Genomic DNA, 55,189 nt, shown 5'->3' with positions numbered 1-55,189 from the left:
GCAGCATCACGGCTTGCGTGCCGGCAGCGACATGCGGTCGGTGTGCAGCAGCAGCGTGAGCCCCACACCGACCGCCGCCAGCAGCGTGATCTGCACCAGCCCGGCCGTGCTCCAGCCGAAGCGCGAGGCGATGCCGCCGATGATGAAGCCCGCGACCGCACCCGCGCCGTACAGCGTGGTGACGAACACGCCGGTGGCGCGGCTCGTGAGCGAGGCATGCACCGCCTTGATGTGATACCCCGCCAGGTTCACGTACAGCACGCCGCTCACCACGAAGCCCCACGCGAAGGAGAGCGCCGACTGCACCACCATGTCGGTGGGGCCCGAGAACATCAGGAAGCCCAGCAGGCCGGTGCCCACGAAGCTCGCCGAGAGCACGAGCTTGGGATGGAAGCGGTCGCCGAGCCAGCCGCCGAAGATCGACGCGAACACGCCGAAACCGAAGATGCTCATCACGCGGCCCGTGTCCGTTGGCGTGTAGTGCAGGTGCTCGCGCAGGAAGGTCGGGTACATGCCCAGGTAGCCGTAGATGCAGAGCCCACCGATGACGCTCATGCCAGTCAGCAGGGCCGTGTTGCGGTTCCACAGGGTTGTGGCGCCGCGCTGGTCGGTGCGCCCGCCGGTGGCCGCCACGTTCTCGGTCATGCGCTTGCTCACGGTGAGCGCGATCACCACCATGGCCGCGAAGCCCGCGACGCCGAACACGATGAGCGGCAGGCGCCAATCGCGCTCGACGCCGATCAGGTGGCCGCCGAGCAGCGGCCCCAGGATCGCGCCGATGCCGAAAGAGAAGTTGATGGCGCCCACGGCGGTGGCCCGGTAGCGCGCGAAGTAGCTCGCGGCGATGGCGATCACCACCGTCAGTTGCATCGCTTCGCCGATGCCGGTGACGGCCCGGTAGACGATCATGTCGGCGAAGCCGTACGAGTAGGCCGCCAGCAGCGTACCCAGCGAGAAGATCGCAATGCCGATCTGCAACACCGTTTTGCGCGACAGCCGCGCCAGCAGATAGCCGGTCGGAATGCCGGCCACGGCCATGCCCAGCGTGAAGATGGTGGACAGCAAACCGGTGTCTGCCAGGCTGAAGCCGAACTCCTTGCGCACGTCCGCGGCGATGAGTGGAAAGATCTGTCGGTCCATCGCGTTGAGCGCGTACGAGGCGAGCAGCACCAGGAACATGCCGATCTCCAGCGCGGTGATGGGCGCCTCGCGGCGCGCGCTACCGGCCGGGGAAATGACCGAGGTTGAGGAATGCACGTGTCGTCTCCTTCTCGTCGAGCGAGAAATCTGTTTGTTGTTCGTTCGTTGCACGGGGTCGCCGGCGCTGTGCCGGCGAGGGTTCACGCGGCGGTGCTTGCCGCGCCGTACCAGTCGAGGATCTGCTCGCCGGTCAGGAAGGCCACGTCCTCATGCTGCTGGATGTGCGCCAGCGCTTCGCGGAAGTAGCGCAGGCGGTGCGGCGCGCCCATGATGTAGGGGTGCACCACCAGCGCCATGACGCGGGCCGAGTCTTTCGCGTCTGCGTAGAGCTGTTCGAACTGGTCGATGGCGCGGTCGCGGTACTCGCTGGCCTTGTGGTGCTGGATCAGCATCATTGCTACGTCGTTGCATTCCTGCGTGTAGGGCACGTTCACGATCGTGCCGCCGTCGCGTGTCTTCAGCCGCACCGGCTGATCGTCGAGCACCCAGTCGCACACGTACTCGTAGCCCTGCTCGGCCAGGATGTCGGGCGTGTGCCAGGTCTCGGTGAGCCCCGGGCCGAGCCAGCCGCGCGGGCGCTTGCCGGTGTAGGCGCGAATGGCCTCGGTGGTCTTGGCGATGTCCTCGACCTCATCGGGGACCTTTTGCATGTTGCGCTGCCCGAAGCCGTGGCCGATGAACTCCCACTGGCGTTCCTTCGCCGCCTTGGCGATGGGCTCGTAGGCGCCGATGGCCGAACCGTTGATGGCGAGCGTGGCGTTGATGCCGAGTGCGTCGATCACTTCGAGCATGCGCCAGAAGCCGACGCGGTTGCCGTACTCGTGCCAGGCCCAGTTCGGGATGTCGGGCATCGGTGAACCACCGGCCGGTGGTGTCAGCACGGTGCGGGGCATGGTCTCGTCGATGTTCCATTCCTCGACGTTGACGATCACCCAGACGGCCAGTCGTTTGCCGCCGGGCAACTTCAGTGCGGGGCGATCCGAGATGGACGAGTACGAGATGCGTTCGAGTGGTTTCATGGTGTCTCCGTGTGCTGTTGCGGGCTCAGACGATCTCGACCTGCAGGGGCGCGAGCCCGTCGATGCGGCCGGTGAGCTTGTCGCCGCGCTGCACCGGGCCGACCCCTTCGGGCGTCCCGGTGAAGATCAGGTCGCCGGGCAGCAGGCGGTATTGCTTGGACAGCTCGCTGACGATCTCGTGGACATTCCAGATCATCTTTTCGAGCACCGAGTCTTGCCGCACCGCGCCGTTGACCGAGAGGTGGAGTGTTCCCGAGCGGATGTGCCCGACCTTCGCCACCGGATGGATCGGGCCGCAGGGCGCCGAGTGATCGAAAGACTTGCCCTGTTCCCATGGCAGGCCGCGCTTGTTGCATTCGCGCTGGCGGTCACGCCGGGTCATGTCCAGGCCCGCAGCGTAGCCAAAGACGTGGTCCAGCGCGTGCTCGGGCGACACGTTCGATGCATCGCTGCCGATGGCCACGACGAGTTCGAACTCGAACTGGAAATCGTCCGTCAGCGTGGGGTAGGGCACGCGCCCGTCGGTCACCACCGAGTCGGACGGCTTCTGGAAGAAGAACGGCGGATCGCGCTCGTCGCCTTCCTTCATCTCCCGGATGTGGGCCAGGTAGTTGCGGCCCACGCAGTAGACGCGGCGCACCGGAAAGCGCTGGTCGCTGTCCACGATGTCGATGGAGATGGGCTGGACTTGAAGGGCGTCGGTACGGGTATCGGTCGCGCGCTCGGCCGTCGGGTGGGGGGACATGGGTTTGTCTCTCTGGAAGGTTTGGAAAGGAGTGGCTAGAGTCTAGGAACGAGGCCTTCTCACCTCAACGCGCAGGCTTGCGCAAAGATATGCAATCCTTGCGATCTTGAGATCAGCTCTTCATGCCACCCACGCCTTCCCTCGACGAATTCGTGCCGCCGCCCCGCGCCGGTGCCGCGCGTGCCGCCATCAGCAACTACACGATGGCGGCGCGGGCACAGCGCGCCTATTTCGGTATCCACGACCAGAGCAACTGCCTGCCGAATCCGGTGCCGCACCGGCACGAGTACTTCCAGATCTACGTCAACACGCGGGGCGAGACCACACACTACATCGGCGGCAACCAGCGCGCCATCGGTGCCGGCACGGTGAGCTTCGTGCTGCCCTTCCTGGTTCACTACATCCCGAACGCGGCCGACGGCGTGTTCCATGTGATCAACATCAGCAAGGACTACCTGCTGCCGTCACTGGACCTCGACGTGTTCGAGCTGTCGGAGGTGCCGTTGTCACGCGCGCCCGAGCTCGCGCCGTTCCGGTTCCAGCATTGCCTGGATTTCCGCTTTGATGAAACCGAGACCCACCAGCTCCAAGCGCTGTGCGAACACATGGCGCAGGAAGCGCAGCGGCCGCCGGGCGAAGACACCGCCAGCCACCTGCTGATTCGCAGCCATCTGCTTCACCTGATCGGCATGGTGTGGCGGCGCTACGGCGAGGAGTTTCGCAACTGCGAGGCGCAGGGGATGGCCCTGCAGTCGTACCGGCCGGCGGTGCTGCGCTGCATCCGCTACATCAGCCGCAACCTCGCGCAGGAGCTGACGCTGGGCGATGCGGCGCATGCGAGCCATGTGTCGCCCACGCATCTGGCCCACCTGCTGAAGAGCGAAACGGGCAAGACCTTCCTGGAGCTGGTGACCGAACGCCGGATCGAGCGCGCCAAGACGCTGCTGGTCTTTACCGGCGCCTCTGCGGCGGAGATCGGCGAAAGCACCGGTTTCGGAGAGCCGACGCAGTTCGCGCGCCGTTTCGGGCAGATCGTGGGGGCGACGCCTTCTGCGTACCGGCGGCAATTTCAGCGAGGAGGGAATCGGACGTGGGACTGACGGCGCGATGCTCCCAGTAGCAATCAGGCTCTCGAGCTTGACGTCGGTGGCTGCAAGTCCGACGTGGGCATTCGTTGCATGGCAGTCCTTCGCGTACGGCGGCTCCAGACGGGTTGCTGACACTCAACCTGGCCCGCCTGAGTGTCCGCTTCCACTTGTGCTGCAGCCCCAGCCTGGCTTCTTCAGAACGAGCGCGGCAGACCGAGCAGATGTTCCGCGACATACGCGAGGATCAGGTTGGTCGAGATCGGCGCCACCTGGTAGAGCCGGGTCTCCCGGAATTTGCGTTCGACGTCGTACTCGTTGGCAAAGCCGAAACCGCCATGAAACTGCAGGCACGCATTGGCGGCCTCCCAGCTGGCCTTGGCGGCCAGGTACTTCGCCATGTTCGCTTCCGCGCCGCAAGGCTGTCGGGCGTCGAAAAGCTCGCAGGCACGCCAGCGCATGAGATCGGCGGCTTCCACTTCGATGTGGCTCTCGGCAATCGGGAATTGCACGCCCTGGTTCTGACCGATCGGGCGGCCGAAGACGACACGGTCCTTCACATACCCGGTCACGCGGTCAATGAACCACTTGCCGTCGCCGATGCATTCCGCGGCAATCAGCGTCCGCTCTGCGTTGAGCCCGTCGAGGATGTAGCGGAAGCCCTGGCCTTCCTCGCCGATCAGGTGGTCCGCCGGAATCTCCAGGTTTTCGATGAACAGCTCATTGGTCTCGTGGTTCACCATGTTCGCGATCGGCTGTACGGTCAGGCCGTTGCCGATGGCCTGGTGCAGGTCGACCAGAAAGATCGACATGCCTTCGGATTTCTTCTCCACCTCGGCCAGCGGCGTGGTGCGCGCCAGCAGGATCATCAGGTCGGAGTGCTGCACGCGCGAGATCCACACCTTCTGCCCGTTGACGACATAGGTGTCGCCCTTGCGCACGGCCGTGGTCTTGATCTTCGTGGTGTCGGTGCCGGTGGTGGGCTCGGTCACGCCCATCGACTGAAGCCGCAGCTCGCCGCTGGCGATCCTCGGCAGGTAGCGGCTTTTCTGCGCCTCGCTGCCGTGACGCAGCAGCGTGCCCATGTTGTACATCTGGCCGTGGCAGGCGCCGGAGTTGCCGCCGCAGCGGTTGATCTCCTCCATGATCACCGAGGCTTCCGCGAGTCCGAGGCCGGAGCCGCCGTAGGACTGCGGGATCAGCGCTGCCAGCCAGCCCGCGGCAGTCAGTGCATCGACGAAAGCTTCGGGGTAAGCGCGTTGCTCGTCGATCTTGCGGTGGTATTCGTCGGGAAACTCGGCGCACAGCGCACGCACGGCGTCGCGGATGTCCTGGTAGTTGTCGGAAGAATGGTTCATGGTGGATCTCGATGGCAGGGTGAGTGGGGCATCGGCCGCGCGAGCGCGCGCATCCCTTGCGGCCACGAGGGCGCAATGAACGACCGATGCAGGGAACGGAAAGAAGCGAAAGGGGCCGGGCGGCCCTGGGGTGTCAGGCGGGTGCCGTCATCAGTGGGATGAGTTCGCGCACGTCAGGCAGTTCCTCGAGCCGGCGCAGTGCCGAATCCAGTGTTTCGGCCTGTGACGGCGGCAGCCGCGGCTTGATCGAGGCGCAGCAGGCCATGAACTTGGCCTGCTGATCGGGTGCGGGCAGCGGCCGGCCGGGGCTGCCGAGAAAGTGCGGCACGGCCAGCCGCAGCGTGTCGCCCCGTTTGAGCACCACCTCGACCACTTGCGGACCCAGGGCGTTCGGGTTGGGATTGCCGTCGTCCAGCACCTCGACCCGGCGTGCCAGCTCGAAGGTGCGTGCGTCGTTCAACGCGGGCGGGTCGAAGGCCTCGATGCCCACCCGACCCTTGCGCAGTGCCGTTGCCACCACGTAGCCCATGCTGAGCTTGGCGCTGGCCGAGTCCATGCCAGGCTGCGCCGGCCGCCCCACGAGCCGTGCGATCAGCGCCGAGGCATGCACGCGCACGGTTTCCACGTCGTCCGCACCGAAGCCGTGCGCGGCCATGAGATCGACGACCGCATCGACGCCCGCGTGGGTCGCGCGGCCGGTGGGGTAGGGCTTGTGGCTCATGCGCGCGATCTGGAAGACCTGGCCGACATCGTTCGCCACGTCGGCCCAGCGCGACTGGCCGAAGTCATAGAGCGCGAAGTAGCCGAACGGGCCTTCCAGGATGTCTCGCGGTCCCGGGAAGCCGGCACGCGCCAGTTCGAAGGCGGTGACGGCGGCGCGCGCATTCAGTCCCACCTGCAGGCCGACCGCGGGCGAGCCCTCGGCATGGGCCTGCATGGTGCCGGAGAGGTGGCTGTACATGAGGCCGAGTGCGTTGTGCATCGTGTCGGCGTCCATGCCGGCGAGCTTGCACAGCGCGGCCGTGGCGCCGAGGCCGCCGCACATGGCAGGGCGGAAGAAGCGCATCGGCGCACGCTGCGCCAGCGCGACGTAGATGGCCACGTCGAGTCCCAGGGTCACGGCCGTGATCAACGCCTTGCCCGAGACGCCGCCTTCGCGTTGGGCATAGCCGAGCGCGGCCGGCACGATGCAGGCGAAGACGTGGACCACGGCGACGTCGTGCACCGCGTCGAATTCCTGGTTGAACACCTGGTAGGCGTTGAGCATCACGGCCGACGGGAACGGCAGCTTCTCGCCGCTGCCCCAGACCGTGACAGCGTCGCCGTCGCCCAGGGACTGCGCTGCCTGCTTGAGCGCCGGCATGCGCGGATGGCGCGAGCCGGAGATGCCGACGCCGATGGTGTCGTAGATGAACATCCGCGCCGCATTCACCGCTTCGGGTGGCAGGGAGTCGAAATCGCGCGAGCGGACGTGGGCGATGAGGGTGTCGATGGCGTTCATTGAGGCATCGGGACAAAGGGGACGCCGCCGGACCGGGCGACGAGCGGCGCCGGCGCGGGGATCTGCGCGGCGTACCAGTCATGGAGGGATGAACCCGTCACCACCCGCACCATCGGGTGCGCGAGCAGCAGGTCGAGCATGGCTTCGAAATCGCCGAAGCGGTGGGGCACGCCCATCAGGTGCGGATGCAGCCCGATGGCCAGCACCCGGGGCTGGCCCAGGCGGGCGACTTCGCGCGCAAAGACCTCCAGGGTGCGTTCGAGCCGCAGCTTCATTTCGGGCGAGGAGTGCTTCTCGACCGCATAGATCACCGAATCGTTGACCTCCAGCATGTAGGGCAGGGCCATCAGCGGACGGTGCTCGGTTTGCATCCAGCACGGCAAGTCGTCCAGGCACCAGTCGAACACATGGTCGATGCCGGCGGCGGCGAGGATGTCGGGTGTGTCCGCCGCTTCGCGCAGCCCGGGCGAGAGCCAGCCGCGCGGACGAACGCCGGTGAAGGCGGCGATGCGGTCGAGCGACTTCACGATGGCTTCCGCCTGGGCGTGCCCGTCGAGTTGCGCCAGCGACTGCTGCTGCACCCCGTGGCCGATGAATTCCCAGCCGGCCTCCAGGATGGCCTGCGCGGCGCTCGGGTGCGAATCGATCACGGAGGCGTTGAGGCTGGCGGACGCGCGCAAGCCGCGGCTGCGCAGCGCCTCGATCATACGCGGCAGCCCGCAGCGCAGGCCGTACTCGGCCCAGCTGAAGTTCGGCACGTCGGGCACCGTCTCCTTGCCGTGCGGCGGCGTCAGCAGCGTGCGCGGCATGGGACGGTCGAAAGGCCAGTGCTCCACGTTCACGACGATGTGCGCGAGGATGTGGCCGCCGTTCAGCGGCAGCAACGGCGGGCGCTCGGACGAGAGTTGAAAGGGGACGCGTGGATTGCTCATGACGGCTTCTTTTGAATGGTGGTCATCGGTTCAGCTCCCTTCGAAATGCGGCGCGCGCCGCTCGGCAAATGCAGCCTGGCCCTCGGCGTAGTCCCGGCTGGCGAAGCACTGGCGCACCATCGCGTCGATCGCTTCCCGGGCCTGCGCTGTCGGGGGCTCCAGCGTAGCGAGAATCGCGGCCTTTGCGGCCCGCAAGGCCAGCGGCGCGTTCTGGGCGATCAGTGCCGCGCGTGATGCCACTTCGGCGTCGAAGATCTCGGCGTCGATGCAGTCGTTGACCAGGCCCAGGCGCATCGCCTCGGGGGCGTGGAGGCTGCGCGCCGTGTAGAACAGGTCAAAGGTGGCCGGTGCGCCCAGCAATCTCACCAGCCGCTGCATGCCCTCGAACGCGTAACCCAGGCCGATGCGCGCGGCCGGCATGCGAAAGCGCGCGTTGGATGCGGCGAAGCGAAGGTCGCAGGCGAGGGCGATGCCCATGCCGCCGCCCATGCAGATGCCCTGGATGCGCGCCACTGTCGGCTTGGCGCATTCGGCCAGCACGCGCTGGGCGGTCGCCACCGCGTGGTCGTAGGCTGCCACGGCGTCGGTGCCGCTGCGCTGTTGCGCAAACTCGCTGATGTCGGCGCCCGAGACGAAAGCGGCGTCGCCTTCACCGGTGACGACAATCACGCGCACGGCACGGTCGTCGGCCAGCGCCTGTACGGCTTCGGCGAGTTGCTGCCACATGGCCAGCGTCATCGCGTTGTGTTTGCGCGCATGGCTGATCACCAGGGTTCCGACCCCCGCTGCGGTCTCGGTCCGGATGTGTCCTTCGCTCATACCGCGGCCTTCGCTTGCAGCTGTTCGATGTCGGAGGACGTGTAGCCGATCTCGGTCAGCATCTCGGTGGTGTGCTCGCCCCAGGCCGGGGCGGCATGCGCGATGCGTGCCGGCGTGCGCGCCAGCGTGATCGGCTGCGACACCAGCCGGTAGCGCCGGCCATTGCCCGCTTCCACATCCTGTGCGATGCCCAAATGGTTCACCTGGGCGTCCTCGAAGACCTGCGGAATCGAATAGACAGGGCCCGCGGGCACGCCGGCGCGGTTCAGCAGTTCGACCCAGTGCGCAACCGTCTGGCTCTTGAACACCTCGGCCAGGGCTTCGTTGAGGGCCAGCCGGTGTTCGACACGCAGCTTCTCGGTGGCGAATTCGGGCACCGCTCTCAGCTGCGGAGCCTGCAGGCATTCGCACAACCGCACCCAGTTGCCTTCGCCCGAGGCGCCGAGATTGAACACACCGTCGCTCGCCTGGAAGAGGCCCATCGGGCTGCTCGTCGGGTGGTCGTTGCCTGCCTGGGCGGGCACGTCGCCGTCGTTGAGGTAGCGCGCGGCCTGGAAGTCCATCAGCGCCACCTGCGTGTGCAGCAGCGAGCCGTGCATCCATTGCCCCTGCCCGGAACGCTCGCGCTCGAGCAGCGCGATCAGGATGCCCGCTGCCGCATAGACGCCGGTGCCCGAATCGGCCACCGCGAGGCCGGCGCGCACGGGGCCCTGTGCCGGGAAGCCCGTGACCGACATCAGTCCGCCCATGCCCTGGATGATCTGGTCGAAGCCCGGGCGCCAGGCATAGGGACCGTCCTGGCCGAAGCCCGAGATGCTCGCGAGGATGATCCGGGGATTGACCGCGCGCAGCGCCTCGTAGTCGATGCCCAGTCGCGCCTTGACGTCGGGGCGCCAGTTTTCCACCACCACGTCGGCTGTTTCCACCAGTCGCATGAAGGCCTCGAGCCCTTCCGGCTTCTTGAGGTTCAGCGTCATCGATCGCTTGTTGCGGTTGAGGTTCTGGAAGTCGCCGCCCCAGCGGTCGGCTGCGAACATCGCCTCATTCGGGTCGACACCCGCCGGGGGCTCGATGCGGATCACGTCGGCGCCGAAATCCGCAAGGATGCGCACGCATGTGGGGCCGGCGCGAACGCGGGACAGGTCGAGCACGCGAAAGCGCGCGAGGGCAGGGGAGGCGTTGATCTTGGGCATGGTTTCTCCGTGGGAAGTCAATGAAGCGGGGTGCGGGCGCGATGGGCGGTGCGCGCCGCGGGAACGGAAGGCGCGCCCGTCGGCGCGGCGAACTGGTGCCCGAAGGCCAGCAGCTCGGCCTCGGCGCCCGGCGCACCGATGGCCTGGATGCAAACCGGCCGGCCGCGCGCGTCGGTGCCGATCGGGAACGACAACGAAGGGAGCCCGAGGTAGTTCACGAAGGCGTGGTAGTGGTGAAGCGCGACCAGTTCGCGCGGGTCGAAGCAGTCGGAGGTGGTGGTCACCGCTTGTGCATCGGGCACGCCGCGCGGCAGCGAAGGCAACAGCAGCACGTCGGTTTGCGCAAGGTGCCCGGCGACGAAGGCGTCGCGCCAGCCCGCGCGGGCTTCGCAGGCGTGCCGGTACCAGGCGGCCGGGACGGCCCAGCCCGGCAGGAGGATTGCCTGCGTGATCGGCGCCAGCGAGCCGAGTGCGTGGCGCACGCTGTGCGCATGCGTGGCCGCGGCCTCGACGTGGAGCACGATCTGGGCAAGACACGACAGTTCGTCGAGTCCACGCAAGGACGCACGATGCCATGCCACCGCATGCGAGGTGGCGCGAGATTCGAATGCCCCGAGCCGGCTTGCAACATCGTCGCGCAGGTCGGGCTGGTCCAGTGCCGACGCCACGCGCCAGCGGCGGTGGCGCGACAGGTCTTCCTCGATGCCTTCCAGGCTGAGCAGACGCTGCGCCATCGGCGCTTCGTCGGGCAGCAGCGCCGCGAACACATGGGCCGCATCCGACACCGAGCGCGCCACCACGCCGACGGTGTCCAGCGACGGCGCCAGCTGCGACACGCCACCCGCGTCGATCACGCCGGCGCCGGGCTTGAATCCGACCACGCCGCAGGTGGACGCGGGAATGCGCACCGACCCCGCGGTGTCCGTCCCCAGCGAGGCCCGGCACAAGCCGGCAGCCACCGCCACGGCCGAGCCGCTGGATGACCCGCCAACCGCCGCCGCCGGGTCCAGCGGATTCAGCGGTGCGGGAAAGTGCGGGTTCTCCGCGGTGGCGCCGCAAGCGTACTCCGCCATCACAAGGGCGCCGAGGTAGGTCGCGCCACGCTCGGAGAGGCGTCGCAAGGGGGCGGAGGGAGGGCTGGTCACCGCATCGGTCGCAGCGCCTTCCGGTCGTCCTTGCCCTGCGGCGCGCAGCCCTGTGCCGAACACATCCTTGTGCGCCATCGCGATGCCGGAGAGCGGGGCATCCGCGACCGGCCGGCTGTCTGTAGCGCGCTCGACCACGCAGCGATGGACCGCAGCGCCGCGCTCGAAGGCGTCGCGCTGCAAGGCCAGCGCTTCGTCGGCCGAGCTGGCACCCGTGGCAATCGACCGGCGCAGCGCGGCGATGGAGGGCGTGCCCGCATCACTCATGCGCGTGCTCCACGGGGCGGATGTCGAACGGCGGAGTGGTGCCGGCGGCCAGACGACTCGCCATGGGCGCCAGCCGTGCCAACGTGCGCGCCGCGCGGACCTGAAGTCCGGGTGCGGCATCGATGCCATGCAACTGCAGGCTCAGCGTGACCCATGTCTTCCATGGCTCGAGGGTGGGGTCGGTCAAAGCGGTCTCCTGGCACCGTGCGCTCTCTCTGGAGCAGGTAAAATTAAAAGATGGATGAGGTCTATAAATATATTTATAACTCACAAAAATGTTTTATTCAATCGTTGTTTTACGGGAGCTCGCCCCATGAAAACCGCTGAACGCATCCGCCTTGCGGTCGAGGAGTCCATCCGCGACGGCACGCTCCTGCCCGGAGACACGGTGGACGAACAGGCGCTGATGACGGCCTACGAGGTTTCGCGCACGCCGGTGCGCGAGGCGCTGCTTCAGTTGCAGGCCCAGGGGCTGGTGGAAAGCCTGCCGCGTGGCGGCATGGTCGTCGCGAAGATGGACATGACCCAGCTGCTGGCCATGTGGGAGCTGCTGGCCGAGCTCGAGGGCCTGTGCGTGCGGCTGGCCTGTGAGCGCATGACGCCCGAAGAGCGGCTCGACCTCGCCAAGTCGCACGAGCGCGCCGCCGCCGCGGTCAAGAAAGAAGACGTCAAGGCCTGGCAGGAGCACAACCGGCGCTTCCACGAGGCGCTCTACCAGGGGGCACGCAACCCCTACCTGCGCCAGGAAATCCTGCGGATGCGTTCGCAGACCGGCGCCTACAGGCGCCACGCCTTTGCCGCGTTCGGTCGCCTCAAGTCGTCATGGGAGCAGCATTCCAAGCTGCTCGACGCGATTCAGCGGCGCGATGCCAGGGCGGCGGCCGAACTGATGGTCGAGCACATGAGCCCCGGCCAGGGCTCGACCAACTTCGCGTCGTTCATGGCGGCGCTGCCGAAGGAACTGATGGGGTGAGCGGCGGCAACTGCTGCTTCAGGAAGGTGACCAGCGCGTGCACCTTCAGCATCAGGTGGTCGCGCGTCGGGTAGACCGCAAAGAGGCGCCGAGGCGGCGCCACGTAGGCGTCGAGCGCGGTCTGCAACGAGCCATCGGCCAGTGCATCCTTCACCATCACCGACGGCACCAGGCCCAGCCCGACGCCCCGGCGCATCGCGTCGATCAGCAGCAGGCTGTTGTCGGCGCGGAACGTGCCGCTCACCCGCACACGCGCGCGCCCGTCCGGTCCGTCGAACACCCATTCGTCGCGGTCGTCGCCCAGCAGGTACTGCAAGCAGTTGTGGCCCGACAGGTCGGCGGGTGTCGCGGGCCGGCCGTGGCGCTCCCAATAGGCGGGTGCGGCGCACACCACGCGGGCCAGGTCCATCAGCGGCATGGCCACCAGGCTCGAGTCTTCCAGCCGTGCCTGGCCGCGCAGCGCGACGTCGATGCCTTCGCGCACCAGATCGACCGGCCTGTCGTTCAGCCGCATCTCGAGCTCGATGCCCGGGTGTTGCGCCTGGAACGCATGCAGATGCACGTGCAGATGCGACAGCGTGAGCGACACCGGCGCCGCCACCACCAGCCGCCCGGTCAACCCGCGGCTCACCGAGCGGACATCGGTCAGCGTGCGCTCGGTGTCTGCCAGCGTCCGCTGGCAGAAGCTGTAGAAGCGTTCACCGGCTTCGGTGAGCTGCATGCTGCGCGTGGTTCGCGCGAGCAGGCGGCAATCGGTCCAGGCTTCCAGCGACTGGATGGCCTTCGTGACGACCGAGTTCGAGAGGTTCAGCGCGCGGGCGCCAGCGGCCAGGCTGCCCTGCTCGACGACGCGGCAAAAGTACTGCATGGCAGCGTAGCGATCCATGGCGCCGAGCGTACCAGCCGACGAGGCCAACGCAGCACGCGCGAGCGTCTCAGCGCCGCAGCGGGATGGCGATGGGGCGCATCGGTGCGGCGTCGCCGCCACGCAGCTTGAGCGACGCACCGATGAACGCGAACTCGTAGACGCGGTCCTTGGCGAGCGCTTCCAGGTTGACCAGCTCGATGATCGGCGCGCCCTGCTGTGCGAGCAGGTAGGTGTGCACCGGCACGTAGTTGTCGTCGGCATCGGGCGGGAAAGTCTCGAAGCTCAGGTTGTCGGCACCCACGACCATCGCGCCACCCGACTCCACGAGAAAGCGCGCGGCATCCACGCTCATGCCCGGCGGCGAATCCATGTAGGCGTCGGCCTTGTCGTAGAGCTTCATGCGGCCGGTGCGGATCAGGACCACGTCGCCTGTCTCCAGCTTCACGCGCTGCTTGTCGAGCGTCTCCTGCAGATCGGCCCGGGTGACGCGGTAGCCGGGCGCCAGCATCTCGACGCCCTTGGCGGCGGCAACGTCGATCAGGACGCCGCGGGCCACGATCGGCGGGATGGTCTCGGCGCCGGTCTTCTTCCAGCCGCGGTCGCCCAGGTGTTCGCGCGCCTCGAAGCCGTTCCAGATCTTGCCGTCGAGGCCGAAATGGTTGAGCGCGTCGATGTGCGTGCCCATGTGGGTGTACATCGAGATGGCCGCGCCGGTGTAGCTCACGTGCTTGTTCTGCGTGTGGCCGACGCCCATCGGGTCGTCGACCACGGTGCCGTGCGGCGTGTGCGTCATCCAGATCTGGTAGCGCGGATCGCCGATGCCGTGCCAGCTCGGCATGCCGACGAAGTACTCGACCGACAGGTCGTACACACGCGCACCGTCCGCGCGGGAAAGCACCTGGGCCTTGGTGCTCGCGGTCATGAGGTTGAGTCGGCCGAGTTCGTCGTTCGGGCCCCACGGGCTCTTGCCCACGACGGGGGCTGCGAAGGCGAGGGTGACGCTCATTGCACCCCATAGAGACGCTGCGGCGCCGATCTTGCGTATCCATTGCGACATTGAAAACTGCTCCATTTCGTTCGGTTGCTTGGTTGGCTTGGCACGCACTGCGCGGTGCCAGGTGCTGACCTTAGGAGGAACGAAGTCGCGCGGAAACCGCGCCGGCGGCAAAGGACCTTTCTCGATTCGCGAACGATGAAACCGGTGAAGAAAGATCCCACGGAGGGTAACTACCAATGTGCGATGGAATGCCTATAAATATATTTATAAACATTATGCGTACACCATAAAGGGCGGCGCATTCCTGGAGTTCTGTCATTGAAGAAAAAGGAAACTGCTGTGGACGCTACCTCCGTCTCATCCCTCGCGCGGCCTTCGGCCGGCGCCCATTCCCTCTCGGACCACGACCGCATGCACCGCAAGATCGCATGGCGGTTGGTGCCGTTCCTGGTGTTCCTGTTCCTGCTGGCGTGGATCGACCGCGTCAACGTGGGCTTCGCCAAGCTGCAGATGCTGCAGGACCTGCAGTTCAGCGAGGCGGTCTACGGGCTGGGCGCCGGCATCTTCTTCATCGGCTACTTCCTGTTCGAGGTGCCGAGCAACCTGCTGCTGCAGAAGATCGGTGCGCGCAAGACGCTCGCGCGCATCACGATCCTCTGGGGCCTCACGTCGATGGCGATGGTCTACGTGGAAACGCCCACGTCCTTCTATGTGCTGCGCTTCCTGCTCGGCGCATTCGAGGCCGGATTTTTCCCGGGCGTGATGCTGTACCTGACGTACTGGGTGCCGGCGCATCGTCGCGGCAAGATCAACGGCCTCTTCATGACCTCGTTTGCCATCGCGGGCGTCGTCGGCGGGCCGCTCGCAGGGCTGATCATGAGCGGCATGGAAGGCGTCGCGCCGTTTCGAAACTGGCAGTGGCTCTTCTTGCTCGAAGGCATTCCTTCGGTGCTTGCCGGCTTCGCGGTGCTGGCCTGGCTACCGGACCGGCCCCAATCCGCACGCTGGCTGACCGAGGTCGAGAAGCACGCGCTGGCCGCCGAACTGCAGAAGGAGAACACCGACGCCCCCAAGCAATCGAGCTTCGGCCGGGCGTTGCGCAACCCCATGCTGTGGCTGTGCACCGCCGCCTATTTCTGCATCGTGAGCGGCAACGCCACCATTGCGTTCTGGACGCCCTCGATCGTCAAGGAGCTGGGCGTGAAGGGCACGCTGAACATCGGCCTGCTGTCGGCCATTCCGTTCATTCTGGGAACGGTCGCGATGGTGCTCAACGGCATGCATTCGGATGCCACCGGTGAGCGGCGGCGGCACTGCGCCTATGCGACGCTGATTGCCGGCGTCGGGCTTGTGGCCACCGGTGTGTTGATCGAGCAACCTGTGCTCGCCATGGTCGCGTTGAGCTTTGCGACCATCGGCATCCTCGCCGCCTTTCCCGTGTTCTGGTCGATCCCCGCTTCCTTTCTCACGGGCACCGCTGCGGCGGGTGGCATCGCTTTCATCAACTCGGTCGGCAACCTGGCGGGGTTCGCTGCGCCCTTCACGATGGGGTGGCTGAAGACGTCGACGGGAAGCGTGGCCGCGGGCCTCTATGCGGTCGCGGGATTGGAAATCATCGCGACGCTCGTGCTGTTGTATGCGATGCGCAATCGAGCACGCTAGACAGTGGTGCATCGCTCCTCCTGAATCCTTGCCGTTGCACCGCGTGCGCCTTGTGAGTCAAAGAGCGTTGCCCTTCCGGGGCGGAAGAGACGGCCCCTGTGCGGGCCTTCCCTTTGCCCGGCAAGCGCGCAGTGCCGCAGTACTCGAAAGTTCAGGGCCGACGACCGGAAAGGTCCGCAGCGCGAGTCAGTGCCCTCAGAAGGCGTGCCGAATGCCCATGTCGTAGCCGGTGGTGCTCGAGGGGACATAAGGTGCGCTGATCCCGGCAATGCCGTTCGCAAACCTCACCCCGCCTCCGGGACTGATGGCCATCGCTGCATTCACGGACCCGTTCCACTTCATCTTGGTTCGCGCAACAGTGGCATAGAGCGCGGTGCGCTTTGACAGGTTGTACACATAGCCGACGGCGAACTTCGCGATCCTGGCATCGTTGTCTTGCGCCCATGCAGCGGGATTCAAGGCATTCACTGCATGAGGAGATGCATAGTTCACGCGCGAATAGGACGCACGGATCAATCCAGGCCCGACCGGGGCCGTGATGCCGATCAAGCCACCGGTGTACTTCCCATTGCTCTCGTTCCTGAAGGGATATGGAATGCCGCCGATGTTGGCTACGTTCATCTTGCTGCGCTCATCCCTGATCTGCGACAACTGGCCGAACAATTTGAAGACATCGAAATCGTAGGAGACCCCAGCGTTGAGGATCTTCAAACGGTCCTTGTCGAATCCGCCGAGATCGTCCTTGGTGTCTTCCTGGTAGGCGATGGCCAGGTTGAGGGGGCCACGTTGATAGCCGAACCGCCCCCCGACGTTTCGCCCTCCCTTGCTCGGACTGTGGCTCACGCCACTCTGCTTCGGGTTCTCATGCAGCGAGTACATGACCTGGCCGTAGAACCCGCCAAGATGGCCCGGCAGGAAATAGCCGACGCTGTTGGAGGCGCGAACGTAGTTGTCAAAGGGCATCAGGTTCGCGGGCGACTTTCCGTGGCTGGTGGTGAGCCCCGTGCCGATCGGATTCCATAGGTTCGCGCCAACCCCGACCGTGCCAAAGGGATCGAAGACCGTCAGATTCCAATAGGTCGGCACGTAGTCGCGGCCGAGGCGCACTTCGCCAAACGGCCCCGACAGGCTGACCGTCGAGCGGCGGTCGAAAACGCCAAGCCCCTGGGCTCCGTCGTCCGGTGTGAGTGTGGATTCCAGCCAGAAGCCTGCAGCAAGCCCGCCGCCCAGATCCTCCTGTCCGCGAATGCCCAAGAGAGAAGGGGTGTGCGCGCCCGACGCGAGCTTCGTGCCGCCTTGCGAGATGGATGCCGGCGCTGCCAGGGACCACCAAGGCAGGCCTGCGGGCAGCACGCTCTTGGTCTGGTAGTGGCTCACCGAGATGTCAATGACGCCGAAGAGCGTCACAGAAGACTGCGCCCAGCTCGAAGGCCCGATGAACAGCGATGCAAGTGAGATGGGAAGAAAAAGCTTACGCCCGTGGTTGTGCATGAATGTCTCCTTCGTTGTTGTTGATTGCGCAGGGGAAAAACGGCCTGCCGCCGCCTGCGCCCAGGTCTTGTGTCTAGGCTGAGGGCGCCTCGAACACGGTCGCGACCGCCCCGTCGCGCAGCCATTCCTCCAGAACCCGCGCCAACGGCTTTTCCGACGCGGTCTTGGGGATCGCTTCGATGGCCATCAGCCGCCCGGGAAGGGCGTTCTTCGACAGCGTCTCGCGCAAACGCGCATGGAGCACCGAAAGGTCCAGGTCGGCGTGATGGGGGACGACGGCTGCGACGACATCGCGTTCACCAGGCGCCCCCGAGGCCGCTGCCGTGCCGAACACAAACGCATCGCGGACCAGTCCGGTGTCCGCGATGGCTTTCTCGATCTGCGCCGGGTCGATGAATTCGCCGTTGCGGCGAATGCCATGGCCGCGGCGGTGCTCGAAGTAGAGCCAGCCGTGCGCATCGGCGCGCACGATGTCGCCGGTCCAGAGCCAACCATCCTTGCCTTTGCTCTGCGAGGCCTGCGGGTCTTCGAAGTACGCGATGTCGAAGGGCGCGCCGCTGGCCGGCCGGAACGCCAGTTCGCCAGGCGTGCCCGCAGGCGCATCGCTGCCGTCTTCGGCGACGATGCGGATGGAGAACGCCGGGTGCGGGCGGCCGATGCTGCCGATCGGACCTTTCCCGAAAGGGTTGACCGTCAGCCCGCCTTCGGCGGTGCCGTAGAACTCCAGAACATGGACGCCGAAGCGCTGCTCGAAGTCACGCCAGATGGCCTGCGGCATGCCCGCGGCGACGACGAAGCGCACGGCATGATCCCGATCGCCGGGCGACGGCGGCTCGCAATAGACAGCGGTGGTCATGCCGCCCAGCAAGGTGAAGGCGGTGCACCGGTGCCGACGCACGATCTCCCACAACCGCGACTTGGTGAAGCGGCGCGAGATGACACAGGCGATCCCGAGCCTCAGGGCTGCACCCAGCGTGACCAACTGGGCATTGGCGTGCGTCAGCGACAGGCCGGAGTAGAGGCGATCGTCGCCGGTGTAGCCGAAGGCGGAGGCCGCCAGTGCCGCCGTGTCGACGAAGCGGCGGTGGGTGATCACGATCCCCTTCGGCTCTCCGGTCGTGCCGGAGGTGAAGAGAATCTGCATGGGGTCATCGGGATCGACGGGCGTGAAGTGTGCCGAGGGGAGGCCTGCCTGTGTGTGGCGGGCCAGCAGTTGCGCGTAGTCCAGCGCTTCGCAGGCGCGCGGCGCATCTGCCGCAAGTTCGCCCGAGATGACGCGCACGACCCAGCGAAGGTGGGTGGCGCGCGGTCGAATCTGCGCGACCGCAGCGGCGGCATAGTCCGCGGCGATCACACCCACGCAGTGCGTGCGATCGATCAGTGCGGCGAGCCTGTCGCCTTGCGCCCGCGCATCGATCGGTACCAGCACCGCCCCGAGGTGCGCGGCCGCCACCATGGCTTCGACGAACTCGGGGTGGTTCGCCATCACCAGCGCGATGGCGTCGCCACGTCGGATGCCCAGGCCTTGCAGAGCCCGGGCCAGCGCCAGGCCGTTCTCGTGCAGTTGCAGGAAGCTGCGCTGCTGCTCGGGCAAGGCCGGGCCCGCCTCGAACGTGAGGGCGATCGCATGGGGACGCGTGCGTGCGTGATGGCCGACGAGATCGGCCAGGGTCTTGAAATCCGTCATGTCAGTCCGCCTTGATGCCCGTCTTGTCGATCAGGGCCTTCCATTGCGCCGTCTCTTGCGCCGTCAGCGCAGCCAGTTCGGCCGGCGTCGAGCCCTCGGGTGTCAGGCCGAGTTGCAACAGATGGCTTCGGAATGCGTCGCTCTTCAGGATCTCCTGCACCTCGGCGTTGAGTCGCGTGATGACCGGCGCGGGCGTGCCCGCCGGTGCCCACAGGGCGTTCCAGCCGCTCAGCTCGAATCCGGGCAGGGTCTCCCGGACCGTCGGCACCTGCGGCAGGACGGAGAGTCGCGCGGGCGTGGTCACCGCCAAGGCCTTGACGCGGCCGCCGCGAACGAGTGCCAGCGCCGAGGCCTGGGGCTCGAGCCGGACCTGCACGCGCCCCGCCATCAGCTCGGTGTTGGCATTGGCGCCACTGCGGTAGGGCACATGCAGCAGATCGATGCCGCACTGCGCCTTGATCAGTTCCATGCCCAGGTGGAAAGCACTGCCGTTGCCGGTGGAGGCATAGGCCAGCTTACCGGGCTCGCGCTTCGCCAGGGCGATCAGCGACGGAAGGTCGGAGGCCGGCAGGCCGCTGTGGGCGAGCAGCACATACCCGCCGCGCGCGACCAGGCTGATCGGCGCCATGTCCCTGGCCGGGTTGTAGGGCAGCCGCGGGTAGAGGTGCGGGTTCATCGTCGCCACCTGGTTCATGGCGTAGAGCAGCGTGTGCCCGTCGGCGGGCGCCTTGAGCGCCTTGTCGGTGCCGATGATCCCCGAGGCCCCCGGCATGCCTTCCACATAGACCGGGTTCGACAGGCGCGCCGACAACGCGTCGGCGATCAGACGAGCCACGATCTCGGGTGCGCTGCCGGTGGTTGCGGGCACGATGACCTGGATCGGTTTGGACGGCCAGGCCGCGGTGGCGGCTCTGGCAGCGTTGCCGGCAAGGCCGGACAAGCCCAGGGCGATCGATTGCCCGAGGAGAGTGCGTCTGGAATACATGGTGGCGTGCTTCATCCGTGTTGTGCAGCCCGTTCAAGAATGGTGATGGTCGCGGCCGCTTCCTCATGGCCCAGGAAGCCGCCGCCGTTCTCGGCGAGGGCAAGGCGCGCATTGGCCACCTGTCGCCCGCCGGCCTCGCCGCGCAATTGCAGGACGAGCTCATGGATCTGCATCAGGCCGGTGGCGCCGATGGGATGCCCCTTCGACTCCAGTCCCCCCGAGGGGTTGACGGGCCGGCGGCCGCCCAGCGCGGTATGGCCTTGCTCCGCGAGCCATCCGCCCTGGCCGGGCTCGCACAAGCCCAGGTGTTCGCACTGGGCGATCTCACCGAACGCCGTGGCGTCATGGACTTCGCTCACGTCGATGTCTTCGGGCCCGACGCCGGCCTCTGCGTAGGCGCGCAGTGCGGCGCGGCGGCTGATGGGCGTCTCGCGTCCATCGACGCGGTCCGATCCGCTGACGAGAACACTGGCCCGCACGCGCACCGCGCGCTTCGCATCGAAGCGCTCCAGGGCGTCCTCGCGCACGATCAACGCCGCAGCCGCGCCATCGCCGATCGGCGCGCACATCGGCAGAGTCAGGGGCCAGGTGATGGCGCGCGCCGCGAGCACCTCGTCGACCGAAATCGCGACGCGATGCTGGGCCAACGGGTTGTGCACGGAGTGGCTGTGGTTCTTGGCGGCCACAAGGGCCAGCTGCCGCTGCGTGGTGCCGTGGCGTGCCATGTGCGCGCGGGCCAGGGCCGCATAGATGTCCATGAAGACGCTGCGTTGCTGTGCGACGGCGGCTTGTGTGGGGCCCTCACCAGCTTGTTGTGCAAGAAAGCGCAGCAGTGCCTCAGGCCTTTCGGCGTCATGGGCGCCATCGAAGATGGAAAAGGTGCGGGCCTTGTCCGGGTGCGACAGCTTCTCCGCCCCCACCGCCAATGCGACGTCACACAGTCCGGCGCGCAGATGGGCGCAGGCGAGGTAGAAGGCGGTCGAAGCACTGGCACACGCGTTCTCGACGTTGATGATCGGAATGCCATCCAATCCCGCCTCGCGCAGCGCCACCTGACCACCGATCATGTGCTGCCCCTGCAGCAGCGACTGGCCGACGTTGGCAAAGAACGCCGCACCCACCTGGTCGGCCGTCGCACCAGCGTCGGCCAGGGCGAGATCGATGGCCTGGCGCGTCATCGCGCGCAGCGGAACATCCGCGAAGCGGCCCGTGGGCGTGCTGCCCACGCCCACGATGTACAGCGGAACCGTCATCTCAGGCCTTCGCTGCCGCGGCGGGCACTGCCGTGCGGCGGATCCGGTTGCGCAGCGTGCCAATGCCCTGCGCCTCGAGTTCGATGACATCGCCATCGCGCAGCAGGCGGCCGGTCTCCACGCCGCAGCCACCTTCGAAGGTGCCCGAGGCGAAGAGTTCGCCAGGGTGCAGCGTGCACGAGCGACTGGCATAGCTCACGATGTCCTCGAAGGTCAGCTGCATGTCGACGGTGCTGCGGGTGGTCTGTACGACGCCGTTGAGCCTCGACTGCACCTGCAGCTGATAGAGGTCGGGGATCTCGTCCAGCGTGGCGATGCAGGGGCCGATGGCATAGGCGCCGTCGAAGTCCTTGCTCTTGCCGGCCGGACTGCCTTCAGCCACTTGCGTATCCCGCGCGGTGAAGTCGTTGAACAGCGTGACCCCGAAGATGTGGTCGCGTGCTCGCGACACGGGGATGTCCTTGCCACCCACGCCGATGACGACGGCCAGTTCGAGTTCGTAGTCCAGCGATTCGGCGAAACCCGGCCAGGCGATCTCGGCATCCGGCCCGGTCATGTTGAGCGGATTGCCGGTGTAGAAGCGAGGCACGGTGAACCAGTTCGGGGGCAGCTCGAGCGAGCCATCGGCTTGTGCGGCGGCCATGGCGGCCTCCGGGTCGGCTGTTCGGGCGGCCAGTTGCTCGGCGCGTCGCCGCAGGAAGAACCTGGGGTGCTCGATCATGGTTCCCCAGTCCCGGATCAGCGGCGGATTGGGCAGCGGGGGAAGCAACGCGGCGCCGGCCAGGGAGTCTGCAGCGCCGCCGTGCTTGGCGATCTGCGCACGCGCAAGGTCCCAGGATGCAGGGCCTGCGCGCAGGAAAGCCAACGCAGAGCCGAAGGCCTCTTCGCCGGGGTGGCAGGCAGTGAGGTCCAGCACGCCGTCGACGCCGATGAGGGCACCGAGGCGAGGTGCGTCAAAGCCCTCACGCACGAAAGTCACGATACGCATTGAAGTCGCTCCTCAGTTGGACAGGAAGGCCACGGCACGGGCGGGGGCGGCGCTGGCGCGTGCCAGCTTCAACGGGAAGAAGCCCACGTGGAAGCCGCGAAGCGGCAAGGCGCCGAGGTTGCACAGTTGCTGGACGATGAAGGCCTCCTTCTCGCGGATCGCCTTGTGGCCGTCCCACAGCTGCTGCTTGTCGCCCGTTTCCTTGAAGGCCTGGGCCATCACGGCGAAGGGACGGTCCCAGCCGACCGCATCCGTGCCGAGCACGGTGGCCCCTTGCTCTGACAGGAACAGCGTGCCTTCGCGGCTCATCCCCGGGTACTGAAAGAAGGCCGGCTCGCCCAGGCGATATCGCTCCTGTCCGGTCCTGATCAGCACGGCGTCGCCGGGACGGATGGGCTCGCCCACTGCGGACAACGCCTGGCGAAGCGCATCGACGGGGATGGCCTGCCCAGGCTGTGCCCAAGGGCGCACATCGAGCACCTTGCCGGGGCAGAAGAGCTCGTTCAGTTCGACCTGGTCGATGGTGCGTGAGGTTCGCCCCTCGCAGGTCGATCCGCTGTGCAGCGGTGCGTCCACGTGCGTGCCGCAATGCGACGACATATCGTTGAGCACCTCCGAACCCCAACCCTCGCCGTCGGGCAAGTCGTCGTGGCTGCAGCCGAAGAAGTGGCAGAAGCGGTCGCGGCCGTCCGGCGTCGCCGGGTGGGAATAGTCCACCCGGGGCGCCACCACGCCCGCGGCGGCGGCCATGGCGGGAGGAAGCAGATCGCGGTCGTGCGGGTCCAGCGTCGAGGACAGATCGATCAATCTCATGAAGTCTCCTTTAAGTCATACGTGCGTATAAATATACAACTGTATGATTTCAAGGATTGGCTGTCAACGAACTTCAATACCTCGCCACTTCCCTCATGCCCAAGCCCACCGCAGCGAAAACCGCCGTCTCTTCGAAGCGGCAGGCGCTTTCCGACACCACCGCAAACCAGATCCTCGACGCCGCCGAGGCCCTGTTTGCTGCACATGGCTACGGGGGCACCAGCATGCGAGCGATCGCGGAGCGGGCCAACGCCAACCTGGGAGCCTTCCACTACTACTGGGGATCGAAGCAGGCGCTGTGCAAGGCCGTGCTGGAGCGCCGCCTTGGGCCGGTGATGAAGGAGCGCAAGGAGCGCCTGGATGCATTCGAGGGTCGGAGGGTCCCGTTGCGAGAAATCCTGCGGGCCTCCATGGCGCCCTCACTGCTTGTCGCGGGAGCCAGTGTCCAGGAGCGCGAGTCGTTCCGTGCGTTCTACGGCCGCATGCTGATGGACCCTGCCGATGAAGTGCATGCGCTGACAGCATCCATCGTGGACGATTTCGCGCGCCGCTTCGTGGATGTCGTAAGCCACGAGCTTCCTCACTTGAGCAGCGAAGAGTTCTACTGGCGCGTCATCTTCGTCTACGGCGCCTTCTTCTATGCGCACAGCACGCACACGCGGGTGCAGGCGCTGTGGCCCGAGAAGCTGCAGGAGACCAGCATCGAGGCCGGTGTCGACTACCTGGTGAACTTCATCGAGGCGGGCCTCAAGGCAAAGCCGGCGCCCAGGTCCGCGGGTTGACGGGCCACCTGACAGACAAGCGTCTGGTGGGGGGCAGCACTGAGATACGTGATTCGAAGTTCCGGTCGCGCTGGCGGCCATGGCACTGCTCGTCCGAAACAAGAGGCCGGAGCGCCAATAACAGGACCCCTCACGAACACCGGCCGCAGTGATCGAGATCGAAAGCGACCCGATCAAATGACGCTCAGGAAATGCGACTTCGTTCTCTACGCCGCGTCTTCCGGCATGCCATCAGCACCAAATGCGACACCGCGCTCTTCCAGCTTCTCGCGCGCGGCGTGGTGCACCACGCCGCGTTTGCGCGTGTCGGACTCCAGCAGCCTGCGCAACGTGGCCTGGCCGACATTGGCATTGCGCACCACTTCCATGCGGACGCCCCAGAACTTGTCATTCGCAAAACGATCCAGGATCTCTTCGTCTGCATCCGGGTTCATGGCCGCCACGGCGCGTATGGCCTGATTGGGATCAGTCAAGAAGGGCTCGAGCTCAACCGCATCGGACGCTCCACTGGCAGCGATGTAACGAAGCGCCTCTGCAGCTTTCTGTTCTGTTGTCTTTTTGACCATTGCATTCTCAAAGTGATGAAGCTCACCTAGCTTCTCATGCGCAATGGTTGATGCATCCGAATTCCGGCTTCCCGGGTCGGATATGCGGCCATGGATCCCGCAAGAATCCTCGCGACCTGTGGGGGGACGAAACGACTTTTCTCCAGCTTTCGGCTCAAGCCGGCAACGGGTGCGCAGCCAGTGTCAACGGGGCGGCAGGGATGCCGCCAACATCGGGCCATGAGGCATGCCGGGAAAGACGAGGTACTGCGCACGCACGCCTGTGCGGTCGAGTCGCCCCGCCAGGTCCCGGCCAGCCTGCGGTGGCACGGCGGCACGCTGGCGTCGCAGGCGTTCGGCGCGCGCCGCGCTGACACCTGCAGGAGGTGGCGCGGCAGGACTCTCGCCTTCGGTCGAGGCGCCTTGCATGAACAACAGCATGGTCTCGCGCCCCGCCGGCAGGGGGCGGGGTGTTCGGCCTCGCGCAGGATGAAGCCGTCCTGCCACCACAACGAGGTGGCCGCCGCCGCGTAGCGCGAGAAGAACTGCGGCCGGTGCAACAACGCGTGCAGCGCGAACAAATCACCGTATGAGTGTCCCGCACAGCGTGCGGCGTCGCGGATCCAGCGGTGCGCGCGCCGCCAGGGCCGGCACCGCTTGAGAGACGATGAAGTCGAGAAAATGATCGGCGCCGCCGCCTGGTCGGCCAGGTTCCTCATCGTCCCAGGTCGGACCGTCCGCGCGCACCGACGGCGTGTAGTCATAGGCGCGCATTGCCACGTCGAAACGCAGATCGCTGTCGGGGCCGATGGCCGGATCATCGGCGCGTCGCCGCGAGCGCTCAGTGCATCGAGCTGTGCATTGCCGAGCGAGCAGGCAGCAGTTGCTGCGATCGCACAGGAAGTTTCAGGTCAAAGGGAGTTCTAATGCGGTCTACGACAGGCCGTTCTACGGACTTGCCTGTCGGGATCGTCCTTCAAGCAGGCATCGGCGGCCCCCGAGTCCGGCGGCGGAAATCGCTGCAAAGCAGACAAGCGCGACTGGCTACATGCAAAGAAGGCGGGATGAGAATGAGCTTCTCACAAGCCACACAGTCGATAGCTGAAAACGGTGACCGATCAGTGCGCAGGATCCATGCGCAGCCGGTACGCCACGCCATCGCGGCCGGGGTCGGCGCCGCCGTGCAGGCCATCGGCCTGTACCTGCACGCCGTGCACCCAGCCGATGGTGTAGTTGTACGGGTTCCGGCCAATGGCGTAACCCTGTGCTTCCAGCGCGCGTGTGGTGGAACGCGGAATGCGGTTGCACACGTCGATGGCGTTGCTGGTGGACGAGAAGCGAGGTGCCGACACGGCTGCCTGCATCTCCATGCCGTGATCGATCACGTTGAGCAGCACCTGCAGCACGCCCATGGCGATCTGCGTGCCCCCCGGGGCGCCGAGCACCACGTCGAGCTCACCGTCCTTGAAGGTCATGGTGGGGCAGGACGAGGTGAAGCGGCTCTTGCCCGGCTGGATGCTGCCGGCGCGGCCCGGACGCGGGTCGAACACGCCCATGCAACCGTTGTACAGAAAACCCATGCCCGGGGTGATGATGCCCGAGGGCATGGCCAGCGAGTGGGTCAGGGACACGGCGTTGCCGTCGGCGTCCACCACGCTCAGGTGGGTGGTGTCGCGCGGCACGGGCGCGCCAGGGTTCACGCGCTCCACGTTGAAGCGATGGCCCGTGCGGATCTGCTCGGCCACTTCCCGGGCCATGTCCTTGGACAGGAGCTGATCCAGCGGCACATCGAAGAACTTCGGGTCGCCGATGCAGCGGTCCTTGTCGATGGTCGCCTTCTTCATGGCCTCGCACACCCGCTGCAGATAGGCGGGGCTGTTGTGCTCCAGACTCGCCAGATCGAAGTGCTCGAGGATGTTGAGCATCTCCAGCAGCATGGCGCCGCCGCCCGGGGGCTGGTTGGTCGTGATGGTGCGGTCGCGGTAGCTGCCCACCAGCGGCGGGTTGCGCTGCACCTGATACCGGGCCAGGTCGTCGAGCGTGATCAGCGCCCCCAGCGACTGCAGGTGCGTCACCATCTTTTGCGCCAGGTCGCCCTGGTAGAACGGGCGCGCACCTTCTTCGGCAATCTGGCGCAGCACCGCAGCCATGCCTTCGTTGCGCAGCGGCGCACCGATGGGCTTGGGGCGGCCATCGGGGCGGCAGTACAGCTGGCGGCTTTCCTCGCAGTACTGCAGCCGCTCCAGGTTGCCGACGCGCCCCATAGTGGGTTCGTCGATCCAGAAGGCGTGCATGCCGGGTCGCACAAAGTAGCCGTCCGCGGCCCAGCGGATGGCGGGCTCCACCACCTGCCGCCACGGCAGGCGGCCGTGTGTTTGGTGCATGGCCTCCAGGCCCTTGAGCGTGGCCGGCGTGCCGATGGACTGGGGGCCGATGTCGTTGACGCGGCCCTTGAGGATGAAACCGAAGCCGTCCTTGGTCTCGCCCTCCAGCAGGTGCTCCCACATGTTTTCCCTGGCCGCCAGCGGCGCGGGCGAGTGGAAGTCGAAATATTCATGCACCTGGGCGCCCGGCAGGTACACGGCGGCGGTGCCGAAACCTGCGATGCCGCACATCAGCGGATCGACCACGGTCTGGGCCAGTGCGGTGGCCACGGCGGCATCCACCGCGTTACCGCCTGCGCGCAGGATGTCGATGCCGGACTCGGCGGCCTCCGGCTGCGGGCAGACCACCATTGCTTCTTTTTTCATGAGGTGTGATGACGAACCCCTTGCTGCATCGGCGATACGGCAAGGGGTGAAGATGGAAGAAAAGGGGGCGGTGCTTGTGCGGTCGCCGGCTTACTTGGCGCTGAGGTTCAGTGCCCCGAGCGTGGGCCCCCAGGCCTTGGCGTCACGCGCCGCCGTTTCCATGACCAGCGCGGAAGGGCCGGACATGGGGATCACGCCCATGCTTTTGAGCTTGGCCTGCACGTCGGGACTCTGGTGGAAGGCCGCCGTCGCCTTGTTGAGCTTTTCCACAACGTCGGCCGGCGTGCCGGCGCGTGCCACCACGGCACTCCAGCCCATGTTGTCAAAGCCCTTCACACCCAGCTCACCCAGGGTGGGTACATCGGGCAGCTCAGGGGTGCGTTGCGGCGACAACACGGCCAGTGGATTGAGCTTGTGGTTCTTGATGTGGGGCAGGGCGGTGCCATACACCGGTGCCATCACTTCGGTTTGCCCGCCAATGGTGGCCAGGATGCCGTCGGCCTCGCCCTTGTAAGGGATGTGGGTCATCGAAATGCCCAGGGCATTGGACACGAGCTCGACAGCCAGATGGGTGGAGTTGCCCAGGCCGGCGGACGCGAAGTTCAGCTTGCCGGGTGCCGCCTTGGCTTTTTCTGTCAGATCCTTGAGCGTCTTGATGCCCGTGGCCGGGTTGGCCGACAGCACGAACGGCACCGTCGTCAGCATGGTCACGCCAACGAAATCCTTCTCGGGGTTGTAGGGCAGTGGCTTGTAGGTGAACTGATTGAGCACCATCAGCGACACGCTGCCCAGCAGCAAGGTGTAGCCATCGGCGGGCGCATTCAGCGCGTTCTGTGCGGCAATGAGGCCGCCCGCACCGGGCTTGTTCTCCACCACGATGGTGGCGCCAATGGCCTTGCCTGCGTGTTCAGCCCACATGCGCGCGATCGTGTCGCTGCTGCCGCCCGGGGCCTGCGACACGATCAGGCGCACGGGACGACTGGGGTAGGAGGCTTGCGCGAACACGGTGGTGGCCGTGGCGGCTGCGACCGCGACACCCATCAGGATCTTGTAGACGTTCGTGATTGCTTTGGGCACAGGGATTCCTCAGAGGGTCTGTCATGGAAGATGAAGTAATTTTCATGACAACCCCTGCCATCTGCCTAGTGAAAATGCAAAATGGATGCATGAAGGTTTACTCATGATCGAGCGTTCGGAAGGCCTGTCATGGGCACGAGGCATCAAGGTCCGGCATCTGGAGTCCTTTCTGGTGCTGGACGAGGCGGGCACGCTGACCGAAGCGGCGGCGCGGCTGCACATGACGCAATCTGCCATGTCGCACTGGCTGGCAGAGCTCGAACGCGTGGCGGGCACGCCGCTGGTGGTGCGCGGGCGCAAGGTGCAGCTGACGCCTGCCGGGCATCTGCTCAAACGCCTGGCCATCACGGTGCTGGGCGATATCGCCCGCACCGGCCTCGAAATGCATGCGGTGGCTGCGGGACGCGTGCCGCGACTGAACGTGGGCAGCGTCTGGGCAGGCATCGCCGGCGGCCTGCCCGAAGCCGTGACCGCCTTCCAGCAGCGCCATGCCGATGTGGCCGTGTCCATCCACGACGGCCTGTTCGACGACCTGCTCAAAGGCCTGGACACGCGTGCCATGGATGCCGTGATCGGCGTTCTGGATGCGCGGGCGCACCAGCCGCAACTGGCGCATCACGTGCTCTTCGACGACCAGGTGAGCATCGTCATCGGCCAGGGCAGCAAACACTGGAACAACGACCAGCCGCTCGGCTTTGCGGATGTGTTGCGCGAGCAATGGGTGATGCCGCCCCTTGGCACGCTCACCCGCATCCAGATGGATGCCTACCTCATCGAGCAACAGGCATCGTGGCTGGTGCCCAAGGCAGAAACCGCCTCGTTGGCCATGATGCAGGCGCTGCTGCAAAAGGGCGACTATGTCGGCGTGTGTGCGGAATCCATGGCGGACTACATGGCCTCGCTGGGGCTGTTCCGCAAGGTCGCCGTCGATTCGAACATCCGCTTCGGCCCCATCACCGTGGTGTGGAACCGCGAGCACGTCTCGGCCACGCTCATGGATTTCATTGCCTGCCTGAAGGCGCATGCGCGGGGCTTGCCTGCCGCACACGTGCAGGAGGCGCCCAGCGCTTAGCGGCCCGCCAAGGCAAGTGTCTCAGGTCGAATCGGAAGCTTCGTAGACCACCACTGCCGCGGCCAGGTCCTCCAAGGCGGTGCCCACGGCCTTGAAGACGGTCCGCCCGTCACCATCGGCGCGTCCCTTGATCCGGCCCGTGGCCAGGTCGGCCAACTCCCCTGCCACATCGTCGGCGGCGAACACGCCGCGCGACATGGGCCCGAGCAATTCGCCACTCTTTTGCAACGCCTCTTGTGTATCAACAAACAGACGTGCACCCGCAAAGCAGGCATCGTCTGCTTCGCGCATCTGCGGCGTGAAACTGCCGATCAGGTCGAGGTGGCTGCGAGGCCGCAGCCACGCGCCCTGCACCACCGGCTGCGTGGCGAGCGTGGCACAGCTCACGATGTCGACGTCGTTCACCGCGTGGGCAAGGTCCGGCGCAACGGCCGCCTCGATGTTCTGCGCGCACAGCCGCGCAGCGAGTGCCTTCGCCGCAGATTCGTCGCGGTCCCACACCACCACGCGTTCGATCGGACGCACGGCGCGGTAGGCCTCGGGAATCAGACTGCCGACACGTCCGCAGCCGACGACCAGCAGGCTGCGCGCATCGGCAGGCGCGAGATAGGACGCGGCCAGGGCCGAGGCGGCCGCGGTGCGGCGCGACGTGATCTCGTTGCCGTCGATCTGCGCCAGCGGCTCGCCCGTGCTTGCGTCGTACAGCACATAGGTCGAGAACAGTCCGGGAAGGCCGCGCCGCGCGTTGTCCGGAAAGATGGTCACGGTCTTGATGCCCAGGTAGCGGTCGCGCTGCCACGCCGGCATGACCAGCACGGTGCGGGGTGAGGTATCCGTTTCGGCCTGGAGCGAATGCGTGTGCCGCAGAGGCACCTCGCAGCCAGCGATGAACATCTCCCGAAGGGCCGGGATCAGGCGGTCGAAGGGCAATGCACGGCGGGTGCTTTCGGTATCGATGATTTTCATGAGGTCGCGAATGGAATCAGGTGAATGAAAGTGCCGGCCGTCATGCCTCGAGCACCACGTCTTCGAGCGGGATGGCCTGGCAGGCAAGGCACACGGCCGGGTCTTCCGGTTCGCTGCCGTGCAGATGGCGCACCTTGCCGCTCAGCACGCGCACCGCACAGCTCTCGCACTGGCCCACACGGCAGCCGCTGGCCATCTGCACGCCGAGCGATTCGCCAAAGGTCAGTAACGTGCCCTGCCGGGGCGTCCACGTCGCGGGGGCGCGGCCCGAGCGCGCAAAGTTGACGGTGAAGCGCTGGTCGCCGTCGGTGGGCGGCGTGGTGGGCGAGCGGAAGACCTCGCTGAAGATGTCGAAGCGCGGAACGCCCCGCGCCACGAGGCCGGCGGTCACCGCGTCCATCATGGCCGGCGGTCCGCACAGGTAGAAACGGGCGCGCTGCGCGATCAACGCGTCGTCCACCACGCTCGCGTCGATGAAGCGATCCGACTGGTAGTCGATGCCCTGACGCTCCTGCGGCTGTGGTACGTTGTAGTGGTCGACAACCTGCAACTGCGGCAGCCGCGCGCAGTGCTGCGCAATGCGCTCGCGAAACGCGTGGGTCGTGCCGTTCTGGTTGGCGTAGTAGAGCCAGATGGCCGGCCCCTGCGCGCCGTCGGGCAGCGATTCGAGCAGGCTGATGAAGGGCGTGATGCCGATGCCGCCCGCGAAAAAGACCAGCGGCTGCGGCGAGTGGCGCGGCAGCACGAAGCCGCCGGACGGCGCCCGCAGCGAGAGGGTGTCACCGACCTTCAACGCGCGGTGCAGATGGCTCGACACGCGCCCCTCGTGCGGCGTGCCGTCGGCCGAGCGGCCGCGCTGGTGGCGCACGGCCACGCTGTAGCTGCGCCGGCCCGGCACCTCGGCCGCGCCCGTGAGCGAGTAGGCGCGCGTGACCTGCGTGCCATCGTCCAGATGCAATTGCATCTCGATGTGCTGACCGGGTCGGTAATCGGGCAGTTCGCCGCCGTCGACTGGCTCGAAGTGGATGCCCAGCACGCCGTCGGCCTCGGGCCTCAGCGCGCTGACGCGGAAGGGGCGGTAGCCGGACCACTTGCGCTGCCGCACCTCTGTGGCCGGGTCGCGTTCGATGTCGCAGAGAAACGAGCGATGCGGCACCGAGCAGCTCACCGGGTCGCAACTGTCGGCGGATATCAGCGCGTTGAAGTTGCTGCCCAACGCGCCTTCAATCGGCAGGCCGTCGCGGTCGAGCTCGGGGCAGCTCTGCCACCAGCCGAACTCGGCCACGATGACGTCGTCCGCCAGTTGGGGCGTGACGCGGGCGACGAAGCGGGCCTCACCCACGCGCGTGCGGATGCGCATCCAGTCGCCGTCCACGATGCCCTTGGCGGCCGCGAGCGCGGGGCTCAATTCGGCCACCGGATCGGGCGCGCGCTTGCGCAGCGAGGCCAGACTGCGGTGCTGGCTGTGGCAATAGAAGCCGTTCTTGGCCGAACTCAGCACATAGGGAAAGCGGCCCTGGCGCGTGGCCTTCGCATCGCGCGGCGTGTCTGCCGGTTCGACGAAGGTGGCGACCGGCGGCTGGCCGTGGCGCAGCAGGGTTTCGGAATAGAGCTCGACGCGGCGCGTCGGGGTGTCGAAGCCGCGCACGCCGGTGGGCGTGGCGCGGGCGTACTTCTGCTCGCTCGCGTCGATGGCGCAGGCCATGCCTTCGGGCCGGGCACGCAACTGGTCGACCGTGAGGCCGAGCGGCTCGAGCATGTGGTTCCAGCCCGCGTCGAGGCTGCCGCCGAAGAAGTCGTCGCCCATGCCCAAGCGAACGGCCAGGTCGAACAGCACGTCGTTGTCGGCGCGCGATTCACCGCGTGGCGTCACCATGCGCTGGCGCAACTGCACCCAGCCGGCCGCACGGTCGTCGATCTCGAAGCCGATGCGCAGGCCCTCGCGTTCCCAGGGTGTATTGACCGGCAGCAGGATGTCGGCGTACCGGGCGGCGGGTGTTTCGAACAAGTCGCAGTGCACGTGGAATTCGAGCTGCGACAGCGCCCGGTGCGCGAGCGCCGTGTCGGCCTGCGATACGGGCAGGTTGGTGCCGAAGGCCATCATCGCGCGCACCTTGTAAGGCTCGCCTTCGAGAATCGCGCGGTAGGTGTCGCGCGCCGTCACCCAGCCGTGCGCGGGAGGGCCGATCGGGCGCTGCGCCAGACCGAGGGCCTTGGCGCGCTGCGCGTCGGGCAGCAGTGAGAGCGAGTTGACGGCGTTGACGCGCGGACCGACGCGAACGCGGTTCGCGCCGATGCGGTCGAAGCTGCCGCACAGCGCATACAACGTGGCGACTGCACGCTCGGCTTGCGTCGCGTTGGTGTGCTGGCCGATGCCAGTCCAGGCGTGATAGGCCACGCGGCGGCAAGTGCCGAAGAGGTCGGCGACTGCGTGCAACGAAGCTTCAGCAACGCCGGTGATGCGTTCGACATTCGGCGGTGTGTAGGCCGCGCAGCCCTGGGCCAGCAGTTCGAACGCTGGCGCGCACGACAAGCGATGCGCGCCCACGTCGACCTCCACCGCGCCGCGCAGGCGGAAGTGGGCGGCGTCCTGGGTTTGCGCCGCCTGCTCGGTGTCGTAAGGCACCGCGCGGTTCAGTGCGTCGTTCCACGCCATGAAGCGGTTGCTTTGGCCTTCGGGCCACAGGTCCTGCTCGCGCAGGAAGTGTCCGTTGTCGCCGCGCACCAGCAGCGGGGCATTGGTCCATGCGCGCACGAAACCTTCGTCGAAGCGCGCGTCCGCGATCAGCAGGTGGACCAGCCCCAGCGCCAGTGCCGCATCGGTGCCGGGCCGTACGGGCAGCCAGGTGTCAGCCTGCCGTGCGAGCGCCGTGGGGCGCGGATCGATCACCACCATCTTCGCCCCGTTCGCGCGGCCTCGGCCGATCGCGTTGGCCTGCGCCAGCCAGGTGTTCGCTGGGTTGTGCCCCCACAGCACGATCAGTTCGGCCTGCGCGTAGTCGGCCGCAGGCATCCCGCAGCCGAAGGTGAAGGCGTGCGCGAAGTCCTTGTGCCAGTTGCAGACCTCGGTCGCGTAGCAGATGTTGGGACTGCCAAAGAGGCGCACGAAGCGCTCGATCCAATCGATGCTGTCCGTCAATGGCGTGCCGCTGGGCGTGGTCACAGCGAACACCACCGACTCGGCACCGCTCTCGGCCTTGATGGCACTCAGGCGCTTGGCGGTCTCGGCCAGTGCCTCGTCCCAGCCAATGCGCACCCAGCCCGGATCCGCTTCGGTCTTGGGCCTCGTGCGGCGCATCGGGTAGCGCAGACGGTGCGGGCTGTGCACGAGCTCGGGCGCGGCCTTGCCCTTCATGCACATCGCCTGGCCGGTGGGGTGCGAGGCGTCGGGCCTCACCGACACCAGCATGTCGTCACGCACCTCGTTGAGCGTGCCGCAGCGCGAACGGCAGAGCGTGCAGTAGCCCTGCCTGGTTTGCGTGGGCGCCGTCGTCGTCATCACTTGCATCCGGAATCTGCGCGGCTCAAGGCATCACCGGCGCGACATAGCTCAGCGTGCGCCCGAAGGCCCAGAGCATGAAGAGCACCAGCGGCGCATGCACCAGCAATTGCAGGAAGGTAAAGCCCACGATGTCGCGTGCCTTCAGCGACAGCACGCCCAGCAGCGGCAGCATCCAGAACGGGTTGATCAGGTTGGGCAGCGCCTCGGCCGCGTTGTAGACCTGCACGGCCCAGCCCAGGTGGACCTTCAGGTCGTTGGCCGCTTGCATGACGTAGGGCGCCTCGATGATCCACTTGCCGCCACCCGAAGGAATGAAGAAGCCCAGCACGGCGGAATACGCGCCCATCACCACGGCGAAGCTGTCGACGCTGGAAATGCTCACGAACAGGTGCGCGACGCGGTCCGACAGCGTGATGCCTGCGTCGCCCTTGGCGCTGGTCAGCATGGCCGCGATGGCACCGTACAACGGGAACTGGATGATCACGCCCGCCGTCGACGGCACTGAGCGCGACACCGCGTCGAGAAAGCTGCGCGGGCGCCAGTGCAGCAGCAGCCCGATCATGAGGAACAGCAGGTTGTAGGTGTTGAGGCCCGAGATCGCGATCAGAGGGCTCTTGGCCATGAACTCCTGCGCCAGCCAGCCGAAGCCCAGCGCGCACAGGAGCAGCGTGAGCAGCGGACTGCGCTCGAACCACTCGCCGGGGCGGCGCTCGGCGGACTCGGCGGAAGCGGGATTGGCTTCCGTGAGGTCCACGCCCAGGTCCTGCGCCGTGACCGCGTGCTTCGCGTCAGGCGCCGACCACAGCGCGATGGCCACCGACACGACCATCAACACCAGCGCCATGGCGACCGACTGCCACAGGAAGATGGTCTGGCTGAACGGGATCACGCCGGTGATGTCCAGAATGCTCTTGGGCAGGCTGCTGGCGTTGGCCTGCAACTGCGCCGCCGACGAACTGAGCCCCAACGCCCAGGTCGCGCCCATGCCGAGATAGGCCGCTGCACCGCCGGCGCGGTAGTCCATGCGCAGGTCGAGGCGGCCGGCCAGCGCGCGCACATAGAGCGCGCTGAAGATCAGCGAAATGCCCCAGTTGAAGAGCGACAGGATCATGCTGATCGCCGCCACGTACGCGATAGCCTGGCGCCCCGACACGGGCAGTGCGGCCAGCTTGCGGATGAGTCGCGCAGCCGGCGGCGAGGTCGCCACCACGTAGCCGCCGACGGCCACCAGCGCCATCTGCATCGTGAAAACAATGAGGCTCCAGAAGCCGTCGCCGAAAGACTTGGCCACCGCTTGCGGGCTCGACCCGTTCAGGAGCGCGGCGCCCGCGACCACCACCACGGCGATGGCCGCGAACACGAAAGCGTCGGGAAACCAGCGCTCGGCCCAGGCGGTGAAGCGCAGGCCCAGGCGGCTCAACAGCCCGGCATCGGTCGAGGCCTCTTGGGGTACAGGAGGGTGGGCGCCGTGTCCGGCGGAAGTGTGTGATGTCGATGGCATGGGGGTCTCCTGCTACTGCTGCTGGAACGGTGGGCGTCCTCGTCACACGCCTGACATGGCGTGCTGCCCGGATGTTAGGAATTGCCATCGACAATTCATAATCTCTATTTTCAATAGAGAGATATAGGATGTATCTATGTCGATAACGATCAAGCAGCTGCAGCACTTCGTGGCCGCAGCGCACACGGGGCAGGTGTCCCGCGCAGCCCAGCGCTGCTATGTGAGTCAGCCGTCGCTGACCACTTCGCTCAAGAACCTGGAGTCGACGCTGAAGGTGCAGCTCTTTACGCGACACTCCGACGGGCTAAGGCTGACCGTGCAGGGCGAGGGCTTCCTTCGGCATGCGGAGCACATGCTGCATACGCTCGATGCGGCGGTAGAGGAGACGCGCAACTCGGTGTCCTCGGTCGAGGGGCGGGTGCAGATCGCCATCACCGACACCGTGTCCGAATACATGCTGCCCAAGATCATCGGCGCGATGCGCAGGCAACTGCCGCTGGTCGAATTCGAGCCCGTGGAGCGCAACCGGCTCGAGATCGAGAACGGCTTGCGCAGCGGCGAATTCGACCTGGCCGTGGTCCTGGTGTCGAACCTCTCTCGCGCGCCGGACATCCGCCGCGAGAACCTGCTGAAGTCGGCGCGCCGCCTGTGGACTTCGTTCGACCATCCGCTGGTGGCGCAGAAATCGGTGTCGCTGCGCGAGATCGCGCAGATGCCCTTCGTGCTGCTGGACATGGACGAGCACGTGGACACCGTGGGCCGCTATTGGAGCGCGATGAAGCTCAAGCCCAAGGTCGTGTTCCGCACCAAATCGATCGAGGCCGTGCGCAGCCTCGTCGCACAGAACGTGGGTGTGACCATCCTGTCGGACCTGGTGTTTCGCCCCTGGTCACACGATGGTGGGCGCATTCGCAGGACGGTGGTGTCGAGCGCGGTGCCCTCGATGGACCTGGGACTGGCTTATCGGCGCGGGGCCGTTCTTTCCGAGGCCACGGCAGCCTCTGCGAGTACCTTGCGGTTGCTGGCCAAGACACTGACGAGAGAATCACAACCGCGGACGGATGACGAGCCGCTGTAGCTTTCGAGTGGGCCGCTTCCTGCGACACGCATGGCAGGCGTGGGGTGAGCGACAGCTACCGGCAGTTGTCACCCAGTCGCCGAAGGCGGGCTTATCGCAAGCCAGAAGAATCGCGTCCAGGACCGCGTCTCTGGCAGCCTCATCGGCATTGTCCCGGCAGGCCGCGCAATACGGGCAGCAGTTGCTGCGTTCGCACAGGATATTTCAGAACAGCCGGAATTGCGGTGTGTCACCCTGTTAAGAAGAAGGAAGGGGGCGGTTCGCACTGCGCCGACCGATCAGGCAGTTCCGGCTTCAGCCACGCGCAACCGGTAGAGGCCGACGTCGACGAGCCCCGCGCGGAAGCCGGCCTCGCAGTAGGAGAGGTAGTAGGTCCACAAGCGCTTGAACGCGGCGTCGAAGCCGAGTGGCTCGATCTGCGGCCAGGCGGCGAGGAACCGGCGCCGCCACTCTGCCAGGGTTCGCGCGTAGTCCTTGCCGAAGCAGTGGGAAGCCTCGATCACCAACCCTGCGCGTTGCGCCTGTTCCCGCAGCACGCGCGGACTGGGCAGCATGCCGCCGGGAAAGATGCAGTGCTGGATGAAATCGGTCCCCTGGCGGTAGCTGTCGAACTGCGCATCGGCGATCGTGATCGCCTGCAGCACCACCACGCCACCGGGCTTGAGGCGCTCGCGCAAGGTGGCGAAGTAGGTGGGCCAGTAGGCCTCGCCGACGGCCTCGATCATCTCGATGGACACGATGCGGTCGAACCGGCCCTGCACGTCGCGGTAGTCCTGCAGCCGCAGGTCGACCCGGTCGGCCACGCCCCAGTCCTGCGCGCGTTCGCGGGCGAAGGCCAGTTGCTCGCTCGACAGCGTGACGCCGGTGACGCGCGCCTCGTGCCGGCGGGCCAGGCTCGCGGCCAGCGTTCCCCAGCCGCAGCCGATCTCGAGCACGTCGCCCCCTTGCGGGGTGTCGAGCATGTCGGCGATGGCAGCGAGGCGACGCGCCTGGGCGGCTTCCAGCGTGTCGTCGTCGGCGTCGCTGAACATCGCGCTCGAGTACAGCATGCTGTCGTCCAGCCAGTGCCGGTAGAACGCGTTGCCCAGGTCGTAGTGGAACGCGATGTTGTGCCGGCTTCCGCGCCGGCTGTTGCTGCGGGTCAGGTGCCGCAGCCGCGCCGCCCAGCGCGCCAGCCCGCGCCCCTTGAGCAGCGATCCCCAGGCCGACTCGTTGGCCAGGCCGAATTCGAACAAGGCCAGCAGGTCGGGACTTTCCCACTCGCCATCGCGGAACGACAGGGCCAGGCCCAGATCGCCTTGCAGCGCCAGGCGCAGCAGCGGGCGCCAGCTCAGCAGGCGCAGGCTCGCGTGCGGCCCGGGTTCGCGGCCGGCCACCTCGATGCATCGGCCGCCCGGAAGGCTCAAGGACAGCCGGCCGAAACGCGTGCGGGCCAGCAGCCGGCGCAGCGGCGAGAAAACCGGAGCGGCATCGAGAGCGGGTGCGGAAGGTGTGGTCAGGCTCATGGGGTCTTGTTCGAAGGAACGATGGTGAGGTCGTGGTCGGGGGCAGCCGGTCGCGGATGCAGCGGCACGCGCTTGATCCACAGACGCAGGGCCTGCCAGTGGATGGCGGCCACCACCTTGAGGGTCAGCAACGGATGCGTGATGAACACGCGCAGCAGCGCCAGGTCGCTCAGGGGGGCGCGTTGGCCGTCGAGCCGCGCGTTGAGCACGGCGCCGGCCGCGTCGTGCACGCTGATTCCGACCGAGACCGCCTCGCCCGGCGGTGCGACGCGGAACCGGTAGTGCAGGTCCATGCCGTTGAAGGGGGAGACGTACATCTGCTTGTCGCAGTGCTGCTCGACGATGGACGCGCCGTCGTCAGCGACGGGGATCAGGTAGCTGTGCCGCTGCCCGAAGGTGTTGTTGACCTCGTACAGCAGCGCCTGCAGCGCGCCGTCGGGTGCATGGCAGAACCAGACGCTGAGCGGGTTGAACACATGGCCGAGCAGCCGCGGCATGGCCAGCAGCCGGATCGCGCCGCCGGTCGCAAGGCCGGCCTCGCGCAGCCGCGCCTCCACCTGGACCCGCAGGTCGCGGCCCGAGCCGTCGCCATGGTCGGCGGCATGGAAGCTGAACAGGTTGAACCGGTCCACCGAGAAGCAGCGCAACCGGGCGTGCAGTTGCGGCAGTTCGCCGATGTCGATCAGCAGGTTGTAGACCCGGTAGCTCAGCCGGTGCCGCTTCGGCCGCAACCGCTGGTGCATGACGCGTCCGATGTAGAGCGCCGAGCCTTCGTGTGCGTTCATGAGGCGACGGTCTGCGCGCCTTGCGGCAGATGGATGCGCCCGGACTCCTGCGCCACGCACCAGGGCCGGCGCACGCCGCCGAGCGCTTCGGCGACGGCCAGGCCGGCCTGCAATCCGTCCTCGTGGAAGCCGGCGCCGAAGTAGGCGCCGCAGAACCAGGTGCGGCGCTGGCCCTGCAGCTGCCACAGCTGGCGCTGCGCGGCCATGGCCGCGGCATCGAACAGCGGGTGGTCGTAGACCTCGGTGCGGATCAGGTGCTCGGGCCGTGGGTCGATCGCCGGGTTCAGGGTCAGGAACAGCGGCTCGGCCGCCGCGCCCTGCGGCAGGTGGGGCTGCAGCCGGTTCATCCAGTAGGTCACCGTCGGGGCCGCTCCGCTGCCGCGCGTGCCGAGGTAGTTCCAGCTCGACCACACGGCGCGCCGCGCCGGCATCAGGGCGGGGTCGCGGTGCAGCACGGCCAGGTTGCGGCTGTAGGGCAGGGCACCGAGCAGGGCACGCTCGGCACCGGTGGGCGCGTCAAGCAGCGCCAGCGAGCGGTCCGCATGGGTGGCCAGGACCACCTGGTCGAAGCGCTCGGGCCACCAGCCGGCGCTCGTGCGAAGCCGCACACCTGCCGGCTCGCGATGCAGTTCGAGCACGGCCCGGTCCAGCTGGATGCGGTCGGCGAAAGGCTGGCTGAGGCGCCGCACGTATTCGCGGCTGCCGCCCACCACCGTGCGCCAGATGGGGCGGCCGCTGATCTGCAGAAGCCCATGGTTCTCGCAGAACCGCACAAAGGCGGCAACCGGATAGCGCCCCACCTGCGCCGCTGGCGTGGACCAGATGGCCGCAGCCATGGGATAGAGGTGGTCGTCGCGAAACGCGCGGCCATAGCCGTGGGCATCCAGGTAGTCGTCGAGCGCCTGGTCGCCTGCGACCTGCGCATCGCGCGGCGCCTCGCGGTAGAACCGCAGCAGGTCGCGCAGCATGGCCCAGAAGCGGGGGCGCGCCAGGTTGCGCTTTTGCGCGAACAAGCCGCCCAGGTCGGTGCCGGCGTATTCGAGCCCGCCGGCGTCCAGGCTCACTGCGAACGACATGTCCGAGGCCGCGGTCGGCACGGCCAGGTGCTGGAACAACGCGGAGAGGTTCGGGTATGCGGGCTCGTTGTAGACGATGAAGCCGGTGTCCACCGGCACCGGGCCTTCCCGGCCCGGCGCGTCCACGGTATGGCTGTGGCCGCCCAGCCGGGGCTCGCTCTCGAACACCGTGACCTCGTGGCGCTGGGACAGCAGCCAGGCGCAGGACAGGCCCGAGATGCCGGTGCCGACGACGGCGATGCGCTGGCCGCCGGGCACCGAAGCAGGCGTCGGCAAGGCGGCAGGCGGGGCGAGAAGTGGCAGCATGGGGAGCCTTTGGCGAGTCTTGCTGCCCTGTACGCAGAAAACGGTCATTTGGATTGCCCGCGTGTCGCTGCGATGATCCGAATGCCGCTCCCTTGCGTATGACAGGACATGGCCGTTGCTCCCGATCCGTCCAACCCCAGTGCGGGCACTCCGTTGCCCCGCAGTCGCCGAGCGTCCATCTTGACCGTGGTCTCCCCCGATTCCCAGCCGTCTCCCCGCGCCGACGAACTCTGGGCCGAGGCGATGGCCGCCGTGGCGCAGCGACAGGACCGGGACGCGTTCGCGCAGTTGTTCTCGCATTTCGCGCCGCGCATCAAGCACTACCTGATGCACAGTGGCAGCCCGGCCATCCAGGCCGAGGAACTGGCCCAGGAAGCCCTGGTCACCGTCTGGCGCAAGGCCGCGCTGTTCGATCCGGCCCGGGCGGCCGCCACGACCTGGATCTTCGCCATCGCGCGGAACCTGCGTGTGGACGCGCTGCGGCGGCGCCAGGGTGTGCAGTCGTCTGTGGACGCGTTCGACTTCGACCTGCTCCCCTCGGATGACCCGGCCGTCGAAGACCAGCTGCACGACGCGCGCCTGAACGAGCGCCTGCGCGGTGCGCTGCGCCTGCTCCCGCCCGAGCAGCAGCAGGTGCTGCATCTTTCCTATTTTGAAGACGCGCCGCATGCCCGCATCGCGGCCCAGCTGTGCATTCCGCTGGGCACGGTGAAGTCGCGCGTGCGCCTGGCGGTCGCCCAACTGCGCCGCCTGCTGGAACATTGACGATGGACATCCGACACCACCCCGACGACGACCTGCTGCTGGCCGGGTCCTCCGGCCACTTGCCGGCTGGCATGCGACTGGTCCTGGCCAGCCACCTGGAACTGTGCCCGCTGTGCCGCGAGCGGGCGCGCGCACTCGATGCCGTGGGCGGCATCCTGCTCGACGGCCTGGAAGCGGTCCCGCTTGCCGATGACGCGCTGTCGCGCACCTGGGCCCGGATCGATGCGCACGAAGGCGCTGAACCCGCCCCCGTGCGGGTCAGCGCGCCCCCACCGCTGCCGCCCGGCGCGCGCTGGCCGCGTGCGCTCGCTCACTGCAGTGCCACGCCCTGGCGCTGGATCGGTCCCGGCATGCGCTGGAGCCGTGTGACCGTGCCCGAGGCCCCGGAGGCCAATGTCTTTCTGCTGCGCATCGCGGCCGGCAAGTACCTGCCGCAGCACACGCATCAGGGGCAGGAGTTCACCCAGGTGCTACATGGCTGCTTCCACGATGGCCGGGCCTTGTTCGGCCCCGGCGATTTCGATGCGGCCGATGCCGAGATCAACCACCAGCCGGTGGTCCAGGACGGCAGCGAGTGCATCTGCCTCGCCTCGCTGGACGGCCGGCTGCGCTTCGACGGGGCTATTGCACGCTTCTTCGGCGCGCTGGTCGGGATGTGAGGCGCGCCGCGACCCACGCCGACACGCCGCTCACGGCCGTGCCCCATGCCAGGTCGGCGGCAGTGACGGCCCAGGGCCAGTCGCGCAGCGTGGCCTGGTTCGTCAGGTCATAGGTCGCGTAGGCCACGAGCCCGAGCAGCGCGCCGCGACGCAACGCCACGGCGGGCTCGCCAGCCTCCAGTGCCGGCGCGATCGCCAAGACGACCAGGCCCATCAGGTAGAGCGCATAGAACAGCGCCGCCGCCGTCCAGTTCACCTGCGGCGCCATCAGCGCACCGAGCGCGGGCTGGTACAGGCGCGGTCCCATGACCGACAGCCAGACGGCATCCAGCACCAGAAAACACACGAGCGCCCACAGGTAGGCAGCGAGCAAGGTACGCGGGGATGGCTTCATGGGGTGCTCCGTGCAGGAGAGGTCAGTCGGTAGCTCAGTTGGCGATCGCCCTTGGTGTCAGCGTCGAGCCCGATCCAGCGTCCGCTGTCGGCGGCATACCAGATGCGGATGCGCTGCTGCGCCGCCTGCAGTCGCCAGCCGCGCGCCCGCACGGGCTGACCGCGGACCTCGAGGGTCGCATCGGGCAGCGGCTCGAAGCGGACCGGCTCGACCTTGCCCGTCTGGGGATCGATCAGGCGCTGTTGTTTCACCAGCCGGGGATTCCAGTAGGCAAAGCTCATCGGGCAGTCGCCGTCGAAGCGCTGCGCGATCTGCTGGCGGGTGCCGTCGTCGTCGGTCTCGGCGCGCAGCTCACGCAGGCAGTCGCCGGCCCAGCGCTCCTCGGCCTGGTGCCGGTAGCGGTACACAGGGATGCCGAGCATGCGCACGGTGAACAGGGCACGACTGTCGACGCTGCGCGTCGCCGCCGTGCCGCCGACGACAAAGCGATGGGTCCCGATCGGCTTGCCATCGAGCATGGCGGTGAAGTGCCATTCGCCCGCTTCCTCGTCACCTTCCTGTGCCAGCGCCAGGCAGGTCGCCAGTGCCAGCATCAGCCCCAAGGCCCGGTGCTTCATGGACGGGCGCCACGCCGCGGCGGCAAGGGGATGAAGGCACTGGTGCGTGCCGCGTAGCTGCGGTAGGCGGGCCGGCGCTCGGCAATGTCGTGCTCCAGCAGCGCGACGCCCGACACCTTGAGCAGCAGGACGGTCATCAGCAGCGGAGACACAAGGCTCCACGCCACCGCCCCTCCGCCCGCCGACAGCGCTGCCAACCCGAGGCCCCACCAGACGCAGGCCTCGCCGAAGTAGTTGGGGTGGCGCGACCAGGCCCAGAGGCCGCGGTCCATCACCGCATCCTCGCGGCGCGGGTTGCGCAGGAAGCGGGCGAGCTGGGCGTCGGCCACGGCCTCGAAGACCACACCGCCGCCGGCCAGCAGCAGGGCCAGCACGTCCAGCCAGGACAGGGGCGACGGGTGCGCGAACGCGGCCAGCAGCGGCCAGCCGACGATCCATGCCAACACCGCCTGAAGCCCGAACACGAGGTAAAGGCTTTTCAGGCCGAAGTGTGGTTCGTTGCGCGCACGCATGGCCTGGTAGCGGCGGTCTTCGCCGTGGCCCCAGTTGCGACGCCCGATGTGCAGCCCCAGCCGGAAAGTCCATATCAGCAGCAGCCCGAGCATCCAGACGCTTCGGGCGTCGAGCGCGCGGGCATGGGCGCCGGCGTAGGCCAGGGCCGGCGCCGCGATCATCAGGGGCCAGATCCGGTCCGCCAGGCTGGCGTCGCGCACCACGAGGCTGAACACCCAGACCGGCAACGCCAGGCCGAGGGCGATCGCCAGACCCAGGCATGCGAGCGACAGCATCACCGTTTCTCGAAAAGGTAGTGACCGACCCACCACTGGCCGCCCTCGGCGTAGCCGAACAGCTCTTCTACCGAAATGAAGAAGAGCCGCCAGCGGGTCCACCACACCGGCGCGTCGCGCGCTCCGTAGACGGCGGCCAGCAGGGGCATGAGGGTGGTCCGCCGGGCGTCCATGCGCGCCAGCCAGGCGGCCGAGGTCCGCGCGTAGTGGCGGCCATCCCAGCGCCAGCGGTGCAGCAGGCGCAAGTCGTCCTGGCAGCGCAGGGCGAGATCGTCGCTCGGCATCATGCCGCCGGAGAAAAAGTGGCGGCTCATCCAGTCGCTGGCATCGCGCTCCTCGAACGGGTAGGGCGCTTCGCGGTGGACGAAGACGTGCATGAAGAACCGCCCCTGCGGTTTCAACCAGCGGGCCACGTGCGAAAAGGCGCGCGGCCAGTTGCGCAGGTGCTCGAACATCTCCACCGACACCACCCGGTCGAAGCGCTCGCCGGTCTCGAAATCATTGAAGTCGCAGGTGATCACCTCGAGGTTGTCCAGGCCGCGTGCGGCGGCCTCGGTCGTGATGAACAGCCGCTGCGAGTGCGAATTGGAGACCGCCGTGATGCGGGAGCGTGGGAAGTGTTCGGCCATCCACAGGCTCAGCGAGCCCCAGCCGCAGCCCAGCTCCAGAATGCGCAGCCCGTCTTCCAGGCCGGCGCGGGCGCAGGTCTCGGCCAGGGCCGCCGCCTCAGCCTGCTCGAGAGTCTGCACTCCTTCAGGCCACCAGCAGCAGCTGTACTTCCGGTGAGGCCCCAGCACGCCTGTGAAGAACTCGGCGGGCAGTTCGTAGTGCTGCTCGTTGGCTTTCTCGGGCAGCAGGGCCAACGGTGCCTCCCGCAGCCCATCGAGAAATTTCTCCGAACGCAGGGCAACGGCTTCCGGGGCCCCGCTGTCCAGCTCGACCAGGCGCTGGCGCAGCAGCCGCCGCACGCCCAGCCGAACGGCGCCGTCGGGCACCAGGCCTTGTTCAACCCAATGGATGGCAGTGGAGGTGCTCGAGGCTTGGGGCATGGCGGTGGGTGCAGGAGAGAGTCTCTTCCTCCTACGCCAGGCCGGCCGCAATGGATCACTGTTCGTCGGCTTCAGCGCATGGGGACTGAGGCGACGGTGCGAAGTACGGCGGTCGGACACTTGGCGGCGTCACAGGCCAGGTCCACTATCTCTGGACAAACTGGACATTCACCGCAAGAGCTGCGAAGCGGACGTAGCTGTGCACACGGCTCCCGGCGTCAAGAGAGGGCTGAGCCCGCGCCTGCGTTGATTTCACGAGGCTTGATGCATCGGCGTGTGGCGCGACTGGCCGACGATCCGGAGCGGAGACGCAGGGGCCGTCTGAATCGCCGGATGGGCGGGCGGGTGCAAACCCTGGGTGAACGGCTAGACCACGCCCCGGAACAAGGGCAGGCAGGCCATTGCAAGCTGCTTGACGTGGCGGTCGTCGGTGCCGCAGCAACCGCCCATGACATTGAGGCGCTTCAACCGGTGCATCTTGAGCGCGGCATAGGCCTGCCCCAACTCCACCGGGTCGCCCGCATCCAGTTCGGGCGCCTCGTTCAACTCGGCATGGCTCATCCTGGAGGCATTCGCGCGCAGACCGCGAATCCGCCCAGCCCACGGCGCGTCGCCATGCACCACCTGCTGGAAGTGGCTGGGATGGGCGCAGTTGATCATGAAGTAGGCCGGATAACCCGCGGTGGCGCCGTCCACCTGCTGGATGGCGTCCGCCAGGGACTGCCCCGTCGGCAGCCTGCCATCGGTCTCCAGCGTGAAGGAAATGACGACGGGCATGCTCGACTGCTTCGCGGCCAACGCGATCCCCGACGCCTCTTCGACATAGTTCATGGTGATGGCGGTCACCAGGTCGGCCGCGGTGCCGGCGAAGGTCTCGACCTGCGCACGATGGTAGTCCTGCGCTTCGCGCACCGACATGGCACGGTCCGGGACATAGCCGTCGCCGCGAGGTCCAAGGCATCCGCTGATGACGATCGGCGTCCGGCGGGTCTGGTAGGCATCGCGGATGTCCTCCAGCAGACCCACCAGTTGCCGGTCGACCGCCGCGAGCTCCTCGGGGCTGTAGCCCAGCCTGCTCCCCCAGTCTGGATTGGACCGCCAGGTTGCCGTTTCCAGAATCAGCCCGACGTCAAAGCTTCTGGCCAGCGCCGCGTAGGTCCGGAAATACTTCCGCAGCACTCTTTCGCCTTCCGGCGTCCGGAGCAGGTGAAAGGCGGCAAAGTCGGGAAGTTCCTGCCCCTCCAGAAAGATCAGGGTGGTCTCGATGCCGCCGTCGGTCATGAAGAAATCATCGCCGAGCTGCGGCAATGCGCTCCTGTAGGTTGCCATCGCTGACTCCTCTCATTCGGGTGTCCGAATGGCCGCAGCCGCCAAGGCGCCGGGCCCGCGAAGCGGATGATGACAGTGAGCGCCTCGCGGGCCAAGTGCCTGGCCAGCGGCGCGCCTTCCTCCCCCTTCAGGCTTCGGCTGTCGAGCAACTGCCGGTGGCGGTCACTCGAAGCCTGACGGAGGGGCTGGAGTTCAAGGAGTGATCTCTCCGGATCGGATGGCCATGCGAACAGCTCCGGCTGTCGTCGTGGCCCCCAAACGTCGGCGGACGCGCCGCAGGTGATTCTCGATGTTGCGTTCGGAAAGGCCCATGCTGGATGCCGGCTTCCGCCGGCCGCTTTCCGGCAGCCGTCCAGCGCATGACCGTTTGTTCGCGCGGAGTCAGGCGATGCTCGAACCGCTGAGCCTTTCCGGTCGACGCCTGCAACCGGCGGCTCCGTGCAACGGCGTCAGCTCGTTCGGCGCTTCACATTCGGAACCAAGGCCTTGATCACCGCGTCGGCCATCCGATGAAGAGAAGGCGCGTTCTGATAAACCCGCTCCATCACTGCCAGGCCTCGGGTGAATGTGATGACAACCTGCGCGGTTTCCTTGGGGGACAGCGAAAGCTGTGTCGACATATCCCCCTTCGACATGGCGGTTGACACAACGACCTGGAGCTCGTCGAGCAACTGACGCAGCCGCTCTTGGATGCGCGGGCCTGCACCATCGACCTCCGTTGCCGTCTTCGTGGTGAGACAGCCCCGAGGCGGTACGCCCTGCGTCATGTTGGCGATCGCGACCTTGAAGAAGGCGCGCAACGCCGCCTCTGCGCGCGGTTTGTCGAGGGCTGTGCGCGCGTTGTCCAGAAACCTGGTGGCGTACGCCTCGAAGGCCAGCAAGAACAGCTCCTCCTTGCCGCCATAGGCGTGATAGAGCGAACCGCGCTGCACATCGGCGGCCTCTGCCAGATCGGCCATGGACGTGGCTCGCCAGCCTTTTTGCCAGAACACGTCCAGCACGGCGTCCAGCACCTTGGCCTCATCGAACTGCCTGACTCCTGCCATGAGAAATCCTCGCGCTTTCTATTTTTGACAACGACGTCAAACTTGACAATACTGTCAATGATAGTCCGTCCGCCACGTAGGCGATGCCCGCGGCGCCAGGCAAGACACTGGCATCGCTTTGAAGGAACCCACTCCGATGACTCGGCTTTCTGCCTCACCGCCTGTTCCCCAACTCGGCATCGATCGTCGATGGGTGGGCGTGCTGTTCGGACTCGCTTCGGCCCTGATCTGGGGCGCTTTTCCGTTCGTGACTCGCTTCGGGCTGACTCACACGGCCTTGGACGTCTACGACATCACCTGCATCCGGTACACGGTCTCGGGCGTGATGCTGTTGCCGTTTCTCGTACGACGAGGCCTCATGGGGCTGAGCTGGACCGCCATCGCGCTCATGACCGCCGGCATTGGCGCGCCCTACATGCTGGTGGTCGCCTTCGGCCTCGGCATGGCGCCGGTGGAGCAGTTCGCCGTGGTCACGCCTGGCAGCATGATCCTGTTCTCGGCGCTCATCAGTGCCTGGGGACTAGGCGCCAGGCTCTCGCGCAGGGAGACGGCGGGCATTGCGCTGATCATCCTCGGGGTCGCGTTGGTCGGCTTCCACAATTTCAGCGCCGTCCGCTCCTCGCCGTGGGCCTACCTGATCTTCCTGCTGGGCGGGCTGCTGTGGGCCATCTACACCGTCTCGTCCAAGCAGTTCTCTGCATCGGCGCTGCACGCCACCGCCATCGTTTCGGTGTTCTCGATGATCATCTACCTGCCCGCCTACCTCGCGACGCGCGGGCTGCACCTGTTGCAAGCGCCGCTGGGCGACATCGGTGTGCAGGCGTTCTATCAGGGGGTCATGGTCTCCACGGTGGCCTTGTTCTTTTTCAGCAAGTCGGTGCAGATTCTGGGCGCAGCTGTCGGTGCCACGTTCGCTGCACTCGTTCCCGGCGCAGCGACGCTGCTGGCCCTGCTGGTTCTTGACGAGCGGCCCAGCGCCACAGCCATTGCGGGGCTTGTCATCGTCACAGGCGGCATGACGGCGATGCTGATACAGCAACGTCGATCCTCATCCCCCGGTGAATCCAGATGTCATTGAGTCCCTGAACCCGGCAATTTCCGTCGAGGAGTTTCTGCGTCGAAGGGCGCATCTTCCTCGGTGCTTCATTCATCGAACAGGCGGCGCAGCCGCGAGGCCGTGGAGCAGCACCGTCCAGTGCTGCAGTCGGGCCATGGCGGCCTCGCGGCCTTTCTGCGCAGCTTGTGGACCGCTACCGTCGTCGGCCAGCGCGATCAGTTCGTGGGCAGCCGTCGTCACGGCCCGCGCGAAATCCTCGGTGCGGCCCTGCCACACCACGATGCGATGGTGCAGGCCCATTTGCGCGGCGCGCTGCGCATTGATCGCCTGCTCGGGCTGGTCGGTCAGGAGCAGGAGGATCGGCTTGCGGTACACCGCCGCGACCGACAGCGCCGCCATGCCGGGTGCCGAGACGATGAAGGCGCTGCGCGCGGCCCGCTCGATCCAGTGCTCGTCCTGCGCGTGCCAGCCTGCGCGCTGCGCATAGCCTTCGCCGACGAGGTGCGCCGGCGTGCGGGCATCGGCCAGCCCACGTTCCAGGCCGTCGGCCAGTGCGACTTCCTTGAAATGCGGGTTGAGGTACACCGCGGCCTGTGGTGCGAAGTCGTCGTGCGAGTCCGTGTCGGCACCCACGATGGCCACCGGCGTGGCGAGCCGGTGGCCGCCGCGTCCTTCGGGCTGCGGCTCGCCGTAGGCGAAATCGTGCGCGATGCGCGCGCGGCTGCGGTCGATCTGCCACGCGACGATGCGGCCGAAGATGTTCGCCATCCACGCCGGCATGCGCCCGCTGAAGTTGGTCTGCAGTGCATGCCGCAGGCTCGCGCCGTACACATGCACCACCTTGCGCCGCCAGACCGGCATCCAGCCCATGAACAGCAGCGCGGGGTGGAAGGAGTCGTTCACCACCAGGTCCGCATCGCGAAACCACGCACGCAGCCGAAGGATGTCGCGCAGCATGCGCTCCGGACGGAACACGTAGTGCGCCACGTTGCGGTCGGTTTCGCGGCGCAGCATGTTCTGCTCGCGGTCGAACTGCACCGCGTAATGGCGCGAGAGCACCGGCGCCTCGATGCCGAAGCCGGCAAGAAAGCGCGCGCCTTCATCGGAGGTGGTGAGCACCTGCACGCTGGCGCCCGCGGCGCGCAGCGAATGCGTGAGCAGCTGCGCGCGCATCAGGTGGCCGCGCGCGTCCGCAGTCGCGAGGTAGACGATGCGCGGCGGCATCGACGGACTCAGGCCGCCACCGGCCGCGTACGGCCGGGGCGCAGGCGCAAGACCACGCCCGCGAGGTACATGCCCAGCGCGCCGGTGATGCCGAAGCCGCGCTCGGTGTCGCGCACCTCGCGCATCAGCTGTGCGAGCCGTGCTTCCTCATGCGGCGCCACGCAGCGCTGCAGCGTGTGGCTGCACAGGCGGATGTGGCGGTCTTCGTCGGCCAACACGCGCGTGAGCAACGGGTGCAGCGCGTGCCGCGGGCCGATCAGCGCGCAATGGCGCTGCAGGATGCGCGAGGCCATCTGCTCGGCGGCGAGGCCGATCGCATACGCCGGCACGAGGCCGCCGTGCGCGAAGTGCGGCGCATGGCGCTGGATGAGGCGCTGCCAGCGCGCGAGCTTGCGCTGGCTCAGCCAGTCGGGCTTCGGCGCCTCTTCCGGTGATGCGGCCGCCTGCGCGACGCCGCCGCGCTTGACGATGGCATCGGCGAAAAGCCGCGCATGCAGTTGCTCGTCGGCCAGGTGCTGGTCAAGCTGGCGCGTGAGCCACTCGGGCGCGTTGGTGCGCAGCTCGCGCTGCAGCGCCTGCTCGGAAGATTCCTCGCCGATCAGATACAGGCGCAGCAACATCACTTCACCGGCGCGGCTCGCATGCATCTGGCGCAATGCGGCGCGCTTGATGTGGTGCACCAGCCGGGCCTGCAGCGCCGGCCAGCCACGCAGTTGCGGCGGCGAGAGGCAGTCGAATGCCGCGTTCGCCGGGGCGGTGTCAGCGTCCATCGGCTTTTTTGGCCACCGGGGTCTGCGGCTGCAGTTGCTGCCAACCGAGCACGAGGCCGATGAAGCTGCCTTGGAGGAAGGCGCGCGCCGATGCATCGGCACCGGCGAACTCGCGCTGCTGGCCGTCGTAGCGCACGTAGCCCTTGCCGCCCGCGGCACCGAGCACCAGCTTCTCGTTCTTGTGGAAGCCGCGCTGCATCAGCGGCAGCAGCAGCGACTGCGATTCGAGGCCATAGAGGAACAGGTCGCGCTGCACCACCTGGCGCGGAATCTGCCCGCTCAGCGCCTGTAGCTCGAGCGACCAGTCGCCTTGCCGCATCACTTCGGACAGCTCGCCGCCCTTGGCCCCCGGCGCGTGGAAATGCGCGCGCGCCACCGACTTGGAGGCACGGCCCAACCCCAGGCCGACGGTGATGTCCGCATCGGTGGCGCCGCCTTTGCGGTTGTCCCGCACCTGCACGAATTCGTTGGCGAGCCGCGCGGCGATCGAGGGCCTGGAGAGCGTCTCGGCGATTTGCGTCGGCGTGAACACCACGCGCTCGGCGCCGCCTTCGACCACCACGACCTGGTACGGGTCGATGCGGATGTCGCTGAACTCGCCGCCGACGGGCGAGTGCGCATGGCTGCTCACCGACCAGTCGTTGCCCGAGCGGCTCAGCAGCGCATGGAAGGTCAGCGGCACGCGCTGGCCACTGTGGCGCGACTGGCCGGAGCCTTGCAGCAGCACGTCGCCCACGACGGTCTTGCGGCCGTAGCTGCGTGGGTTCGCAAAGCGCAGGGTGTGCGCCGTGCTGTCGAGTGCGGCGCGCGTGTCGGCGTCGTCGAGCGCGAGGCGGTTGCACTCGTTGGCGGGGCCCGCGAGCGCGGAGAAGGGGCAGCCGCTGTCGGACTTGAAATTGAAGACGCCGCGTCCGGTGAAGTCGGCGGCGCCCGCCGCGGTGCATGCACCGGCCAGCACGAGAAGGCCGATGAGGATGTTTTTCTTGTTCATGTCGGGCGATGGTAGGAAAGCGCCTGTGCATCCGCGTTCGTGCGGCCCGTCGTGTGCAGGCCGATGCCGCGCGCGAAGGCGCCCAGCATGTCGATGGCCGAGAAGCCCACGATCAGCGCCACGCCCGCGAGCCAGCGCAGGCCGCGCAGGGGAGGCAGGTCCTGGTGGTTGAGCGCGCGCACGCTGAAGCCCAGCCGCGTGAACAGCACGCACAGCGGTCCGATCGGCCCGCTCTTCGCGAGCCACTGCCAGCGCGCCGACACATAGCTGCGCAGGAGGTGCGGCGTGAGCGAATACGTGTCCTGCCCGCGCATCCAGCGCAGCTTGAGCGCTTCGGCGCGCGTGTCGGGCAGGCGGTGCTCGGTGTGGGCCGCGGCCGCGTAGTGGATGGGAACGTTGGCCGCCTTCAGTCGCATGCCCAGCACCTGGCAGTGCGCGCGGTACACGCCATCGAGCGCCTGGTAGCTGTGCTGCTCGAACACGTCGCGGCGGAAGGCCACGTTGTTCGCGTAGAAGTTGCTCGTCGCGCCCGCGTGGTCGGCGTTGGGGAAGTACATGAAGTCGATGGTCGTGAGCGCGGTGCCCACGATGCTGGCCGCGTAGCTCGTGCGGCCGGCCACCACCGCGGGCGCATCGGCGCCGCGCGTGAAGGGCGTGAGCATCTGCAGCAGCCAGTCGTCGTCGGGCAGGCAATCGGCATCGGCGAACACCACGTGGTCGCAGCGCGCCGCATCGGTGGCCGCGAAGCCGACGTTCTTGGCGTCGTAGTAGCCGGTGGCGGCGTCGATGCGCACGAAGTCGATCGGGCGGCCCGCCAGCACGGTGACGGCCTCGCACGATGCGGCGCTCAGTCCGTCGTGCGTGATGACCACCTGGGCCAGGGCCGTGAGCGGCAGCTTCTGTTTGGCCAACAGGGCGATCAGGCGCTGCAGGCTGGTGCTTGTGGCGGCTTCGGCATCCGCTCCGCCGCGCAGGTTGTTGGTCTCCAGGACCAGCGCGCAACGCGCGGCAACGTGATCGGGCATCATCGAATTTTCCTGTCGGGACATTGTTTTGAAGGCTTGCATCCTGCTTTTATCTCACAACCGCCGCCGCTGCCAGTGCCTGAAGGGAGGGACTTGCGCATGAAGCTCGCCATCTTCGGCGCCGGTTATGTGGGCCTCAGCTTCGCCGCCTGCATGGCCGAAGCGGGGCACGAGGTGCTGTGCGCGGACGCCGATGCCGGCCGCATCGAGGGCCTGCAGCAGGGCCTGATGCCGCTGCACGAGCCGGGGCTGGAGGCGCTGGTGTCCGCAGGCCTCTCGACGGGGAAGCTGCGCTTCACGGCCGACGAGCGTGCGGCGAGCCTGCATGGCGACGCACTCTTCATCGTGGTCAACACGCCGGCCGATGCGCAAGGCGATGTCGACCTGCGGCATGTGATGGCCGTGGCCCGCAGCATCGGCCAGCACCGGGACCGCGACGCCGTGGTCGTCTGCAAGTCCACCGCGCCGGTCGGTACCGCGGAGCAGGTCGAGGCCGTGCTGCACGCGGCGCTTTCGCAGCGCGGTGCGGCGCATCGCGTCGCTGTGGCGGTGAACCCCGAGTTCCTGCGCGAGGGCTCGGCCGTGCGCGATTGCCGCCAGCCCGACCGCGTGGTGATCGGTGCTGCCGACCCCGCGGCCATCGATCTGCTGACACGGCTCTACGAACCCTTCATGCGCGACCCGGCGAAGCAGCTGCTGGTGATGGACCGGCGCTCCGCCGAGCTCACCAAGTACGCCGCCAACGCGATGCTCGCGACCCGCATCAGCTTCATGAACGAGATGGCGCGCGTGGCCGAGCATGCGGGCGCCGACATCGAGATGGTGCGCCGCGGCATCGGCTCGGACCGGCGCATCGGCCCCGACTTCCTGCAGGCCGGCGCGGGCTATGGCGGCTCGTGCCTGGCGAAGGACGTGCGGGCGCTGCGGCATGCGGCCGATCGCGAGGGGCAGCCGCTGCGCATCCTCGCGGCCGTCGAGACCGCGAACCATGAGCAGAAGGGGCGCCTCTTCGACCTGATGACGCACCACTTCGAAGGCCGCATCGCGAACAAGACCATCGCCCTCTGGGGCCTGGCCTTCAAGCCCGACACCGACGACATGCGCGATGCGCCGAGCCTCGTGCTGCTGGAGCGCTTGTGGGTGGCGGGCGCGCACGTGCAGGTGCACGACCCGGCGGCGATGCCGAATGCGCGCGCCATCGTCGGCGAGCGCGCCGATGTGCGCTGGTGCGACACGCCCGAAGACGCCTTGCAGGGTGCCGACGTGCTGGCGCTCGTGACCGAATGGCCCGTATTCCTCCGCCCCGATCTGGCGCACATCGCCCGCACATTGACGGCGCCCGCGATCTTCGACGGCCGCAACCTCTACGACGCCGCCGAAGTCGAAGCCGCCGGCATCGCGTACTACGGCATCGGGCGCGGCCGGTCCGTGCGGGCGCTGAATCGTCGTCGGCAGCGCATGCCGGTCACTCGCCGGCTTTTGATCCATTGAAAACGTCAACCCCATGTCGGAACGAATCGAACTGAAGCTTGATTGGACAAGAAAACAGGTCCGGCAACTGGCCGCAAACGGCGAGGTGTCCATCCTGCAATTTGCCGCCGCACAGGAGGTGCCGCCTTCGCTGCTGGAAATCCTGAACGAAGATCTCTTCAGGCATCGGCCGGACATCACATGGCGGATGTATGGAAGCTACGCGCGTGTGTGCGATCTTTCTTGCCTGAGGCTCATGCCCCATGTCGAAAGGTTGAGCCTTGACTGCCTCACCCGGGTCAGCAATGCGCATGCCGTAGAGGCCTTGCCGAAGCTGAAGGAGTTCGTCTTTGATGTGTACGAAGCAGATTCGCTGGGCGTGTTGAACGCAGTGCCCACAGGCCTGCAAAGACTCAGAATCGGCAAGACGAAAACGAAGAAGACCGATCTTTTCGGGCTGGAGCGCTTTTCCCATCTGAGACAACTCGTGGTTGCCGGCCACACGCGAGGCCTCGAGGTGATTGGAAAGCTGTCGACCTTGAATGAGGTGTCCCTCATGGGGATGCCTCTGTCGAACCTGGTCTTTCTACGGCATCTGCCTCACCTGCATACGCTTCAACTGGGATTCGGAAGCGCGCAGAACCTGGACACGCTTGCGGGCATGAACGCCCTGAGACACCTGGCACTGTTGCGGATCAGGGATTTGTCGGACCTGTCGGTCGTCAGCCAACTGGAGACGCTGCAAAGGTTGACCGCGCAAGATCAGCCACACCTTGCCAGCTTGCCCTCGTTGGCTGCGCTCGAGGATCTGGCGCTGATCGTCCTTAACAACGTGGGGCTGAAGGAGCTGAGGTGGGTGGCCTCTGCACCGGCGCTCGAAAGCCTGGCCATGTTTCAGATGCCAACGCTGGTGCACGGCGACATCCAGAGTCTCCTGCGTCAGCCTGGCCCCCTGAGGCGCCTGATGGTGGGGTTGAAAAGCGCCCGCGAGCACAAGCTCGCGCGGCAGGCGATCGAGGATTCAGGCCTGTGGGACGATGGCGGATGGTGGCGGTGACATCGCGACCCTTGGTGTGGTCGTCGCATTGAACTGCGAGGTGACGTCTGTACTCATCAATTCGGAGACGGCCTGCATGAGCATGGCCGCACTGACCGGCTTGGGCAGCCCCACTCGCATATTCGGGCCAGCGATCATTCTTGGCGCGCGTTGCTTTGGCGCACGGCTTGCAGGTACCCGTCCAATGCCAGCAGGACCTCCTGAACCATGACGTCCGCGCTCGGCAACACCGCGCTCACCAGCAGCGTCTGCTTCACCAACGCATCGACGACGGTGTAGGCACCGAAGGCGACGCGCGCATCGTGCAGCCCTTCGGGCCAGTCCACCGCGCTCGTCAGTGCCTTGCCGAAGAGGTTGACGTTGTGCTGGTACAGGCGGTTGTAGACGAGCTGCGGCGAGACACGGCGCTCGATGGAGCTCAGCACCCGCCAGCGTCCGCCGCCCTCGAGCATCGTGTGCACCTGGGTCTGCGCCAGCAGGCGCGTGATCTCGCGCAGCGTGCGTTGACCTTCCGCCTGGACGACGTCGTCCACCGCGCTGGACAGCGCGGTCGAGAGCTTGCGCACCCAGGTGCGCACGGTCATGGCCGCGACCGCTTCCTTGCCGGGGAAGTACTGGTAGACGCTGCCGACGCTGACGCCGGCCACGTTGGCGATGTCGCGCATCGACGTCTTCTCGTAACCCTTTTCCAGCAGCAGGAGCACGAACGCGTCCTGGATGGCGATGGACGTCATCCATGCGCGTGACTGGGAGGGCTTGCGTCGGGGTTTGAGGGCGGTCGTCATGGCTGAAAAGCGAACACCGGGACGGCGCACGCAAGGAGGAGGGCCTCGTTGCAGAGGGAAATCAACGCCTCGGGGCGCGTCCCGAAAACTGAACATGCCTGCCCGGTCGATTTCCTAGACTTCTTCCAACCCAAGGCAGCCGGTGGCCGCGAGCCCCGAACCTCACTTCAACCCAAGGCCAACGCGCGCACTCGTCATTCTTGCATGTCACCTCCTGCGTCCTACAAAGCTCCCTTG

At 67.1% G+C, this 55,189-nt stretch carries 52 protein-coding genes (1 of these 52 running past the window's edge); 11 read left to right on the top strand and 41 right to left on the bottom strand.

Features of this window, described 5'->3' with window-relative positions; translation table 11 throughout:
* From AC07YS_RS07715 to AC07YS_RS07700, 4 genes are all read right to left on the bottom strand, one after another.
* On the bottom strand, positions 1 to 4 hold the start of the coding sequence (locus tag AC07YS_RS07715) for a sulfite exporter TauE/SafE family protein (RefSeq protein ID WP_495268471.1). It extends 755 nt beyond the left edge of the window; the window shows 4 of its 759 coding nt (coding positions 1-4); it begins with the start codon at positions 2 to 4; its stop codon lies beyond the left edge, outside the window.
* A 2-nt stretch (positions 5 to 6) separates the two neighbouring features.
* On the bottom strand, positions 7 to 1,257 hold the full coding sequence (locus AC07YS_RS07710) for an MFS transporter (protein WP_495268449.1): 1,251 nt from the start codon (positions 1,255 to 1,257) through the stop codon (positions 7 to 9).
* An 83-nt stretch (positions 1,258 to 1,340) separates the two neighbouring features.
* Positions 1,341 to 2,219, bottom strand: coding sequence for a polysaccharide deacetylase family protein (locus tag AC07YS_RS07705; protein WP_495268448.1), 879 nt, complete (start codon positions 2,217 to 2,219; stop codon positions 1,341 to 1,343).
* Positions 2,220 to 2,244: 25 nt separating this feature from the next.
* A complete protein-coding gene (locus AC07YS_RS07700; protein WP_495268447.1) occupies positions 2,245 to 2,964 on the bottom strand; it encodes a fumarylacetoacetate hydrolase family protein in 720 nt (239 codons plus the stop codon).
* Positions 2,965 to 3,086: 122 nt separating this feature from the next.
* Between AC07YS_RS07700 and AC07YS_RS07695 the strand changes: the two genes are divergently transcribed.
* Positions 3,087 to 4,064, top strand: a complete 978-nt coding sequence (locus AC07YS_RS07695; RefSeq protein ID WP_307693362.1) for an AraC family transcriptional regulator — start codon at positions 3,087 to 3,089, stop codon at positions 4,062 to 4,064.
* 182 nt (positions 4,065 to 4,246) lie between these two features.
* Here AC07YS_RS07695 and AC07YS_RS07690 read toward each other — a convergent pair whose 3' ends face one another.
* From AC07YS_RS07690 to AC07YS_RS07660, 7 genes are all read right to left on the bottom strand, one after another.
* The gene (locus AC07YS_RS07690; RefSeq protein WP_495268446.1) at positions 4,247 to 5,407 is read right to left on the bottom strand and encodes an acyl-CoA dehydrogenase family protein; all 1,161 of its coding nucleotides are present in this window, start codon (positions 5,405 to 5,407) and stop codon (positions 4,247 to 4,249) included.
* A 133-nt stretch (positions 5,408 to 5,540) separates the two neighbouring features.
* Entirely contained in the window at positions 5,541 to 6,908 is a 1,368-nt protein-coding gene (locus AC07YS_RS07685; RefSeq protein ID WP_495268445.1) for an MmgE/PrpD family protein, read from the bottom strand.
* Positions 6,905 to 7,840 carry a polysaccharide deacetylase family protein gene (locus AC07YS_RS07680; RefSeq protein WP_495268444.1) on the bottom strand — a complete coding sequence of 312 codons (936 nt, stop codon included), beginning with the start codon at positions 7,838 to 7,840 and terminating at the stop codon, positions 6,905 to 6,907. The genes AC07YS_RS07685 and AC07YS_RS07680 overlap by 4 nt, the downstream gene beginning before the upstream one ends.
* A gap of 30 nt (positions 7,841 to 7,870) precedes the next feature.
* A complete protein-coding gene (locus tag AC07YS_RS07675; RefSeq protein ID WP_495268443.1) occupies positions 7,871 to 8,659 on the bottom strand; it encodes an enoyl-CoA hydratase in 789 nt (262 codons plus the stop codon).
* Complete coding sequence (locus AC07YS_RS07670; RefSeq protein WP_495268442.1) at positions 8,656 to 9,852, bottom strand: CaiB/BaiF CoA transferase family protein; 1,197 nt, start codon at positions 9,850 to 9,852, stop codon at positions 8,656 to 8,658. Before AC07YS_RS07670 ends, AC07YS_RS07675 begins: the two co-directional genes overlap by 4 nt.
* A 17-nt stretch (positions 9,853 to 9,869) precedes the next feature.
* The gene (locus AC07YS_RS07665) at positions 9,870 to 11,264 is read right to left on the bottom strand and encodes an amidase (RefSeq protein ID WP_495268441.1); all 1,395 of its coding nucleotides are present in this window, start codon (positions 11,262 to 11,264) and stop codon (positions 9,870 to 9,872) included.
* Positions 11,257 to 11,451, bottom strand: coding sequence for a hypothetical protein (locus tag AC07YS_RS07660; protein WP_070061249.1), 195 nt, complete (start codon positions 11,449 to 11,451; stop codon positions 11,257 to 11,259). The genes AC07YS_RS07665 and AC07YS_RS07660 overlap by 8 nt, the downstream gene beginning before the upstream one ends.
* A gap of 126 nt (positions 11,452 to 11,577) precedes the next feature.
* On the opposite strand from AC07YS_RS07660, the gene AC07YS_RS07655 reads away from it, so the two are divergent.
* A complete protein-coding gene (locus tag AC07YS_RS07655) occupies positions 11,578 to 12,237 on the top strand; it encodes a GntR family transcriptional regulator (protein ID WP_062469590.1) in 660 nt (219 codons plus the stop codon).
* Here AC07YS_RS07655 and AC07YS_RS07650 read toward each other — a convergent pair.
* Together AC07YS_RS07650 and AC07YS_RS07645 are read right to left on the bottom strand one after the other, a co-directional pair.
* Positions 12,203 to 13,123, bottom strand: coding sequence for a LysR family transcriptional regulator (locus tag AC07YS_RS07650; RefSeq protein ID WP_492696679.1), 921 nt, complete (start codon positions 13,121 to 13,123; stop codon positions 12,203 to 12,205). The genes AC07YS_RS07655 and AC07YS_RS07650 overlap by 35 nt on opposite strands.
* A 49-nt stretch (positions 13,124 to 13,172) precedes the next feature.
* Positions 13,173 to 14,111, bottom strand: coding sequence for a cyclase family protein (locus AC07YS_RS07645; protein WP_223301353.1), 939 nt, complete (start codon positions 14,109 to 14,111; stop codon positions 13,173 to 13,175).
* A gap of 402 nt (positions 14,112 to 14,513) precedes the next feature.
* Between AC07YS_RS07645 and AC07YS_RS07640 the strand changes: the two genes are divergently transcribed.
* A complete protein-coding gene (locus AC07YS_RS07640) occupies positions 14,514 to 15,764 on the top strand; it encodes an MFS transporter (protein ID WP_495268440.1) in 1,251 nt (416 codons plus the stop codon).
* Between the two features lie 195 nt (positions 15,765 to 15,959).
* Here AC07YS_RS07640 and AC07YS_RS07635 read toward each other — a convergent pair whose 3' ends face one another.
* From AC07YS_RS07635 to AC07YS_RS07610, 6 genes are all read right to left on the bottom strand, one after another.
* Positions 15,960 to 17,255, bottom strand: coding sequence for a porin (locus AC07YS_RS07635; RefSeq protein WP_495268439.1), 1,296 nt, complete (start codon positions 17,253 to 17,255; stop codon positions 15,960 to 15,962).
* A gap of 73 nt (positions 17,256 to 17,328) precedes the next feature.
* Positions 17,329 to 18,942: a class I adenylate-forming enzyme family protein gene (locus AC07YS_RS07630; RefSeq protein ID WP_495268438.1), complete on the bottom strand. Its 1,614-nt coding sequence runs from the start codon at positions 18,940 to 18,942 to the stop codon at positions 17,329 to 17,331.
* A 1-nt stretch (position 18,943) separates the two neighbouring features.
* On the bottom strand, positions 18,944 to 19,942 hold the full coding sequence (locus tag AC07YS_RS07625) for a Bug family tripartite tricarboxylate transporter substrate binding protein (RefSeq protein WP_495268437.1): 999 nt from the start codon (positions 19,940 to 19,942) through the stop codon (positions 18,944 to 18,946).
* Positions 19,939 to 21,180, bottom strand: coding sequence for a thiolase family protein (locus AC07YS_RS07620; protein WP_495268436.1), 1,242 nt, complete (start codon positions 21,178 to 21,180; stop codon positions 19,939 to 19,941). Before AC07YS_RS07620 ends, AC07YS_RS07625 begins: the two co-directional genes overlap by 4 nt.
* Before the next feature lies 1 nt (position 21,181).
* Positions 21,182 to 22,159: a fumarylacetoacetate hydrolase family protein gene (locus AC07YS_RS07615; RefSeq protein WP_495275709.1), complete on the bottom strand. Its 978-nt coding sequence runs from the start codon at positions 22,157 to 22,159 to the stop codon at positions 21,182 to 21,184.
* 21 nt (positions 22,160 to 22,180) lie between these two features.
* Entirely contained in the window at positions 22,181 to 22,981 is an 801-nt protein-coding gene (locus AC07YS_RS07610) for a cyclase family protein (RefSeq protein ID WP_070061241.1), read from the bottom strand.
* Between the two features lie 95 nt (positions 22,982 to 23,076).
* Here AC07YS_RS07610 and AC07YS_RS07605 point away from each other — a divergent pair, with 95 nt between their 5' ends.
* Positions 23,077 to 23,763, top strand: coding sequence for a TetR/AcrR family transcriptional regulator (locus tag AC07YS_RS07605; protein ID WP_495268434.1), 687 nt, complete (start codon positions 23,077 to 23,079; stop codon positions 23,761 to 23,763).
* Positions 23,764 to 23,969: 206 nt separating this feature from the next.
* Here the strand turns inward: AC07YS_RS07605 and AC07YS_RS07600 are convergent, their stop codons facing one another.
* From AC07YS_RS07600 to AC07YS_RS07585, 4 genes are all read right to left on the bottom strand, one after another.
* Complete coding sequence (locus AC07YS_RS07600) at positions 23,970 to 24,329, bottom strand: hypothetical protein (protein ID WP_495268433.1); 360 nt, start codon at positions 24,327 to 24,329, stop codon at positions 23,970 to 23,972.
* Positions 24,330 to 24,890: 561 nt separating this feature from the next.
* A complete protein-coding gene (locus AC07YS_RS07595) occupies positions 24,891 to 25,082 on the bottom strand; it encodes a hypothetical protein (protein WP_495268432.1) in 192 nt (63 codons plus the stop codon).
* Positions 25,083 to 25,426: 344 nt separating this feature from the next.
* Positions 25,427 to 27,058 carry a gamma-glutamyltransferase gene (gene ggt, locus AC07YS_RS07590; RefSeq protein ID WP_495268431.1) on the bottom strand — a complete coding sequence of 544 codons (1,632 nt, stop codon included), beginning with the start codon at positions 27,056 to 27,058 and terminating at the stop codon, positions 25,427 to 25,429.
* Between the two features lie 90 nt (positions 27,059 to 27,148).
* Positions 27,149 to 28,135 carry a Bug family tripartite tricarboxylate transporter substrate binding protein gene (locus tag AC07YS_RS07585; RefSeq protein ID WP_095745927.1) on the bottom strand — a complete coding sequence of 329 codons (987 nt, stop codon included), beginning with the start codon at positions 28,133 to 28,135 and terminating at the stop codon, positions 27,149 to 27,151.
* Between the two features lie 103 nt (positions 28,136 to 28,238).
* On the opposite strand from AC07YS_RS07585, the gene AC07YS_RS07580 reads away from it, so the two are divergent.
* Positions 28,239 to 29,207: a LysR family transcriptional regulator gene (locus AC07YS_RS07580; protein WP_492727618.1), complete on the top strand. Its 969-nt coding sequence runs from the start codon at positions 28,239 to 28,241 to the stop codon at positions 29,205 to 29,207.
* Positions 29,208 to 29,228: 21 nt separating this feature from the next.
* Here the strand turns inward: AC07YS_RS07580 and lhpI are convergent, their stop codons facing one another.
* The 3 genes from lhpI to AC07YS_RS07565 are packed head-to-tail and all read right to left on the bottom strand — an operon-like array spanning position 29,229 to position 35,176.
* The gene (gene lhpI / locus AC07YS_RS07575; RefSeq protein WP_495268430.1) at positions 29,229 to 30,173 is read right to left on the bottom strand and encodes a bifunctional Delta(1)-pyrroline-2-carboxylate/Delta(1)-piperideine-2-carboxylate reductase; all 945 of its coding nucleotides are present in this window, start codon (positions 30,171 to 30,173) and stop codon (positions 29,229 to 29,231) included.
* A 40-nt stretch (positions 30,174 to 30,213) separates the two neighbouring features.
* A complete protein-coding gene (locus AC07YS_RS07570) occupies positions 30,214 to 33,681 on the bottom strand; it encodes a molybdopterin-dependent oxidoreductase (RefSeq protein WP_495268429.1) in 3,468 nt (1,155 codons plus the stop codon).
* A 16-nt stretch (positions 33,682 to 33,697) separates the two neighbouring features.
* On the bottom strand, positions 33,698 to 35,176 hold the full coding sequence (locus tag AC07YS_RS07565) for a short-chain fatty acid transporter (protein WP_495268428.1): 1,479 nt from the start codon (positions 35,174 to 35,176) through the stop codon (positions 33,698 to 33,700).
* 136 nt (positions 35,177 to 35,312) lie between these two features.
* On the opposite strand from AC07YS_RS07565, the gene AC07YS_RS07560 reads away from it, so the two are divergent.
* A complete protein-coding gene (locus AC07YS_RS07560) occupies positions 35,313 to 36,254 on the top strand; it encodes a LysR family transcriptional regulator (protein ID WP_495268427.1) in 942 nt (313 codons plus the stop codon).
* A gap of 278 nt (positions 36,255 to 36,532) precedes the next feature.
* Here the strand turns inward: AC07YS_RS07560 and AC07YS_RS07555 are convergent, their stop codons facing one another.
* The 3 genes from AC07YS_RS07555 to AC07YS_RS07545 are packed head-to-tail and all read right to left on the bottom strand — an operon-like array spanning position 36,533 to position 39,926.
* Positions 36,533 to 37,759 (bottom strand): class I SAM-dependent methyltransferase, encoded by a 1,227-nt coding sequence (locus tag AC07YS_RS07555; RefSeq protein WP_495268426.1) that lies wholly within the window; start codon positions 37,757 to 37,759, stop codon positions 36,533 to 36,535.
* Positions 37,756 to 38,544 (bottom strand): DUF1365 domain-containing protein, encoded by a 789-nt coding sequence (locus AC07YS_RS07550; protein WP_495268425.1) that lies wholly within the window; start codon positions 38,542 to 38,544, stop codon positions 37,756 to 37,758. The genes AC07YS_RS07555 and AC07YS_RS07550 overlap by 4 nt, the downstream gene beginning before the upstream one ends.
* On the bottom strand, positions 38,541 to 39,926 hold the full coding sequence (locus AC07YS_RS07545) for an NAD(P)/FAD-dependent oxidoreductase (protein WP_495268424.1): 1,386 nt from the start codon (positions 39,924 to 39,926) through the stop codon (positions 38,541 to 38,543). Before AC07YS_RS07545 ends, AC07YS_RS07550 begins: the two co-directional genes overlap by 4 nt.
* 186 nt (positions 39,927 to 40,112) lie before the next feature.
* Between AC07YS_RS07545 and AC07YS_RS07540 the strand changes: the two genes are divergently transcribed.
* Together AC07YS_RS07540 and AC07YS_RS07535 are read left to right on the top strand one after the other, a co-directional pair.
* The gene (locus AC07YS_RS07540; RefSeq protein ID WP_495268470.1) at positions 40,113 to 40,691 is read left to right on the top strand and encodes a sigma-70 family RNA polymerase sigma factor; all 579 of its coding nucleotides are present in this window, start codon (positions 40,113 to 40,115) and stop codon (positions 40,689 to 40,691) included.
* Positions 40,692 to 40,693: 2 nt separating this feature from the next.
* A complete protein-coding gene (locus AC07YS_RS07535; RefSeq protein ID WP_495268423.1) occupies positions 40,694 to 41,350 on the top strand; it encodes a ChrR family anti-sigma-E factor in 657 nt (218 codons plus the stop codon).
* Here AC07YS_RS07535 and AC07YS_RS07530 read toward each other — a convergent pair.
* From AC07YS_RS07530 to AC07YS_RS07500, 7 genes are all read right to left on the bottom strand, one after another.
* A complete protein-coding gene (locus AC07YS_RS07530; RefSeq protein ID WP_495268422.1) occupies positions 41,313 to 41,744 on the bottom strand; it encodes a DUF2177 family protein in 432 nt (143 codons plus the stop codon). The genes AC07YS_RS07535 and AC07YS_RS07530 overlap by 38 nt on opposite strands.
* Positions 41,741 to 42,361 (bottom strand): DUF6134 family protein, encoded by a 621-nt coding sequence (locus AC07YS_RS07525; RefSeq protein WP_495268421.1) that lies wholly within the window; start codon positions 42,359 to 42,361, stop codon positions 41,741 to 41,743. The genes AC07YS_RS07530 and AC07YS_RS07525 overlap by 4 nt, the downstream gene beginning before the upstream one ends.
* A complete protein-coding gene (locus AC07YS_RS07520) occupies positions 42,358 to 43,149 on the bottom strand; it encodes a DUF1295 domain-containing protein (protein WP_495268420.1) in 792 nt (263 codons plus the stop codon). Before AC07YS_RS07520 ends, AC07YS_RS07525 begins: the two co-directional genes overlap by 4 nt.
* On the bottom strand, positions 43,149 to 44,198 hold the full coding sequence (locus AC07YS_RS07515) for an SAM-dependent methyltransferase (RefSeq protein ID WP_495268419.1): 1,050 nt from the start codon (positions 44,196 to 44,198) through the stop codon (positions 43,149 to 43,151). Before AC07YS_RS07515 ends, AC07YS_RS07520 begins: the two co-directional genes overlap by 1 nt.
* A 366-nt stretch (positions 44,199 to 44,564) precedes the next feature.
* A complete protein-coding gene (locus AC07YS_RS07510) occupies positions 44,565 to 45,527 on the bottom strand; it encodes a homocysteine S-methyltransferase family protein (protein WP_495268418.1) in 963 nt (320 codons plus the stop codon).
* A gap of 192 nt (positions 45,528 to 45,719) precedes the next feature.
* Positions 45,720 to 45,839, bottom strand: coding sequence for a LuxR C-terminal-related transcriptional regulator (locus AC07YS_RS07505; RefSeq protein ID WP_495268417.1), 120 nt, complete (start codon positions 45,837 to 45,839; stop codon positions 45,720 to 45,722).
* Positions 45,840 to 45,976: 137 nt separating this feature from the next.
* Entirely contained in the window at positions 45,977 to 46,573 is a 597-nt protein-coding gene (locus AC07YS_RS07500; protein ID WP_495268416.1) for a TetR/AcrR family transcriptional regulator, read from the bottom strand.
* 136 nt (positions 46,574 to 46,709) lie between these two features.
* Here AC07YS_RS07500 and AC07YS_RS07495 point away from each other — a divergent pair, with 136 nt between their 5' ends.
* Complete coding sequence (locus tag AC07YS_RS07495; protein WP_495268415.1) at positions 46,710 to 47,651, top strand: DMT family transporter; 942 nt, start codon at positions 46,710 to 46,712, stop codon at positions 47,649 to 47,651.
* 69 nt (positions 47,652 to 47,720) lie between these two features.
* Here the strand turns inward: AC07YS_RS07495 and AC07YS_RS07490 are convergent, their stop codons facing one another.
* From AC07YS_RS07490 to AC07YS_RS07475, 4 genes are read right to left on the bottom strand one after another with little or no spacing between them, the layout of a single operon-like run.
* Positions 47,721 to 48,854, bottom strand: coding sequence for a glycosyltransferase family protein (locus AC07YS_RS07490; protein ID WP_495268414.1), 1,134 nt, complete (start codon positions 48,852 to 48,854; stop codon positions 47,721 to 47,723).
* 8 nt (positions 48,855 to 48,862) lie between these two features.
* The gene (locus AC07YS_RS07485; RefSeq protein ID WP_495268413.1) at positions 48,863 to 49,624 is read right to left on the bottom strand and encodes a hypothetical protein; all 762 of its coding nucleotides are present in this window, start codon (positions 49,622 to 49,624) and stop codon (positions 48,863 to 48,865) included.
* Complete coding sequence (locus tag AC07YS_RS07480) at positions 49,614 to 50,615, bottom strand: hypothetical protein (RefSeq protein ID WP_495268412.1); 1,002 nt, start codon at positions 50,613 to 50,615, stop codon at positions 49,614 to 49,616. The genes AC07YS_RS07485 and AC07YS_RS07480 overlap by 11 nt, the downstream gene beginning before the upstream one ends.
* Positions 50,612 to 51,643 (bottom strand): glycosyltransferase family 2 protein, encoded by a 1,032-nt coding sequence (locus AC07YS_RS07475; RefSeq protein WP_495268411.1) that lies wholly within the window; start codon positions 51,641 to 51,643, stop codon positions 50,612 to 50,614. The genes AC07YS_RS07480 and AC07YS_RS07475 overlap by 4 nt, the downstream gene beginning before the upstream one ends.
* A gap of 96 nt (positions 51,644 to 51,739) precedes the next feature.
* Here AC07YS_RS07475 and AC07YS_RS07470 point away from each other — a divergent pair, with 96 nt between their 5' ends.
* The gene (locus AC07YS_RS07470) at positions 51,740 to 53,131 is read left to right on the top strand and encodes a UDP-glucose dehydrogenase family protein (RefSeq protein ID WP_495268410.1); all 1,392 of its coding nucleotides are present in this window, start codon (positions 51,740 to 51,742) and stop codon (positions 53,129 to 53,131) included.
* Positions 53,132 to 53,144: 13 nt separating this feature from the next.
* Positions 53,145 to 54,167: a leucine-rich repeat domain-containing protein gene (locus AC07YS_RS07465; RefSeq protein WP_495268409.1), complete on the top strand. Its 1,023-nt coding sequence runs from the start codon at positions 53,145 to 53,147 to the stop codon at positions 54,165 to 54,167.
* A gap of 134 nt (positions 54,168 to 54,301) precedes the next feature.
* Here the strand turns inward: AC07YS_RS07465 and AC07YS_RS07460 are convergent, their stop codons facing one another.
* A complete protein-coding gene (locus tag AC07YS_RS07460; RefSeq protein WP_495268408.1) occupies positions 54,302 to 54,901 on the bottom strand; it encodes a TetR/AcrR family transcriptional regulator in 600 nt (199 codons plus the stop codon).
* Positions 54,902 to 55,189 lie beyond the last annotated feature (288 nt).

The organism is Variovorax sp. GW458-11-26-14-LB1 (genome assembly GCF_059423965.1).
Note: the sequence above shows the minus strand (reverse complement) of the source record. Positions and strands in the feature narration are given on the sequence as shown.

Coding starts and splice junctions, on each gene's coding strand:
- AC07YS_RS07470 (WP_495268410.1), top strand. CDS start 51,740: ATGAAGCTCGCCATCTTCGGCGCCGGTTATGTGGGCCTCAGCTTCGCC.
- AC07YS_RS07545 (WP_495268424.1), bottom strand. CDS start 39,926: ATGCTGCCACTTCTCGCCCCGCCTGCCGCCTTGCCGACGCCTGCTTCG.
- AC07YS_RS07685 (WP_495268445.1), bottom strand. CDS start 6,908: ATGAACGCCATCGACACCCTCATCGCCCACGTCCGCTCGCGCGATTTC.
- AC07YS_RS07700 (WP_495268447.1), bottom strand. CDS start 2,964: ATGTCCCCCCACCCGACGGCCGAGCGCGCGACCGATACCCGTACCGAC.
- AC07YS_RS07635 (WP_495268439.1), bottom strand. CDS start 17,255: ATGCACAACCACGGGCGTAAGCTTTTTCTTCCCATCTCACTTGCATCG.
- AC07YS_RS07535 (WP_495268423.1), top strand. CDS start 40,694: ATGGACATCCGACACCACCCCGACGACGACCTGCTGCTGGCCGGGTCC.
- AC07YS_RS07485 (WP_495268413.1), bottom strand. CDS start 49,624: ATGGACGCTGACACCGCCCCGGCGAACGCGGCATTCGACTGCCTCTCG.
- AC07YS_RS07510 (WP_495268418.1), bottom strand. CDS start 45,527: ATGGCAACCTACAGGAGCGCATTGCCGCAGCTCGGCGATGATTTCTTC.
- AC07YS_RS07525 (WP_495268421.1), bottom strand. CDS start 42,361: ATGAAGCACCGGGCCTTGGGGCTGATGCTGGCACTGGCGACCTGCCTG.
- AC07YS_RS07480 (WP_495268412.1), bottom strand. CDS start 50,615: ATGAACAAGAAAAACATCCTCATCGGCCTTCTCGTGCTGGCCGGTGCA.
- AC07YS_RS07645 (WP_223301353.1), bottom strand. CDS start 14,111: ATGAGCGTCACCCTCGCCTTCGCAGCCCCCGTCGTGGGCAAGAGCCCG.
- AC07YS_RS07630 (WP_495268438.1), bottom strand. CDS start 18,942: ATGACGGATTTCAAGACCCTGGCCGATCTCGTCGGCCATCACGCACGC.
- AC07YS_RS07560 (WP_495268427.1), top strand. CDS start 35,313: ATGTCGATAACGATCAAGCAGCTGCAGCACTTCGTGGCCGCAGCGCAC.
- AC07YS_RS07600 (WP_495268433.1), bottom strand. CDS start 24,329: ATGGTCAAAAAGACAACAGAACAGAAAGCTGCAGAGGCGCTTCGTTAC.
- lhpI (WP_495268430.1), bottom strand. CDS start 30,173: ATGAAAATCATCGATACCGAAAGCACCCGCCGTGCATTGCCCTTCGAC.
- AC07YS_RS07475 (WP_495268411.1), bottom strand. CDS start 51,643: ATGATGCCCGATCACGTTGCCGCGCGTTGCGCGCTGGTCCTGGAGACC.
- AC07YS_RS07705 (WP_495268448.1), bottom strand. CDS start 2,219: ATGAAACCACTCGAACGCATCTCGTACTCGTCCATCTCGGATCGCCCC.
- AC07YS_RS07625 (WP_495268437.1), bottom strand. CDS start 19,942: ATGAAGCACGCCACCATGTATTCCAGACGCACTCTCCTCGGGCAATCG.
- AC07YS_RS07610 (WP_070061241.1), bottom strand. CDS start 22,981: ATGAGATTGATCGATCTGTCCTCGACGCTGGACCCGCACGACCGCGAT.
- AC07YS_RS07520 (WP_495268420.1), bottom strand. CDS start 43,149: ATGCTGTCGCTCGCATGCCTGGGTCTGGCGATCGCCCTCGGCCTGGCG.
- AC07YS_RS07620 (WP_495268436.1), bottom strand. CDS start 21,180: ATGACGGTTCCGCTGTACATCGTGGGCGTGGGCAGCACGCCCACGGGC.
- AC07YS_RS07465 (WP_495268409.1), top strand. CDS start 53,145: ATGTCGGAACGAATCGAACTGAAGCTTGATTGGACAAGAAAACAGGTC.
- AC07YS_RS07655 (WP_062469590.1), top strand. CDS start 11,578: ATGAAAACCGCTGAACGCATCCGCCTTGCGGTCGAGGAGTCCATCCGC.
- AC07YS_RS07670 (WP_495268442.1), bottom strand. CDS start 9,852: ATGCCCAAGATCAACGCCTCCCCTGCCCTCGCGCGCTTTCGCGTGCTC.
- AC07YS_RS07690 (WP_495268446.1), bottom strand. CDS start 5,407: ATGAACCATTCTTCCGACAACTACCAGGACATCCGCGACGCCGTGCGT.
- AC07YS_RS07530 (WP_495268422.1), bottom strand. CDS start 41,744: ATGAAGCCATCCCCGCGTACCTTGCTCGCTGCCTACCTGTGGGCGCTC.
- AC07YS_RS07460 (WP_495268408.1), bottom strand. CDS start 54,901: ATGACGTCCATCGCCATCCAGGACGCGTTCGTGCTCCTGCTGCTGGAA.
- AC07YS_RS07495 (WP_495268415.1), top strand. CDS start 46,710: ATGACTCGGCTTTCTGCCTCACCGCCTGTTCCCCAACTCGGCATCGAT.
- AC07YS_RS07605 (WP_495268434.1), top strand. CDS start 23,077: ATGCCCAAGCCCACCGCAGCGAAAACCGCCGTCTCTTCGAAGCGGCAG.
- AC07YS_RS07550 (WP_495268425.1), bottom strand. CDS start 38,544: ATGAACGCACACGAAGGCTCGGCGCTCTACATCGGACGCGTCATGCAC.
- AC07YS_RS07675 (WP_495268443.1), bottom strand. CDS start 8,659: ATGAGCGAAGGACACATCCGGACCGAGACCGCAGCGGGGGTCGGAACC.
- AC07YS_RS07580 (WP_492727618.1), top strand. CDS start 28,239: ATGATCGAGCGTTCGGAAGGCCTGTCATGGGCACGAGGCATCAAGGTC.
- AC07YS_RS07665 (WP_495268441.1), bottom strand. CDS start 11,264: ATGAGTGATGCGGGCACGCCCTCCATCGCCGCGCTGCGCCGGTCGATT.
- AC07YS_RS07680 (WP_495268444.1), bottom strand. CDS start 7,840: ATGAGCAATCCACGCGTCCCCTTTCAACTCTCGTCCGAGCGCCCGCCG.
- AC07YS_RS07570 (WP_495268429.1), bottom strand. CDS start 33,681: ATGCAAGTGATGACGACGACGGCGCCCACGCAAACCAGGCAGGGCTAC.
- AC07YS_RS07695 (WP_307693362.1), top strand. CDS start 3,087: ATGCCACCCACGCCTTCCCTCGACGAATTCGTGCCGCCGCCCCGCGCC.
- AC07YS_RS07650 (WP_492696679.1), bottom strand. CDS start 13,123: ATGGATCGCTACGCTGCCATGCAGTACTTTTGCCGCGTCGTCGAGCAG.
- AC07YS_RS07490 (WP_495268414.1), bottom strand. CDS start 48,854: ATGCCGCCGCGCATCGTCTACCTCGCGACTGCGGACGCGCGCGGCCAC.
- AC07YS_RS07500 (WP_495268416.1), bottom strand. CDS start 46,573: ATGGCAGGAGTCAGGCAGTTCGATGAGGCCAAGGTGCTGGACGCCGTG.
- AC07YS_RS07595 (WP_495268432.1), bottom strand. CDS start 25,082: ATGCGCGCCTATGACTACACGCCGTCGGTGCGCGCGGACGGTCCGACC.
- AC07YS_RS07640 (WP_495268440.1), top strand. CDS start 14,514: ATGCACCGCAAGATCGCATGGCGGTTGGTGCCGTTCCTGGTGTTCCTG.
- AC07YS_RS07565 (WP_495268428.1), bottom strand. CDS start 35,176: ATGCCATCGACATCACACACTTCCGCCGGACACGGCGCCCACCCTCCT.
- AC07YS_RS07515 (WP_495268419.1), bottom strand. CDS start 44,198: ATGCCCCAAGCCTCGAGCACCTCCACTGCCATCCATTGGGTTGAACAA.
- AC07YS_RS07505 (WP_495268417.1), bottom strand. CDS start 45,839: ATGGGCCTTTCCGAACGCAACATCGAGAATCACCTGCGGCGCGTCCGC.
- AC07YS_RS07555 (WP_495268426.1), bottom strand. CDS start 37,759: ATGAGCCTGACCACACCTTCCGCACCCGCTCTCGATGCCGCTCCGGTT.
- ggt (WP_495268431.1), bottom strand. CDS start 27,058: ATGAAAAAAGAAGCAATGGTGGTCTGCCCGCAGCCGGAGGCCGCCGAG.